Below are 57,671 nucleotides of genomic sequence, written 5' to 3' on the forward strand. Positions count from 1 at the left end.
ACTCATTGCGTAGGTTAGAGGGTTTAGGTTACACCGTGACGATTGAGGAACCAAAGGTATCTTAACTCCACCCTCCAACTCACTAGCCATTTGTATAAGACGCTCTCCTCGAAAAAAGAAGAATGAGCTGCGTCTACTTTAGTATTGCCATTTTTCCATATTATAGAACTTTATTTTCATGGTAGGAGTCTCGCCGTTTCCCCTGGCCCTTTACGTTTTTTTCAGTAACGGAACATTTAAGAAGAGAGGATCGATCACATTAGAGAGCTTATTGAGCTTATAGCGTTCCGTTTTCCCCATTAAATTTAAAGAGGATGGGAAATGGTGAGACTCCTGCAGGGAGATAGAGCAATGGTGAGATCCGCGAGTGCAACGAGCTAGCTCACCGGCTCTCCGCTTAAAAGCGAGCTATTTCCCAGCCGCTTTTCTCCTGCAATATAGTAAACGGAACAGCTTTTCTATGGGAGTTAATAACTAAACATAGGTGTCAGTTCCATTGGATTATTCGTCATTTCCAGCAGGATGAGCAGCTTTATCCGTGCTTTAGGACCTGTCAGCCCATTTGCAAAGATTACCCCTAAATCACGCAGGTGTCGTCCTCCACCCTCATAACTGTAGGTGTCCTGTACGATACCTTGATAACAGCGGGAAACGAGCACGATTGGAATCCCCTTTTCAATTGTCTTTTCAATGGCAGGCACGGTTTCAGGCGGCAGGTTTCCCTGCCCAAGAGCTTCAAGTACGATACCGTTAACACCGCTTTCCCTGATCGCGTCAATTACTGCACTATCCATACCGGCATAAGCTTTAATTAAAGCTACTTTTTTACTCAGCTGCTGAATAGGGTAGGAATCGTAGTGATTCGTTCGGTGATGAAAAAAAACATCTTTCTTTGTTGTAATGCCAATTGGTCCGTACTGGGGACTTTGAAATGTAGCAACATTGCTTGTGGAAGTCTTAGTTACGTTTTTGGCTGTATGAATCTCATCATTCATCACGACGAGCACTCCTTTGCTTTGTGCTTCGTCGCAGCTTGCAACTTTAATAGCTGTGAGCAGATTGTATAAACCGTCAGAGCCAATTTCGTTGCTGGATCTCATGGCTCCGGTAACGATTATTGGCTTTTTAGTCTGTAAATACAAATCCAAAAAGTAAGCTGTTTCTTCCAAAGTGTCAGTACCATGGGTGATTACAATACCATCATAATCTTTCAGGATCAGCCTTTCGTGTATATGCTTCCCGAGTTTCAGCATGTGATCAGGAGTAATATGGGGAGAAGGAAGATAAAAGAGGATCTCGTCTTCAATAATCGTTTCTCCCTTTAAAAGTGTAGAAATTTCTTCAAGAGGATGCCGGCCTTGAGTATTTACCTCTCCCGTTTCTTTATTTTCTTTCATAGAAATAGTACCGCCTGTATGTATAATTAGTATATTTTTCATCTGTATCATCCTTTTATTCTTTATTCCTTTTACTCAATCTTCATGATACGATTATTTTAACGGGAAAGAAAGAGAGAGCTGATGAAAATGGCTGTATTAACTGTAGCTATTGCACCTGCATTAGCTTTAATGACTTTTATCTACTTAAGTAAGAAGATTGAACTAGAACCTTTGCCTCTTATCATACGTATGTTTCTAATCGGTGCTCTGCTCGTATTTCCGATTATGTTTATTCAGCATGCAATTGAAATTGAGAATTTATTTCCTGCAAGGTTGTTAAAGTCATTTTTACAAGTTGCATTGCTTGAAGAGTTTTTCAAATGGTTTTTCTTACTATTTGTCGCTTACCGGCATGCTGCATTTGATCATCATTATGACGGAATTATATATGGAGTTTCTATCAGCTTAGGATTTGCTACAGTTGAAAATATTATTTACTTGTTTGCCAATGGGATTGAAATAGCTTTGATACGCGCACTGTTTCCTGTATCCTCCCATGCTTTATTCGGAATTTTAATGGGATATTACCTTGGCAAAGCTAAATTTTCTCCAAACAATAAAAAGATTTCGCTTGCTTTAGCTTTGGTTATACCGTTAGCCCTGCACAGTTTATACGCTTATTTTGTTGTCACTGCTATCTGGCTGTATGTACTTATTCCATTTATGATCATACTGTGGATCGTTGGTATGAGAAAAATAGATTTAGCCAACCGTCATCATGAAAAAATATTAGAACAGTCCTATAAATGAGAAAGCTCCTATGAGGGGCTTTTTTTGTTTGTACATGTATATTGTTGCTCGTTTGTCTAAAACTACCTTTATAAATTTAGGAATAGACCAGAGGTGTAGACGAATGTTATGGAAAAAAGTAATGATGGTTGCTTTATTGTTTTCTTTAGTACTTTTCCCTATTCCACAGCTTAACGAAGGCTATAAAGCTTATGCCTTTTCAAATCAGGTGATTCAACAGGGAGCAGTTGGCCAGGATGTTATTGAGCTTCAGGGGAGACTGAAGTTTCTTGGCTTTTACACTGGAGAGGTGGATGGCGTCTTCGGCTGGAGAACATACTGGGCCGTTAGGAATTTTCAATACGAGTTTGGAATGGAAATTGATGGACTTGTCGGCCCGAAAGTGAAAGATAAATTAGTAAGAGCTACAAAAGGCTATAATCCACCTTCTAACCAGGGAGGCGGGCAGGCAGCACCTTCTGCCCCAACTGCAGTTAATGTTCCGGGAGGCTACTCACAAAATGACATCCAGCTTATGGCAAATGCTGTTTACGGAGAGGCAAGGGGCGAGCCTTATATCGGTCAGGTAGCAGTCGCAGCTGTTATCTTAAATCGAGTAGAAAGTGCCACTTTCCCCAATTCTGTTTCTGGAGTAATTTTTGAACCGCGGGCCTTCACAGCTGTAGCGGATGGACAAATCTGGCTGACTCCTAATGATACAGCCAGACAGGCAGTGATCGATGCTATTAACGGCTGGGACCCTTCCGGGAATGCCCAGTATTACTTTAACCCTAATACGGCCACTTCCGGATGGATATGGTCACGTCCGCAAATTAAACAAATCGGCAAACATATTTTTTGTAAATAGGAGGTGGAGCTATGTTTCGCTGGATCACAATTACCTTATTGACTATTGCAGTAGTTGGTCTCGGTGTATTTGGATATAAAGAGCATCAGGATAAAAATGCCGTATTAATTCAAGCGGAGAATAATTACCAGAGGGCTTTTCATGAGCTAACATATGATGTAGATATGCTGCATGATAAAATTGGCAGCACACTTGCTATGAATTCGCATAAGCAGCTGTCACCCCAGCTTGCAGAGATTTGGAGGATTACATCAGAAGCAAGCTCTGATGTAGGACAGCTTCCATTAACATTGCTTCCATTTAATAAGACAGAAGAGTTTCTTCACAATATTGGTGATTTTGCCTATAAGACAGCAGTTAGAGATTTGGAGAAAAATCCTTTATCTGACGAAGAAATCGCGGGGCTCGAAGGTCTTTATAAGCAGTCTGGTGAGATCAGAGATGAATTGAGACAGGTTCAAAGCATTGTGCTTGAAGATAATCTAAGATGGATGGATGTAGAACTTGCACTGGCGACCGATGATGAGAACGGAGATAACACAATTATTAATGGATTTAAGACAGTCGAAAAATCAATGGATGGCTTCCAGAAAACAAATAATGAAAATGGAATAGCTATGGAGACTCAGAATACGAGCGCTCCTAAAGTTGAAGGAAAAGAAATTAACGACAAACAAGCTGAAAAAATAGCCAGGGACTGGTTTAAGAATATCGGAAATTCTAAGATGACGATAACTAAATCAGGTAAAGGAGCGGACGTTCCGACGATCACAGCTTCCTATCAAAAAGGTGAAACAAACGGGTATATGGATATTTCTCAAAAAGGAGGATACCCATTAACTCTTATGCTAAGTCGTCAGGTGAACGAGCCGGCAATTGGCTTAAACCAAGCTTCAGAGGAAGCGCTGAAATATCTTGAAAAGCTGAATTTAAAAGATATGGAGCTTTCTGAAAGTAGTCAGTATGATAACGTAGGAGTTTTTCGTTTTGTACATTCTAAAGATGGAATAAGATATTATCCTCAAACGATCCATTTGAAGATTGCATTAGATAATGGAGAATTACTGGGATTAAGCGCTCGAGAATTCTTCACTGCGAACTCTGAACCAATAATCGGGGAGCCGAAAATAAGTGAAGAAGAAGCTAGGGGAATGATTAATCCTAACCTTGAGATTCAGGATAATTATTTAGCTGTGATTAAAAACGATTTAAATGAACCTGTTCTCTGTTATGAGTTTTTAGCTACAAAAGACGATGAAACGTATAGAATATTCATTAATGCCATTAACGGTGAAGAAGAAAAAGTAGAAACATTACGCTCAACAGAGAAAAAATACGAACCCGCTAACCTGCAATAAAAAGGACTGCCCCTGGTGGCAGTTCTTTTCGTTTATTAGTTTTGCGATCAATGGAGCTTAACCAGTAAGGATATGAGGGTCTGTTATTATTTCAAACGGCAAAGCAGGAGAGAAAACAAAGGAAATGCCATAGTATAGATTTTATAGATTTTATGTTATTCTTTACGAGTATAAACTAAGTGTACAAAGCACTGAATTTAATAGAATTTGCGTATGAACTATTGGAGGAAAATGGGATGAAACGAGAATTAGCAATTGCAATTGATGGACCGGCGGCAGCTGGCAAGAGTACAGTAGCCAAAAAGGTGGCTCAGCAGCTGTCTTATATTTACATAGATACAGGAGCGATGTACCGTGCTTTAACTTTAAAAGCACTTCAGGCTGATGTGGACCTGAATAATGAGTCAATGCTGACTTCATTATTAAATGAAACGACTATTGAACTCGCACAGCAAGAGGATGGACAACATGTATGGCTGGATGGTGAAGATGTGACTCAGGATATCCGTTCAAATGAAGTGACAGCTTCCGTATCCTATGTAGCCCAGCATGCGAACGTCAGAAAAGAAATGGTAAGGCGTCAGCAGAAGCTTGTCGAGCAGCGGGGCGTAGTTATGGATGGAAGAGATATCGGAACTCACGTTATCCCGGATGCCGAAGTTAAAATTTTTATGATTGCCTCTGTAGAAGAAAGAGCAGCCCGTCGACATAAAGAAAATTTAGAAAAAGGATTCTCTTCAGATTTAGAGACATTAAAAGAGGATATCCGCAAACGTGATGAAATTGATTCAAAACGGGAAGCTGCACCTCTTGTAAAAGCTGAGGATGCTGTGGAAGTTGATACGACTTCTCTTTCGATTGAGGAAGTCGTTGACCGTATAATAGCAATTGTATCTGCAAAAGGTAAGGGGTGATAAAATGATTGATTTATATAAAGTAGGTAAAGCACTATGTTCGGCTATCTTTTATCCCTTATATCGTATAAAAGTGGTTGGTAAAGAAAATATTCCAAAAGAAGGTCCTGTGATCATCTGCTCTAATCATATTTCAAACTTTGATCCTCCTGTTGTAGGGATCACGAATTCCCGTAACATATACTTTCTTGCCAAAGAGGAACTGTTTAAAAATAAATTTATTGGGGGAATTTTGAAAAGAGTCCATGCTTTTCCAATCAAAAGGGGGATGCGTGACAGGGATGCACTAAGGAAGGGTATTCAAATTCTTAATGAAAATCATGCTTTAGGATTATTCCCGGAGGGTACTAGACAAAGGAGCGGTGAAATAGGAAAAGGACTTGCAGGTGTAGGTTTCTTTGCCCTTAGGTCAAAAGCCCTTATTGTTCCATGTGCCATTATTGGTCCTTATGAGAAGTGGAAGCCCCTAAAGGTTGTCTATGGAAAACCAATGAACATTACTTCTTTTCGAGAACAGAAAGCTTCTGCGCAAGATGTAACAGATCACATCATGGAAGAAATCAGACAATTGCATAAATTCCATAGTGAATGAGGGTAAAACGCTTGACAAACCGCTTCAAATATTAGAAGTTAGACAAAAGGGCATTTCTGTTTTAGGTAGTGTCGGAAATTGAAGGAGGTTGCTTTGTATGGATGAAATGAATAATGAAGTATCAGGCATGAAAGAATTTTCTACGGGCGATATCGTGACGGGCAAAGTCGTCAAGATCGAAGAGAAACAAGTACTCGTAGATGTTGGATATAAAGTAGAAGGTATTGTTCCTATTAGCGAATTATCCAGCTTACATGTAGAGAAAGCATCTGATGTTGTTAATGAAGGTGACGAACTTTCTCTACAAGTGAAAAAAGTAGAAGATGATGAAATTGTTCTTTCCAAGCGTGCAGTCGATGCTGATAAAGCATGGCAGGAACTTGAAGAAAAATTCGAAAGCGGAGAAGTCTTTGACGCGGAAGTAAAAGACGTTGTTAAAGGCGGTCTTGTTGTAGACATCGGACTTCGCGGATTTATTCCTGCATCTTTGGTAGAGACCTACTATGTAGAAGATTTTGAAGACTATAAAGGTCGATCTCTGACTCTAAAGGTGGTCGAACTTGACCGGGAACAGAACCGTGTGATTCTTTCACACCGTGCTGTCGTTGAAGATGAGGAGTCTTCTAAGAAACAGGAAGTCCTACAGTCTCTGGAAGAAGGACAAGTGATCGAAGGAACTGTGCAGAGATTAACAGACTTTGGCGCTTTCGTTAATCTGGGCGGAATAGACGGACTTGTACATATTTCGCAGCTTTCCCACCAGCATGTGGAAAAAGCCTCGGATGTTGTAGAAGAAGGTCAAACCATTGAAGTTAAAGTCCTTTCTGTTGACCGGGATAACGAGAGAATTTCTTTATCTTTAAAAGCAACTCAGCCTGGTCCATGGCATGATATCTCCAATCGTGTACGTGCTGGAGAGGTCATTGAAGGAACCGTACGCCGTCTAGTAAGCTTTGGTGCTTTTGTAGAAGTATTCCCCGGAGTAGAGGGCCTTGTTCATATCTCTCAAATTTCAAACCGTCATATCGGCACACCTGGGGAAGTCCTGGAGGAAGGACAGCAGGTTGAAGTGAAAGTGCTAGATGTGGATGAGCAGGCAAAGCGTCTTTCTTTAAGCATGAAAGAGCTGGAAGCAGACCAAAGCCGTGAAGAAATGAAGTCTTACGAAAAAGAAGAAGACCATGCTGGTTTCTCGCTGAGTGATATGATTGGCGATCAGCTGGATAAGTATAAGAAATAAATAGGCGGTGAAGGTTTTGTCGAGAGCAGAGAGAAAACTCGACCACATCCGTCACGCTTTAACACATGAACGCGATTATCATAATCATTTTGATGATGTGGAAATCGTTCATCAGAGTCTTACTCAATTAAATTTTGATGAAATTCATGTATCAGGTAATGTGGGAGAACTTGAAATAAGTTCTCCCCTTTTTGTTAATGCGATGACCGGTGGGGGCGGGAATGAAACGCTTAAAATTAACGAAGCCTTGGCGGATGCGGCTTCTCACACAGGGATTGGCATGGCAGTTGGTTCCCAAATGTCCGCTATAAAAGATCGTTCTGAGCGTCCGAGTTACCAGATTGTCAGAAAAAGAAACCCTAATGGTATTATTTTCGCTAATGTAGGCAGTGAAGCAAGTCCTGACCAAGCTCAGACTGCGATAGATATGCTTGAAGCGAATGCACTGCAAATCCATTTAAATACTCTTCAGGAATTGATTATGCCGGAAGGGGACAGAGATTTTACCCACCGCCTGAAGAATATTGAACAAATTATCCATAATTCAGAGGTTCCCATAATAATTAAAGAAGTCGGATACGGCCTATCAAAGGAAACTGTTCAAACACTCACTAATCTGGGTGTCCGCTACATAGATGTGGGCGGACGAGGCGGGACTAACTTTTCAATGATAGAAAACATGAGAAGGGAAAAACCTTTTGCCTCTTTTAACAATTGGGGTATTCCGACGCCTGTATCTTTGTTGGAAACAAGAGAACTCTGTAAGAATCATGGTGTACATCTCATTGGCTCTGGCGGCATTCGCCACGGTTTGGATGGGGCGAAAGCCTTAGCGCTGGGGGCTTCAGCCTTCGGTATGGCCGGAGGGCTGCTGAAAATATTAATAAATCACGGATTAGATGAGTTAGTCGCTGAAATTGATCATATTCATCATGAATTAAAGATAGCAATGATGCTGACAAACTCTAGAAGTTTGGAAAGTTTAAAAGAAAGCCCTGTAGTATATTATGGAAAAACAAGAGAATGGGTAGAGCAGAGAATACAGTAATAATAATGGACCGCCGAGAAGACTTTATTTAAAATTCATAGGCCCATTAATGAACCTGGAGGTTGTTCCCAAAAAGCAGCTTGCTTTTTTGAGAATGATCTCTTTTTTTTTTGAAAAAAGGTATAACAGAAACTATCCATACAGAAAAACGGGCGTGAAAGTCTTTTAGGCATTACGGTTAAATGAGCTGGTTTTATCCTATACTTAGAGTTATAGGAGGGTCCTACGATGAATGTAGAATTTTACTGGTTCAGCTGGGTTGCCTTTATTTTGCTGACTTTCTTTATACCTGGTGATGTCCTAAAAAAGCAGGTGATGAGTGCTTTTGTTCTTTTGAGTATAATAGTTTATTCTCTTATCACTGTTTCCGATGAATTTTTGCTATGGTCTTTAAGTTTTCATGCGATTTTCGGATTATATTTTTGGGCTGAGCCTAAACCAATTTTAAACCAATTATGGCTCATTATCCTTATATTTCTTACAACACTCTTCCAATTATTTATTATCGTAAACCCTGTTTGGGTTATTTTTCCTGCAGGCTGGGTTTTTCTGACGATAGTTATTTTTCTCATCCAGCTTTGTATACCTTCCCTTGCCAGTCAAGCAGGTTTATGGATCTTGATGAATGCCGGTGGCGCTGCAGCGGCATATCTAGTTGCGGAGAGTTTAGCGATTGATTTTATGATGAACTACACTTTTGCTCACACTGTGGTTGTGCAGGGAATATTATTGTTATTTGTATTTTACCTTATTGATCGAGTAAAACATTTGATGAGGATATCAAAACGAAAAGCTCTTTTAAAGAAAAGGATGATGGCTCCATTGAATAAGTGATTGTATAAAAGAAAGGAATTTGCTACTATAATAAAGTTAGAGCATGTCTGCTATTCCTATGAGGTCAAGCCTCTAAAAAAGGTTTCGGTCCCATAGAACAGCAGTATTTTTTTGTATTTAAATTAAAAGAAACGCGAATATTTTATTTGTGAAGGAAAGGATGATCCTTTCATGAGAAAATCAGTAGTAGCGATTGTCGGCCGGCCGAATGTCGGAAAATCGACTATTTTTAATCGCTTAGTCGGAGACAGGATCTCTATTGTAGAGGATACACCAGGAGTAACTAGAGATCGTATTTACGCAGAGGCAGAGTGGCTGACCACTTCCTTTAACCTGATAGATACGGGCGGTATTGAATTAGGGGATGAACCCCTGCTAGTCCAAATGAGAGCACAAGCACAAGTAGCTATTGATGAAGCTGATGTTATTATCTTCATGGTCAATGGTCGGGATGGTATTACAGGGGCAGATGAAGAAGTAGCTAAAATTTTGTTTAAATCTAATAAGCCTGTTGTATTGGCCGTTAACAAAGTGGACAATCCTGAAATGAGAGAAACCATTTACGAGTTTTATTCACTTGGTTTTGGAGAACCTTATCCTATTTCAGGCACTCACGGACTCGGGCTTGGAGATATGTTGGATGCTGTAGTCTCACATTTCCCTGAACTTGAGTTTGAAGAAGAGGAAGACGACACTATACGTTTCAGTCTTATAGGCCGTCCTAACGTAGGTAAATCTTCACTCGTAAACAGTATCCTTGGACAGGAACGGGTGATCGTAAGTAGTATCGCTGGAACTACTAGAGATGCTATTGATTCCCCTTTTTCTAAAGATGAAAAAGACTTTATAATCATCGATACAGCAGGTATGAGAAAACGAGGAAAAGTTTACGAGTCTACAGAGAGATATAGTATAATGAGGGCTTTAAAAGCCATTGAACGCTCAGATGTAGTTTTAACGCTTATTGATGCGGAAGAAGGTATTCAAGAACAGGATAAAAAAATTGCAGGATACGCTCATGAAGCTGGAAAAGCAGTGATTATCGTTGTGAATAAATGGGATACGATAGAGAGCGATCCAAAAGTAATGAAAGAATTCGAAGATGATATTAGGTCAAACTTTAGGTTTTTAGACTATGCACCTATTGTCTTTTTATCCGCTAAAACAAAGAAACGTACACATACACTGCTTCCTAAAGTTATCGAAGCGAGTGAGAATCATGCGAGGAGACTTCAAACGAATATTTTAAATGAGGTCATAATGGATGCTCTGGCTATGAACCCGGCCCCATCTGTTAAAGGTCAAAAGCTTAAAATCTTTTATGCCACACAGGTAGCTGTTAAGCCTCCGACGTTTGTGGTGTTTGTTAATGAGCCGGAACTTATGCACTTTACGTATGAGCGCTTTCTTGAAAATCGAATTCGGGAAGCTTTTGGCTTTGAAGGCACCCCTATTAAAATTATTCCAAGAAGACGTAGTTGATCTTATCCGAGAGGGGAGAAGTTATTATGAGCAAAGTAGCTGTTTTAGGAGCAGGAAGTTGGGGCACCGCCCTGGCAATAGTGCTCGCAGATAACGGCCATGATGTACATTTGTGGTCTCACCGCAAGGAACATGCTGAGAAAATCAATGAAACCCACCAGAATGAGAAGTATCTTAAAGATATAACCATTCCTTCTAACGTAACCGCTAGTGCGGATATGGAAGCTGTAGTCGAAGGGACAGACCATATTATATTGGTCGTTCCGACTAAAGCAATTAGAGAAGTCTGCAAGGAGCTTGTAGAGTATCTGGATAAGAAAGTTGTCCTTACACATGCTTCTAAAGGAATAGAGCCTGAAACCTACAAACGTGTATCTGAAGTAATTGCAGAAGAGATTCCACGTAATAAATATGAAGATATCGTTGTACTTTCAGGACCTAGCCATGCAGAGGAAGTCAGCTTAAGACATCCTACAACCGTTACGGTTTCGGCAGAAGATCTGTCAGTTGCTAAGAGCGTACAGGATCTCTTTATTAATGAACAATTCCGGGTATATACTTCCCCGGATCTTGTAGGGGTAGAGCTCGGCGGATCTTTAAAGAATATTATTGCACTCGGTGCAGGGATTTCTGACGGCCTTGGTTTTGGAGATAATGCTAAGGCAGCTCTAATTACACGCGGACTGGCGGAAATCGCTCGTCTTGGTACCTCTATGGGAGCCAATCCTTTAACGTTTTCCGGACTTACCGGTGTAGGTGACTTAATTGTAACTTGCACAAGTTCCCACAGTAGAAATTGGAGAGCTGGATATAAATTAGGAAGCGGTGCTAACCTTGATGAGGTTCTCGAAGAAATGGGAATGGTTGTCGAAGGTGTCCGAACGACTAAAGCGGCTCATCAACTGTCGAAAAAGCAGGATGTCGATATGCCGATAACCCAGGGCATTTACGAGGTTCTTTTCGAAGATGCTGATCCTCGGGATGTAGTGACTAAGCTTATGACCCGTATTCGCCGCCACGAAATGGAAGACTTAACGAACATTCTAGATGATCAATTGAATAACTAACACATCAGTCTCCTCGTGCATATACTACCAAGAATCAATTGCACGAGGAGGTTATCATTAGTGAGTAATTTTCAAAAAAATATTTTTGAACATTTACAAAAGAAAGCCAACATTAACCCTGAAGAAGTCTTTAAAGTTGCGGATTCAGTAAAGAATGCTGACTTTACCGATGAGAAAGTTGTACGTCGGTTAGTAAGGCAATTGGCAAAGGTTGCTAATAAGCCTGTTTCTAAGAAGAAAGAGGATAAAATTGTGGAAGCTATCGTTAACCAGAACATGCCTCTTGATATGAATACACTGAGTAAATTCTTTAAAGGTTAATCATGGGTAGGCGTTTTTAGGAGACAGTCCCCTATGGTTATGCATACTATAACCCGTAGTAATTAATACGTAGGAGCTATAATGGAGTTATTTAGTCAAACCGGAGCAGCCATTTGCTCCGGTATTTTTTTTCTGTAAGAAAGCGGATTATATGGTATAATACCTTCGGGTTATTCGAGGGAACTAGGAGGAAAAATTTATGTCAGTCGGTTTATTAAAGATGTACATATCTTTTGCGGGTATCATTTCTTTATTTTTAGCGACAGGATTGATTTATTTAAGCCGTTTTAAGCTAACAGGAGCAGCCTCATGGATTGTAGCTGTTTTCGCTTATTTGTTTATGATTATTGGCGGCATCATTATTGCTTTCATAGTACTCAGCGGGCCGACGGCTTAGAAGGAGTGTTACCATCGTGAACTTTCTGAAAATTTTCATGCTGCCTTTACTGGCTTTTATTTTATCAGGATGTCTCTATCCTCAGTCAGAAATGCAGAAGAACGAGCTTTCCAACCAGCAGCAGCTGGAAACCGTACAGAACTCCGTAAAAGAATACCAGGAAAGAACAAACCTCCTTCCGATTAAAACAAGAGATGAAGATACGGAGCCGTTCTTAAAGTACCCTATAGATTTTAGTAAGCTTAGAGAACAAGGACTGATCGGTGAAGCACCTGGGAATTCATTTGAAAATGGTGGGCACTACCAATATATTCTTATTGATGTGGAGGAGAATCCTACTGTAAAAGTGGTCGATTTAACGGTTACTGACCAATTGAGGTCGCTTCAAATGAGAGTAGATCAATATATGAGAGATAATAAATTTCCTCCACTGAAAAATAAAATTGCTAAAGGTGTTTATGGTTTAAAATATAAAGAAATGGGACTGGATAACGAACCAAGTGTGGAGAGCCCATATTCTGAAAAGAAACTCCCTGTATATATCAATGAAAGAGGAGAGCTTCTAGTGGACTACCGCTCGGAACTGTACGAGCTTATGAAAAATGAAAAGCATCCTTATGAACCAGGGGAGGATATCCGTTATTTGCTGACAGATTACACTCCTTTTGCACCAGCCTATTCTCCACCTTATACGATTGAAGAAGAAGAACCCGTATTTTCAGTGGATCTTACTTCCTCTTAAACTAAGCAAAAATCCTTCAGAGTCCAATTGCTGTCTCTGAAGGATTTTTTTTGACTTGAAAGTTACCTTCTATGATAGTGCGTGTTTATTTAACATATCTGTTTTTCCGGGATCTCTGTTTCTTGGCTAACTGCCGGCCCGTAATTACTTTTCCAAAACTAAGCATATTTATTATGGGTCCTCTCATAGAATGAGAGTGTCCAAGCTTGTATTTTGTGAACTTTTATCAGGGAGGGGATCCTTTGGAGAAGGTAGATATTTTCAGTGATATCTCTAAGCGTACAAATGGGGATATATATCTGGGAGTGGTTGGAGCGGTAAGGACAGGAAAATCAACTTTTATAAAGAAATTCATGGAGCTTGTTGTTATCCCGAATATGGAAGATGAAGCAGAGCGGGAGAGAACACTTGATGAACTGCCTCAAAGTGCCGCCGGTAAAACAATAATGACGACTGAGCCGAAATTTGTCCCAAACCAGGCGGCTTCGATCCGCTTTGATGAACATCTTGATGTTCGTGTAAGAATGGTTGACTGTGTCGGATATGCGGTAGAGGGAGCTGTAGGTTACGAAGATGAAAATGGTCCTCGTATGATTCATACTCCATGGTATGAAGAAGCCATCCCTTTTCACGAAGCAGCCGAGATAGGTACCAAAAAAGTAATCCAGGAACACTCTACAATTGGTATAGTAGTAACTACAGATGGCACCATAGGAGAAATCGCACGAGAGGACTATGTGTCAGCAGAGGAAAAGGTTGTCGAAGAGCTCCGGGAAGTAGGAAAACCTTTTATTATGGTCATCAACTCTGCTCAACCCCACAGTGAGCGAACACTGCGCTTAAAGGAAGAGCTCCAGGAGAAGTATGATATTCCAGTGTTGGCATTGTCTGTTGAAAGTATGCGCGAACAGGATGTTCAGAGCGTCCTGCGTGAAGCTCTCTTTGAATTTCCGGTACTTGAGGTGAATGTCAACCTGCCAAGCTGGGTAATGGTTCTTGATTCCCGTCATTGGCTGAGAAAGCACCTGCAGACAGCCATTGAAGAAACAGTGCAGGATATTAAGCGACTTCGTGATGTTGATTATGTAGTTGGTAATTTTGAAGATTATGAATATATAACCGGTGCCCATATTTCCGGCATGGATTTAGGGGAAGGAATTGCAGAAATCGACTTGCAGGCTCCTGATCACTTATATGATAATATTTTAAAAGAAATCGTCGGTGAAGAGATTCGTGGCAAAGATCATCTGCTTGAAATTATGCAGGATTTCTCCCATGCAAAAAGAGAGTATGATCAAGTAGCCGATGCTCTGCAGATGGTGAAGCAGACGGGGTATGGTATTGCCGCTCCATCAATAGAGGATATGGCGTTAGAGGAGCCTGAAATCATTAGGCAAGGATCTCGCTTTGGCGTTCGTTTGAAGGCTAACGCTCCATCGATTCATATGGTGAAAGTAGATGTACAATCTGAATTCTCGCCAATTATAGGCACAGAGAAGCAGAGTGAAGAGCTTGTCCGGTATTTAATGCAGGACTTTGAAGAAGATCCTCTGTCAATCTGGAACTCTGATATTTTTGGCCGATCATTAAGTTCAATTGTTAGAGAAGGTATTCAAGCTAAGCTTTCCTTAATGCCGGATAATGCACGAAGTAAATTAAAAGAAACCCTTGAACGAATCATTAACGAAGGGTCTGGCGGAATGATCGCCATCATTCTATAACGGCTCTTTGCGGGCCGTTTTTAATTTTTTCTTTAAAAAATTTAATTTCAAATATTCTTTGGGTCAGAAAGAGGACTTGTTTTCAGATGAACCGCCAAAAACCCTTTTATATCAAGGGTTTTGGCGGTTTTTTATCTTTGGAATTTATATCTATTATTGGAAGCTTCACAGTAAGGAAATGCCCAGAAACAGCTATATGATGCGATTTCTCATGTATTTTCTATTGAATTTAAGCACAAACTCGTTTAATATAAGGCTTGTCATCAAATGTTGGTGACTAAATAGGCCCTTTAAGTGAATATCTGTTCACTTGAAAGACCAACCTTCTTGGAAGGAGGTGAATGTCATGAACAAAACTGACCTAATCAATGCAGTATCTGAGAAAGCTGAGCTTTCTAAAAAAGACGCAACTCAAGCGGTTGATTCTGTATTTGAATCTATCATGGATTCACTAAAAGATGGTGAGAAAGTACAGCTTATCGGATTTGGTAACTTTGAAGTACGTGAGCGTGCGGCTCGTAAAGGCCGTAACCCGCAAACTGGTGAAGAGATCGAAATCTCAGCAAGTAAAGTACCAGCTTTCAAACCTGGTAAAGCCCTAAAAGATGCTGTGAAGTAATAGCTACATAGGGCTTATAGGGGTGCTTAGATGCACCCCTTTTTCAATGGATAAAAGTAGATGTTTTGACATCTGCTCTGGAATAAGAGATAGTATGACTAAAAGAAGGGAGCAGAAAGCTATGGCGGCATCAGATAATGACTTTTTTGTTATAAAGGCGCTGGAAGACGGAGTGAATGTGATCGGATTAACAAGAGGAACAGATACAAGGTTCCATCATTCCGAGAAGCTTGATAAGAATGAAGTAATGATTGCCCAGTTTACCGAGCATACTTCTGCTGTTAAAGTCCGCGGAAAAGCGGTTATACAGACAAGCCACGGAGAAATGAAAAACGACGCAGAGTAATATTCTCTGCAGAATACATACTTAAGCTAAACCAATATGTTTATGCTATAATGTTAAGGGTCATAATGTGTCTATGAAAGGGATCAGGTGATGAATAGTGAACCCACCAAATATGCAAATAACACAGTTAAAAGATAAAATTGCTGCCCATGTGAGTCACCCTTTTTTAGCTAAGTTTATTGCGGACCCTGTTATTGATGAAGATAAGCTTGTCATTCTTACGTCTATCATGGATCACACCAATTTATCTCCTCTCAAAAAGGAAAAATATATAATTACTACAATGCTCGTGCAGATTGCGCTTGATACCCATGACCACGTGACTTTATCTGAGAAAGAAGATGAGCCGGAAACAATCCGTACTCGTCAGCTGACTGTGTTAGCCGGTGATTATTACAGCGGGCTCTATTATTATGTGCTGGCCCAGCTGGATGACATCCCTATGATTAAAACACTGGCAGGGGCAATTAAAGAGATTAATGAACTGAAAATGGAATTATATTATAAAGACGTTGAATCTTTTCAAGAGTTTTTATCATCACTTAGAAAAATAGAATCTCTGCTTATTCATAGAGTAGCCGGATATGTACAGAAAACATCGATTAATGATATGGCAGGAGACTGGCTTTTAGCAAAGCGGCTGCTTGATGAGAAAAACAGTTATCAGGAAGGCCGTTTTTCGCCAATTATGGATTTATTGTCCAAAAGGCAAAGAATTCTGGAATCAAGCGGTCAGGCAGTATTAAATGTAGAACAGATGCTTCATAACCAGATTTCACATGTAGAAGCGGCAGTTTCGCAAATGCCTATTCATTTTAATTGGTTAAAGCAGTATATATATTCGGCAATAAATCAGAAATTCTATAAAACACATATCGCTGAGGAAGGATAACAATGCCGCAACCGACGAAAGAAGAAAGAGTGCATAATGTATTTGAGAACATATACAGCCGTTACGACAAGATGAATTCTATTATATCTTTTCAACAGCACCGCATATGGAGAAAAGATGTAATGAAACGAATGAATGTTTCAGAAGGTGACTATACGCTGGATGTGTGCTGCGGTACAGGGGACTGGACGATGAGCCTTGCCGAGAAGGTAGGTCATGCTGGTAAAGTCACAGGACTAGACTTCAGCAATAATATGCTGTCTGTCGCAATTAAGAAAAAATTAAAAGCAGGCATTCGGCAGGTTGAGTTTCAGCATGGTAATGCGATGGAACTTCCATTTGAAGATAACGAGTTTGATTATGTGACGATCGGATTTGGACTAAGGAATGTGCCCGATTATTTTCAGGTATTAAAGGAAATGCACCGGGTTGTTAAACCTGGAGGAAAAGTCGTTTGCTTAGAAACTTCCCAGCCTGAAAATCCGATCTTTAAGCGTTTTTATTATTTTTACTTCCAGAACATCATGCCATGGTTTGGTAAAGTTTTTGCCAAAAGTTATAAAGAGTACAGCTGGCTCCATGAATCGGCTAAAGACTTTCCGGGAATTGAGCAACTGGCTGAACTGTTTAAAGAAGCCGGTTTTATTAATATCGAAGTCAAGGCCTATACTGGAGGAGTCGCTGCCATGCATATGGGAGAGAAGCAGTCGTATTAATTGAGGATGAAGAATATGAAACTAGCCATGATTTATTCTTTTTTAAAACAAGATTTAGCCACTATTGAAGATGCTGTTAATGAAACCATTCAGTCAAATAATGTGGTGCTTCGTGAAGCTTCCAGCCAACTGCTTAATGCTGGAGGGAAGCGGATCCGCCCTGTATTTGTCCTGTTAGCAGGTAAGTTCGGAGACTATCAGATTGATCGTATGAAGGCTGTGGCCGTTTCCTTAGAATTGATTCACACCGCCTCACTTGTCCATGATGATGTCATTGATGAAGCAGAAGTAAGACGTGGAGAGCCTACCATTAAATCCAAATGGGATAACCGGATCGCAATGTATACGGGTGATTACATTTTTGCCCGCTCACTGGAAAACCTATCTACTTTAAATGACCCAAGAGCCCATCAAATCCTTGCTAAAACGATGGTTGAGCTGTGTCTGGGGGAAATTGAACAAATTAAGGACAAGTATGATGTGCAGCAGAATTTACGCCAGTATTTAAGAAGAATTAAGCGTAAAACTGCTATTCTCATCGCTTCAAGCTGCCGGCTGGGAGCTATAGCAGCAGGGGTAAAAGAAGAAGAGGAAAAGGCGCTATACCGTTATGGATACTATGTGGGCATGTCCTACCAGATTATTGACGATGTTCTTGATTTTACAGAATCGGAAGAACAGTTAGGTAAACCGGCGGGAAGCGACCTTCTCCAAGGAAATATTACGCTGCCTGTTTTTATTTCTATGTGCGAAGACAAAGAATTTAAAGCCGATTTAACCGAGCTTTTTATGAAAGAGAACCTGAAAGCTCATCATATGAGTGAGTTGATAGAAACAATTAAAACCAATGGTTCAATTGAGAAGGCATTAAAGATCAGTGATCGTTATTTGGATAAGGCGTATGAAGCGCTTGATACACTTCCGCCAAACCGAGCGAAACAAACATTAAAAGGAATAGCTAAGTATATTGGAAAAAGAAGGGTATAAAAGGTTTGCCACTGAGGGTCTCTTTTGGTAAAATCTTTTATGGTGCTATTTAAAAGCGCTTTCAAACATTACATAAGTTGAGGTGTTTATCGATGGAAAAAACATTTTTAATGATTAAGCCTGATGGAGTACAGCGTAGTTTAATTGGTGATATTACCGCAAAGTTTGAAAGGAAAGGTTTTAAGCTGGCCGGCGCTAAGCTCATGCAAATTGATCGGACTCTTGCAGAAGAGCATTACGGTGAACATAAAGGAAAACCATTTTTCAATGAATTGGTTGACTTTATTACTTCCGGCCCAGTATTTGCAATGGTCTGGGAAGGCGAGAACGTAATTTCAACCGCACGGTTAATGATGGGAGCTACTAACCCGAAAGAATCTGCTCCAGGGACAGTACGCGGGGACTATGGAGTAAACGTTGGTAAAAATGTTATTCATGGTTCGGATTCATCAGAAAGTGCCGAGCGCGAAATTGGACTTTTCTTCAATAAGCAGGAGCTTATAGATTACAACAAAGACAGCCTAGCCTGGGTTTACTAAATTCCTGGGTGAGAGAGCCATTTAAAAGCCTTTTTCTTGAAGGTTTTTCACAAATGGCTCTCTTTTTTATTTAGTTAAACCATTTACAGTTTTGATTTAATGCTTTAACCTGTAAAAGAGATACAGTGCTTTCATTCATGAGAAGAAATTAAGTTTTTTAATTTTTTTATAAAAGATTGAATTTTTAAAGAACACAACCCTTAATCGTTGTGATATAGTAGTACATAAAATTTAGAATTGAGGAGGAAAACATAATATGCGCTATCTTACTGCAGGAGAATCACATGGCAAACAACTAACTACAATTATTGAAGGGGTACCTTCACATCTGCCCCTGACTCCTCAGCAAATTAATGAGTCTTTAATCCGCCGCCAGGGAGGTTACGGCCGTGGACGCCGGATGCAGATAGAGAAAGATTTAGTTGATATTACAAGCGGAGTCCGTCATGGATATACTCTCGGATCACCAATTTCTTTAGTCGTTCATAATGACGATTTTAAGCACTGGATAAATATTATGGGAGAAGATCCCCTGCCTGAAGGAACTGAAGTAAAACGCACCATCTCACGTCCGCGTCCTGGTCATGCGGATTTAAACGGAGGTTTGAAATATGGCCACCGTGATATGAGAAACGTACTGGAACGTTCATCAGCACGAGAAACAGCCGCTCGAGTAGGAGCTGGAGCTGTAGCGAAAGTTTTGCTTCGGGAGCTTGGAATTGAGGTAGCGGGTTACGTTCGGGAAATTGCAGGCATTGTCAGTGAGGTTGATGAGACGATGAGCCTTCAAGAACGTGCACGTATTTCAGAAGATTCTCCGGTTCGAACATTTGACGAAGCGGCTGCAAAGAAAATGATGGAAGCGATCGATACTGCTAAAAAAGAAGGAGATTCTATTGGTGGAGTATGTGAAGTTTATGTAGAAGGCATGCCGCCGGGAATTGGATCTTACGTTCAGTACGATCGCAAGCTTGATGCAAAAATCGCTGGTGCGGTAATGAGTATTAACGCTTTTAAAGGGGTCGAATTCGGAATAGGTTTTGAAGCCGCCCGCAGAAATGGCAGCAAGGTCCATGATGAAATCCTATGGAGCGAGGAGCGGGGCTACTACCGCCGAACGAATAATTTAGGCGGATTTGAAGGCGGTATGACTTCAGGAATGCCGATTGTTGTAAAAGGGGTCATGAAGCCTATTCCTACTTTATATAAACCATTGCAAAGTATAGATATTGAAACAAAAGAACCCTTCCAGGCCAGTATCGAGCGCTCTGATTCATGTGCTGTTCCAGCGGCTTCCGTCGTTATGGAGCATATTGTCGCATTTGAACTGGCAAAAGCAATTACAGAGGAATTTCCTTCTGATTACTTTCCGCGCTTGAAAAAAGCCGTCGATGATTACAGAGAAGAAGTGCGTGAGTTTTAATGAAAGAACTGACAATCCATTCTTCTACCCATAATTATCAAGTTATGATTGGCCGTTCGCTGCGTCATCAACTGGATACATTAATAAAGAATGATTATGCAAGCGTACTTGTGATTTCCGACTCAGTAGTTGCTGATTTATATTTGGAAGATGTAAAAGCTGCATTTTCTAAAAGTACAAAAGTTTTTTCAGCCGTCGTGCCTGCCGGAGAAGGATCAAAAAGCATCGAGCATTACGGAAACCTGCTTGATAAATGCATTGACAATCAGCTGGACAGGCAGTCGCTGATTGTCGCACTTGGCGGTGGAATGGTTGGGGACTTGGCCGGTTTTGCAGCCTCTACCTACTTAAGGGGTATCGATTTCATTCAGATGCCTACTTCTATACTGGCTCACGACAGCAGTGTAGGTGGTAAAGTTGCCATCAATCATCCACAAGGCAAGAACTTAATCGGTTCCTTCTATAATCCAGTTCAAGTGGTTTATGATACGGCAACTCTCCAAAGTCTTCCTTTAGCAGAAATTCGTTCAGGGTACGGGGAAGTTATTAAACATGCCTTGTTAAGCGATGAATCCTGGTATAACGAATTAAAAAGTAAGAAGGTTACAGAAGTTACAGAAGAAGAGCTGGAAGATTACCTTTTGAGCGGAATTAAAGTAAAAGCTAGAATCGTCGAGAATGACGAAAGAGAACAGGGTGTCAGGAAACACTTAAACCTTGGGCATACACTTGCCCATGCGCTTGAAGCAGAGCTCGGTTATGGAGATATTACACATGGTGAATCCGTTGCTATTGGCATTGCCTTTGCGATGAGGGTATCTCAACAGAAATTAAAGAGCAGTCTGCCGGTTGATTCTTACTTTAAGTGGCTTACCCTTAACGATTATCCCATGGAGACACTTGTAAATGCTGACACTAAAAAGCTCGTACACCGGATGAAATGGGATAAAAAAACCGTTAAAGAAGATATTCATTTTGTCATGTTAGAAGAAATCGGGAAGCCGGTTGTCAAAAAAGTAAGTAATGAAGAACTTACTCACTATTTGGAACAATTTATTGGAGAGGTGAGCCGTATTGAATAGAGGAATTAGAGGAGCGACTACGGTAGAAAAGAACGACGCAGAGGAAATCGTAACTCGATCTTATGAGCTCGTGCGTGATATGGTTCACCAAAATGACGTTAATCCTAAAGACGTTGTGTCCGTATTCTTTACCGTAACGAATGATTTAAATGCAGCGTTTCCAGCTAAATCTCTTAGAAAATTGGAAGGATGGACATACGTGCCCGTCATGTGTATGACAGAAATTCCAGTGCCTGAAAGCTTAGGGATGTGCATTCGTGTTATGATGACCGTTAACACAGAACGCGATCAGGATAAAGTGGAGCATATTTATCACCATGAAGCTATAGCTTTAAGACCAGACTTAAAAAATTGAGAGGAGTTCATCAGTCATGCAGGCTAAAGAAATATTAAAGAATATGAAACCCTATAAACCCGGGAAACAAATTGAAGAAGTAAAAGAAGAATACGGATTGGATCGTATCGTTAAGCTTGCGTCTAATGAAAATCCATTCGGTTTCTCAAGTCAAGTAAAGGAACAGCTGCCCGCTTTAATAAACCAGCTGGAAAAATATCCTGATGGTTATTCTGCCGCTCTAAGAAAAAAAATGGCCAGTTTTCTTAATGTTAAGGGAGAACAGCTTATATTTGGTAATGGATCAGACGAGATCGTCCAGATCATCTGTCGCACATTTCTTGAAGCGGGAGCGAACACAGTCATGGCTACTCCTACATTCCCACAGTACCGTCATAACGCCCTGATCGAAGGGGCAGAGGTTCGGGAAGTACCTTTACAGAACGGTCATCATGATATCGAAGCCATGCTTGACCAAATAGATGAGCGGACACGAGTATTATGGTTATGTACTCCTAATAATCCTACTGGTGTTCATATGACAGAAAGTGAAGTGAAACTCGTCCTCTCAAGCGTGCCATCTCATGTGCTTGTTGTAATAGATGAAGCCTACTATGAATACATGGATGCAGATAACCGTTTTGAGTCACTTGCTGACTTAAATAATTACGAAAACTTAATCGTTTTACGTACTTTTTCGAAAGCCTATGGTTTAGCTGGTTTAAGAATTGGCTATGGCGTTGCCTCTCCATCTATAATTCAGACGCTGGAACCGGCGCGGGAACCTTTTAATACATCTACAATAGCCCAGGCAGCCGCCATACTTGCGCTTGATGACCAATCATTTATTAATGAATCAATTGCCAGTAATAAGAAATCCAAGGAAGAACTCTTTAAGTTTCTCGAAGAAAATGACATCGAATACTATCCGTCACAGGCAAACTTTGTACTTATTCACCTGCCGATCAGCGGCGATGAGATGTTTGAACACCTACTGAGTAAAGGATTTATCGTGCGATCCGGGGAAGCTCTTGGACTGCCTCAATCGATCCGTTTAACTATCGGTAAAGAAGAGGATATGTACGTCATTCAGAAAGAAATTAAAGAAAAAATTCAGAGTGTGACTACATGAAAACCGTATTTTTTGTAGGACTTGGATTAATTGGCGGATCACTAGCGATGAACACGGTTAAGAAAAAAGGGTACCGGGTTATCGGAATGGATCCAAATAAAAAAACAATTGAAATGGCTCTAATGCAAGGAGTTATTGAAGAACCAGTAGAAGATTTCGAACAAGGCTGCCGGAAGGCCGATGTTCTTGTCTTAGCAACCCCTATCTCAATGACTGTCGATTACTTATCACAGCTTGATCGATTGGAATTAGATCATAAGCTTCTTGTCACAGATGTATCATCTGTAAAAAATCAGGTACTTAAGGCTGCTGAACGGCTGAAAAATCCTAAAGTAATGTTTGTAGGAGGGCATCCGATGGCAGGGTCTCATAAACAGGGTTTTTCGGCGGCGAAACCTCATTTATTTGAAAATGCGATTTATGTCCTTACACCTGCAGCAGGAAGTTCAAGCGAAGATGCAGCAGCATTGAAAGATCTTTTTTCAGAAACAGGAGCACGCTTTTTAACTTTTAATACAGAAGAACATGATGAAATGACAGCCGTCATTTCTCACTTTCCCCACCTGATTGCTTCTTCACTCGTTCATCAGGCACGGGAGTGGCAGAAAAAGCATCCATATCTTGAACATTTAGCCGCCGGCGGATTCCGTGATATTACACGGATCGCTTCAAGCAATCCTAAACTATGGCAGGACATTTTTTTCCAGAACCGGAACCTGCTTATTCAAATGCTGGATGACTGGATGGAAGAAATGGCTGACATCAAGCAGTTATTAAAAGCACGAGACAAGGAATCCACCTATCAATATTTAGTGGAAGCAAAAAAATACAGGGACGGTCTTCCTGCCAAAGAAAAAGGAGCTATCCCATCCTTTTATGATTTGTATGTAGATATTCATGATCAGCCTGGTGCCATTCATAAGGTCATTAAAAAGCTCGCAGAGAAAGAAATCAGTATTAAAAATATTGAAATCCTCGAAGTACGCGAAGGTATTACCGGTGTGCTGAGGATTAGTTTTCCATCAGATAAAGAGCAGCAGAAAAGCTATGACTTATTAAGGGCAAGCGGCTATGAATTGATGATAGAGGAGTAAGGAGGAAAGTTATGTCCAGTATTCAGTTAAACCCCTTAAAAGAGGGGCTTTCCGGAAATCTCTCAGTACCCGGGGATAAATCAATTTCTCATCGCGCCGTAATTTTCTCAGCACTGGCAGAGGGAACGTCGCATATTACAAATTTTTTAACAGGAGAAGACTGTCTTCGAACAGTCCAGGCTTTTCGGGAATTTGGAGTGGAAATTGAACGTAAAGGAAAAGAGGTAACGATTTACGGAAAAGGTATAAATGCTTTACAAACCCCCACACAGCCGATTAACTTTGGAAACTCCGGGACGACAGCACGCTTGTTAAGCGGTGTACTAGCAGCCCTTCCTCATTTCAGTACAGCGTTTGGAGATGCCTCCTTATCGAAACGCCCCATGGACCGTGTCGTTCTTCCTCTGAGAGAAATGGGGGCTAAGATATCGGGAAGGGAAGAAGCCCGCTTGCTTCCATTAGCATTTGAGGGTCGTGAGCTTACCGGGGCTACTATTGAAATGAGTGTAAAAAGTGCTCAGGTAAAATCCGCTCTTCTTTTAGCTGGAATGCTTGCTGAAGGAGAAACAAATGTTATTGAAAAAGGGACTACACGAAATCATACAGAGATGCTGATGTCCGAATATGGTATTCATATACAAAAAGAGGGACAGAAGCTTACTATTCAAGGAAATCAGCAGCCGAAATCCTCAGATTTAAGAGTTCCAGGAGATATATCATCTGCTGCCTTCTTTTTAGTGGCAGCTGCGATCACCTCAGGCAGTAGTATTTTAATCGAGGGGGTTGGGTTAAATCCAACAAGAAATGGTATTATTACAGCTCTTGAACAGATGGGTGCCGATATTAAGACTGAGGAAACAGGGCGTGTTGGTCATGAACCTGTTGGTAATGTTTCTATTAAGAGCAGTAAGTTAAATGGTATAACTCTTGAAGGTGATTTGATACCGAACTTGATCGATGAGATACCTATCATTGCACTAGCTGCTACTCAAGCTGAAGGGCAGACGGTTATTAAGGATGCAGGAGAGCTTAAGGTGAAAGAGACAAACCGTATCGATTCTGTAGTTTTTAATCTTCGAGCGCTGGGAGCGGATATTGAAGCGACAGAAGACGGAATGATCATTAACGGACCAGTTAACTTAAACGGCGGAACTGTGAACTCTTACGGCGACCATCGTATAGGGATGATGGGAGCGATTGCCTCTTATATAGCTGAAGGTCCTGTGGAAATAATTAATCCAAAAAGTATAGATATTTCATATCCAGAATTTTTTGAACATTTTAATGAAATTCAAAAGAAAACTTCATAGTTTAGCTAATGCTCTCATACGATATATAAAACCTGATAAAGGTTTTTCGTCTGAGAGCTTATTAGTTTCTAGTGAAATGTTGATAGAAAAGCCGTTGTCTTATCAAAACTGATGGTGAAAAAGGACAAGTTTAGTTACACTACCGATTGCATTTTATTATTGCGACATGCGTTGTCAGAAAAGTTTGTTTGTAAACCGCTCATCTGCATTTGTAAGGTAAGGTTTATTCAGGGACATGATGAGAAAAGCTCTTCCAGGTAAGTGTATGTCAGTCTCCAGTATCTATGTTAATAGATATGACTGGTTTTAGCGGCAGGACGTGTATATTTTTCACTATTGAAGCTTCTGGTTGAAACTGTCGACGGGGTAAGAGTCCCCCACTCAAAGTGCTGCAAAAGCCCTCTTTATATCATTGTCAAAAATCGTAGAAATACCGAGACGAATTGCGAAAGTTTATAGGTAATCTTATGGAGTAACTATGGTATTATTAGGTTAACCAATGCGATTGAGAAAGGCGCAATCACACGTGGGGCAGCAGGAGATATCCTTATAGCCGCGCTACCTTATCAAGCTGACATTACAATACTTTTTATTTGTCCTCAAGGGGAGTTAGTTGATGAGTGTGGGTATTTCTTATATCATGAGGCTGTCCCCGGTGTGAATGTAATGAAGGGGGAGCTTTTACAGAGCGATAAATGATCGAAACAAATACAGCAGGAAGAAACATATAACATTTTGTACCACTTGAAAGGGAGTAAGTATGGAAGAGATTCATAAAGCGATCCAGGCAATGGAAGCACAAAAGACCGAAGAAGCTATCGATATTTTACAAAAATACCTGCCGCAGGCTGACGAAGAGGAACGCTTTACGATCACTGAGCTATATATCCAGTGGGGAATGCTGGAAGAAGCAAAAATGATTCTCCAGGAGCTGATGCAGCGTTATCCAAAAGAAATAGAATTGAAAGTCATGATGGCAGAAATTCATATTGATTTAAACGAAGATGAAGAAGCTATCGAGCTGTTAAATGACTTTACACCTGAAGATGAAGGCTACCTGGAATCTTTGATTCAGCTGGCAGATCTCTATCAGTCCCAAGGGCTCTTTGAAGTTGCTGAACAAAAACTTCTTATTGCTAAACAGCTTGAACCGAATGAAGCGATTATTGATTTCGCGCTCGGAGAATTGGCTTTCTCAAATGGGGAATATAATAAATGTATTCCTTTTTATGAAAATGCGATGCATCATCAGCCCGTTATTGCTGATATTGAAGTAGCGACAAGGCTGGCAGAAGCTTATGCTGCAAATGGTGATTTTGAACAGGCTCTCGATTATTTCCAACAAGTTCAGGAAGATAATGCTGAAGTAATGTTCCGTTACGGATTTGTTGCTTATCAGGCTCAGAGAAACGATATAGCTATAAAGGTGTGGGAGAAGTTATTAGATGAAGATCCGTATTACCAATCCGCCTATCCCCTTCTTGCAAGGGCATATGATGCAGAAGGTATGCCGGAAGAAGCTCTTGCTATGACGAAAAAAGGCCTCTCCAAAGATGAATATAATAAAGAATTGTTTCATCTGGCAGGCTCACTTTCACATAAAGCAGGGGATAAAAAAGCTGGATATGAATACATGAGAGAAGCTGTAGCTCTTGATCCTGGTTATAAGGAAGCCGTCCTTTTCCTAATTGAAAATTATAAAAGCGATGGAGATTATGAAGCCATTATAGAATTAATTAATCAATTGATTTCCATGGGAGAAGAAGATCCTAACCTTCATTACGAACTTGCGAAAGCTTATGAAGAAGAGGAAGACTACGAGCAGGCTCTAGTCCATTATCAAACGGCTTATCCTTCCTTGAAAGAAGACGATGCCTTCTTAAAATCCTATGGATATTTCCTAATTGAAGAAGGAAGGTTGTCAGAAGGACGTAAAGTGTTAGAAGAATACCTTGCTGTTGATCCATCAGATACAGAAATTATTGAATTCGTACATCGACTACGTGATTAATTTATAAAGCGCAGGAGGGGCGCAATATGCAAACACCAATATCCGTTAATGAGAAAAAAGAATTTGTGCGTTGGTTCTTAAATCATTATCAACTAAAAAAGCGTGAAAGTGTTTGGATTCTTAATTATTTAATGAATCATGAATCGTTACTCACGAATGTGTGTTTTGTAGAAGATGTCAAGCTCTGCCCACGGGGAATGGAAATAACGGCACAGGGAGTGAAGGATCCTCCATTTCGATTCTATAAAGGGCAAGTGATGACAAATGATGCCGAGAAGTCATTTCACGACTTGCGGATGAATCAGGATGAACCAATTTATATCCAGATGAATTTTGAAAACTCTCATCAATGTTCGATGTATGCGCTGGTATTGGAGGAGAACCCATACTTGCCGAAAGACCATTATCTCAATGAAAATGACAGGGAAGAAGCGGAGCAGCTGCTTTCCTCCAGCATACTCTTATATAAAAAGAGTGTTCTTGAAAAACAGATAGATGAATCACTGGAGATTGGGGATCAAAGTTCCTTCAGCCAACTTGCCAAATCTTTAACTGAAGTGAAAGATGCATTAAAAAAATATCAATTTAAATAAAAGTCCATCAGGAATTTCACCTGTTGGCTTTTTTTTTGCATTTTTTTTAGTAGAATGAAAAGAAGGAAAGAAGGGAGAAGGATGTCATGCAATGGACAAAGAATGATGTAAGTATTTATACAGCGGAAAAGGAATATGTCGATACGGCTTTTATTCCTTTGGTTCCCTTTGATCCGACTTCAGACAGAACCATGGAAAAGGAAGCTTTTCAAAATGAAGTGAATCAAGTATTCGGCCAGCTGCTTGAGAAAGAATTTAAGGGAAGAATTATGCTCTCTCCAGTCTATCATTATTTAACAGGCCGGCAGGAGGAGGAAACAGAAAGGCTGAACCAATGGGTGGAAGCGTTTAAACAACAGCCGTTTGAACATGTTTTTCTGTTTACGTTTGATCCGAAATGGAAAAAATGGGAACAACAGTTAACCGGACAGCTGATCTGGATTCCGGGACTGAGCAGCGGGAATCTTCAGTCCACAGAAACCAGATCATTTCTTAAAGAACAGGTGAGTCAAGTAAGCGATTTAATTCAGGCATACTGGTAACTGTTAAATCTTTCAAATGCCCTTGATATTTTATTGACCGGGCTGTAAGATTACGCTATCATAGTAATGTCCTAGTAAACTGTATGTAACCGATCCATGTCGCATGGATTACAGCATAGAGGGGGGAAAAAAATGAGCGAAAAACAAAGAGTATCCCGTCGTCAATTTCTAAACTACACACTAACTGGTGTTGGTGGTTTTATGGCTGCAGGTATGCTTGCCCCAATGGTAAGGTTTGCCATTGATCCTGTATTAAAGCCGTCGGCTGCTGGCGAATTTATGTCTGTCGCGTCAGTTGATGAAATTACAAATGAACCGCAGAGGTTTGAGTGGATGGTTGATCAAGTGGATGCATGGTATGAATCTGAAGTACAGAAAACAGCTTGGGTCTATCGTACGAAAGAAGATGAACTTGTAGCCCTTTCACCCATTTGCACACACTTAGGCTGTACGGTCGACTGGGGCTCTAATGAGGAGTATCCTGATCAGTTTTATTGTCCTTGTCACGGCGGGCGCTATACTAAAGATGGGGTAAACGTTCCAGGCACACCACCTACAGCTCCGCTGCCAACCTTCGAAATGAAAGTTGAAGAGGGAATGCTTTATCTTGGTCTGGAAAAAGAAAGATAGGGGGCGAAATTCATGCTGCAAAAAATTTATGACTGGGTCGATGAGCGTGTTGACATCACACCGTTATGGCGTGATATCGCTGACCACGAAGTGCCAGAGCATGTCAATCCGGCTCACCATTTCTCAGCATTTGTCTACTGTTTTGGTGGCTTGACATTCTTTATCACTGTTATTCAAATTTTATCAGGAATGTTTTTGACGATGTACTATGTTCCTGATATCGAAAACGCCTGGCAATCTGTTTATTACCTTCAAAGAGAAGTAGCATATGGTACGATTGTCCGTGGGATGCACCACTGGGGCGCAAGTCTTGTAATCGTAATGTTATTTCTACATACTTTACGGGTGTTTTTCCAGGGAGCTTACAAGAAACCACGTGAGCTCAACTGGATGGTAGGTGTCTTATTGTTTTTTGTTATGCTAGGTTTAGGTTTTACAGGTTACCTGCTTCCATGGGATAACAAAGCTTACTTTGCAACAGTAGTTGGTCTGGAAATTGCTGCCGCTACACCATTTATTGGTGATTTGCTGCTGACGCTGCTGGCGGGGGATCCAAATATTGTAGGAGCGCAAACGCTCACACGTTTCTTTGCGATTCACGTCTTCTTCCTTCCGGCTGCACTATTCGGGTTAATGGCCGCTCACTTTATTTTAATTCGTAAACAAGGTATTTCCGGTCCACTATAAAATTTAATGATGACAAGGAGGGAAAGCTGTGCATAGGGGAAAAGGTATGAAGTTCGTCGGTGACTCGCGAGTTACCGCTGAACAACGAGCAAATTTACCAAAAGACTATTCAGAATACCCTGGGCGTACGGAAGCATTTTGGCCAAACTTCCTTCTTAAAGAATGGCTGGCCGGTTCCGTCTTCCTTATTGGCTTTTTAATATTAACAGCTGCTCACCCATCACCGCTTGAGCAGCAGGCAGATCCAACAAATGCAGGTTATATTCCGCTCCCGGACTGGTATTTCTTATTCCTTTACCAGTTCCTTAAGTATCAATATGCAGGTGGAGAATTCATCGTATTAGGTGCTATCGTAATGCCGGGACTTGCGTTTGGAGCACTGCTACTTGCTCCATTCCTGGACAAAGGACCTGAACGCCGTCCGCTTAAACGTCCTATTGCAGTAGGGCTAATGATGATTGGGTTCATTGCAACATTCTGGTTAACGTATGAATCAGTATCTCATGTGGATTACGCTCAACGTGAGGAACAATATGCAGTAGATGTTGAAGCTGAGGAAACGGAAATTGATACTGAAGCTGCAGGTTATGAGATTTATCAAAATAATTGTGCAAGCTGTCACGGTGGTAGTTTAGAAGGACAGGGTAATTACCCTTCACTTCTTGAAACTCAGCTTCCAGAAGAGAACATCAAAGATATCGCTCAAAATGGTATCGGAGAAATGCCTGAGGGAATTTTTAATGGTTCTGAGGAAGAACTTGATGCTCTAGCTGCTTTTGTTGCCAATCCGACCGGTGAAGAAGGCGGAGAAGGTGAAGGAGAGGGCGAAGGTGAAGAAGACTCTGAAGAGGCCCCAGGTGAACCAGGGACTCAATAAGAAATAACATAATTTATAATGACCGTGCTCTCCCTTCAGAGCACGGTTTATTTATGAGCGGGGGTTTCCATATGAAGGATATAAAAGAATATGCGAACTTGATCTTAAATCAACGGTCATTCTTAATTTTACTCTTCTTAATAAATGCTGCCGGTACAATCTATGGTTATATATGGTATGGATATCAGCTGGCAGTAACAGAGCCTATCTTCTATATTTTTGTTCCCGATAGTCCAACGGCAAGTCTTTTCTTTACCATTTTCCTCGGTTTTTATATTTTTAGAAAGCATGTTCCATATATCGAAGCTCTGGCGATGATCACGCTTTTAAAATATGGAACATGGGCGGTTGCTATGAACATTCTCACTCTTATCGAGAATGGGACTCTTCCTTGGACAGGATATATGCTAATCTTTTCACATGCCGCTATGGCCGTTCAGGGACTATTATATGTACCGTATTATAAAATGAGACTCAAGCATATTATGGTTGCAGCTGTATGGACACTTCATAATGATATAATTGATTATGTATTTGGGCAAATGCCTGTCTACTCATCCATTATGGATCATATGCAGCAAATCGGCTATTTTACTTTCTGGCTCAGTATTGGCTGTATTGCTGTCTGCTATTATATGACGCAAAGCCGGGGACATTCGGTCTAATTGCTATTCTCCCCACATAGACTGGATATAAGATCGCATCTAAAGGGGAGACGTAGAAATGGGACGAGCTATTGCCGCAGTTTTACTGGTCATGTTGGTATCCATTCTTTTATGTGTACAAGCTGCCGCCTCGACAAGCCCCGGACAAGGGAAATGGGACTCATTTGTAACTCAATATCAGTTTCTTATAGCCGATAATAAAATAGAGCTGGCTGATAAGATGCTGAATAATCGACGAGCAGAAATGGAAAGCTATTATGAAGAAAAGCCTAAGGAACAAAGGATCTTATTTGAACAGTTAATGGCTCAAACTGTTGAAGCACCAGAGGATCCAGGGAAGTTTTTAACTTTTCTTGAGGTGACAGCAAATCCGGAACCAGAGCTACTGCTGGCGCGTAAAGCAGACTCCATACAAGAAAACGTACTGAAGTCAAAATTCATTCCTGAAAAAAACTTAGCAATATGGGAGCAGCTCGTTCCTACTCTAAGTCTTTATTTTAATGAGGGGGAAGTCCAGGATGCTGCGATTGCAATGAATAGTTATGTGAATACAGAAACTGAAGATTCCCAAAAGATCGTAGTTGACAGCCTGGAACCTATAACGGCAGCCAGTGAAGAAGATCTTCGTTATAATACTGTCGTTTGGACAGTTATTCTCATCGGAACATCAATTTTACTTACTTTGGGATATGTCAGTTACAGAAAATATCAGGCAGAAAAAAAAAGAAAAAAAACCCACTCAAAACAGAGGCTTAATAGTTGATTTTTTGAGACGATTTGACTAAAATTGACCTAATAGCACTACACATCTATGTTGGGGGAATGAAAAGAATGGAATTTCTCATTTACTTTGCTATTATCTTGATTGTGCCGATTTGGGCATCGTCAAGGGTGAAAAGCACGTATAAGAAATATTCTAAAGTGCCAACCTCCTCGTCTATGACGGGAGCAGAAGTAGCTCGCAAGATTTTAAATGACAATGGTATTTATGATGTAACGATTGAAGAAACACGGGGTATGCTTTCAGATCACTATGACCCTAGAAATAAAGTAATCCGCCTTTCACGGGAAATCTATCACGGTCGTTCCATGGCAGCTTCAGCCGTTGCAGCTCACGAAGTCGGTCATGCGATTCAGGATGATCAGGAATATGCGTTTCTAAAATTCAGAAGTGCACTAGCTCCACTGGCAAGTTTCGGTTCAAACAGCTCAATCTTCCTGATTATTGGAGGGATTCTCCTCAGCTGGTCAGGATTATTGCTGGCAGGTATTGTTTTCTTTGCACTCGCTGTGTTGTTCCAATTTATAACTTTACCAGTTGAGTTTGATGCATCTAACCGTGCTATGGGGCAGCTTGTTTCTACAGGAGTTATTAGAAACGATGAAGAACGTCCTACGAAAAAAGTATTAAATGCAGCCGCCATGACTTATGTGGCCGGTGCATTAGTTGCTTTAGCTGAATTACTAAGATTTGTATTCATGTTTGTTGGCATGAACCAAGATTAATGAATTAAAGCCCTTCTACTATGTAGAAGGGCTTTTTACTTGTTTAAAACCATCTTTATTTGTCTGACCATTTTCCTTTGAACGCTGAATGTTTAGCTGCCTATAAAAGGGCCCATGTTTCGCAGCTGTAGGGAGAGTCCTGTTCCGTTTGCTTTAATGTGGAGCGTCATTCCAGGGAAAGACTCGCTTTCCATGGGCGGACGGTGAGCTTCCTCGGGCTTTTAGCCCTCCGGGATCTCACCCTGTTCTATCCTCCCATAGGAGTCTCGCCGTTTCCCCTGTCCCTTTACGTATTTTTGAGTAATGGAACATATAAGAAGAGAGGATTGATCTCATTAGAGAGCTTAATGAGATTACAGCGTTCCGTTTCCCCATTAAATGTAAAGAGGCTGGGAAATGGCGAGACTCCTGCAGGGAGATAGAGCCAGGGTGAGATCCGCGAGTGCAACGAGCTAGCTCGCCGGCTCCCCGCGGAAAGCGAGCTATTACCCAGCCTCGTTCCTCTTAAACAGTAAACGGAACAACTCATCTTCTTCATAAGTAAGAAAGAGACACGGAAATGGCGATACTCCAGCAGGGAGAATAGAGCCAAGGTGAGATCCGCGAGTGCAGCTCACCAGCTCCCCGAAGAAAGCAGTGCCAAGACTCTTTTCTCGATTTTAATCATCGGATCCGCCTTTTTCCCTTCTCAGAATTGAGGAGAAAAAGAGGAATGTCAACGGACAAGCCTCTTCAACTAAAATTAATCATGAATAGGTTTCTTATTTTCGTCTAATGTGAAGCCCTCGCCGGCTACATCACTGACATGACTGACAGTTACGAACGCATGAGGATCTACTTGATCAATAAGGTTTTTCAAACGAACGATTTCATTTTTTGAGATCACACAGTAAAGGACATCTCTGCGTGCTCCTGTAAAAGAACCCCTTCCCTGCAGGACGGTGACGCCCCGATCCATTTCTTCAAGAATCCGTTCAGAGATTTGCTGACTTCTTTCAGAGATAATGGTTGTGCCTCGTGCTGAATAGGCTCCTTCCTGAATGAAGTCAATCACACGCGCTCCAACGAATACAGCAACCAGGGTGTACATGCCTTTAATATGATCTAAATAAGTAATTATAGAAGTGAAAATAACAATTGCATCAAAGATAAACATAGCGCGTCCCATGCTCCACCCCAGATATTTATTAAGAAGCCGAGCAATGATGTCTACACCGCCTGTGGTTCCTCCATAGCGGAATATAATTCCCAGGCCGACACCGATACAGACACCAGCAAAAAGGGCGGCAAGAGTTAGATCAGCCGCAAGGTCTATTTCGATCATAAATATCTGGGACATCCAAATAAATAATGACACGGAAAAAATACCGATTAGCGAGTAGTAAAAGGTAGTTCTTCCCAGAATTCGCCATCCGATAATAAGGACTGGTATGTTGAGTAAAATGTTCATTAAGGCCGGGTCCCAGTTAAATAAGTAGAGTAAAAGCAGTGTTATTCCTGTAAAACCGCCTTCCCCTAACTCGTTCTGAATGTTAAAGTGTACAAGTCCAAAAGAAAAAATTGCGGATCCTAGCAGGATAAATAGAACATTCTTAATTTTTAATCCGAAAAATTTCAAGATTAATCACCTCCAATAATACATTTACCTTAATCATTATAGAGAATTGCCCTTTTGGCCACAATCTTTAGTTCTAAAAATTTGTCAAAACTTCTCCTTTTGGCTAACATTACAGTAGATATGGCTTAAGAAAAGGAGTTTTTTGATGAATTATTCGACACAGGAAATTCAAGAAAGAGTGGACCGCTACATATCTCAATTTAAAGAAGGATATTTCTCCCCATTAAGCCTGCAGGCACGTTTAACAGAAGAAGTAGGAGAAATGGCAAGGGAAATCAATCATCTATATGGAGAGAAACCTAAGAAATCAACGGAAAAGGAAAAAGCACTGGAGGAAGAGCTTGGGGACGTAATATTTGTTCTCACCTGTTTTGCGAATTCATTAAATATTGATTTATCAGATGCATTTGAAAGGTCTATGAGTAAAATTGAAGTCCGAGATAAAAACCGCTGGACTAGAAAAGAAGGAGAGAAGAATAATGAATAAAATTAAATGTATCGTGGCTGGACCTAGAGGGAAAATGGGGGCAGAAGCCCTTCGTTTAATCGAGAGAGAAGAATCATTGGAGCTTGCTGCATGTATTGACAGAAAGCATGAGGGAGAGCTTGTCAAAAATATTCCTGGACTCCCGGAATTTGAAGCAGTAGTTTACACGGATGCAGAAGCTTGTCTTACTGAGACAGAAGCAGATGTGCTTATTGATTTAACCACCCCCGAATACGGTTACAAACATACAAAGCTTGCCTTAGAAAATGGTGTGCGGCCAGTAGTAGGAACAACTGGATTCACGCAAGAGCAGCTTGAAGAATTAAGACGGTTAGCGGAAGATAAACAACTGGGAGCTGTGATCGCTCCTAACTTTGCAGTAGGAGCGGTTTTGATGATGCAGTTCTCCAAGTGGGCCGCGAAGCATTTTTCAGATGTAGAAATTATTGAGAAGCACCATGACCGAAAATTGGATGCCCCTTCAGGCACAGCTGTAAAAACGGCACAGCTGATACAAGAAGTAAGAGAGTCTCATAAGCAGGGACATCCCGATGAGAAAGAAACATTAGAAGGAGCACGTGGAGCGGATAAGGATGGAATGCGCATCCACAGCATGCGTCTTCCAGGGCTTGTTGCTCACCAGGAAGTTGTATTTGGAGGCACCGGGCAGACGCTTACCATTAAACATGATTCTTATAATAGAGAGTCCTTTATGTCCGGTGTAAAGCTTTCAGCAGAGCAAGTAATGAATTTTACAGGTCTCGTATATGGACTGGAACATCTGCTTGATTAAAGGAGGGAGATTATGAACATTGCTTTAGTTGCCCATGATAAGAAGAAAGAGGAAATGATTCATTTCTCAACCGCTTATAAGGATATTCTAAAAAAACATACTCTATTTGCCACGGGAACAACTGGTACAAAAATTGAAAAGGCCACAGATCTTCAGGTGGAAAAGTTTCAGTCCGGTCCCCTCGGTGGAGACCAGCAGATCGGGGCTAAAATTGCTGAAGAAAAAATGGATCTCATAATTTTCTTGAGAGATCCTCTCACCGCTCAGCCTCATGAACCGGATATTACAGCTCTGCTTCGTTTATGTGATGTTCATCAGATCCCTGTAGTGACAAATCTGGCCGGTGCAGAAATCGTGATTCGCGCACTCGAACGAGGAGAACTGGACTGGAGAAAAATCATGAAAGAAAAGAAAGACTAGGTGTAAGTTTATGACAAAAATCGGTATCACCTGTTATCCAACTGTGGGAGGATCAGGTGTAATTGCAACTGAATTAGGAAAATTACTGGCTGAAAAGGGGCATGAAATCCATTTTATTGCTTCTCAAGTTCCTTTTCGGCTCAACCGGGTATATCCAAATATTTTTTATCACGAAGTAGAAGTGAGTAATTACCCTGTCTTTCAGCATCCTCCTTATGATTTGTCACTTGCTAATAAAATGGCTGAAGTGATTGAAAGGGAAGAGCTCGACATTTTGCATGTCCATTATGCGATGCCTCACGCAGTTGTGGCAATCTTAGCTAAACAAATGTGCCAGAGGAATATAAAGATAATTACTACTCTTCATGGCACAGACATTACGGTGCTCGGCATCGATGCGAGTTTAAAAAGAATGATCCGTTTTGGCATTGAAAAGTCAGACAGAGTAACTGCTGTTTCTAATAGTCTTGTCCAGCAGACCATTGAACAGTTGGAAACAAACAAACAGATGGACGTCATCTATAACTTTGTGGATGAAAGAGAATACTTCCGTAAAAGCTCTAATTTACGTTCCCAATTTAATATTAAAGAAAATGAGAAAGTTGTCATTCATATATCAAACTTTCGAAAAGTGAAAAGAGTCCCCGATATTATAAAAGTATTTCATGCGATTTCAGAAGAGATGCCTGCAAAACTCCTGCTTGTCGGAGATGGCCCTGAATATTCAGATTGTTATCAGCTTGTAAGAAATCTTAATCTTGAAGATAAAGTATTATTTTTAGGAAAACAGGATAATGTGAGTGATCTTTTATCTATCTCTGATTTAAAACTGCTCCTTTCTGAAAAAGAAAGCTTCGGTCTTGTCTTGTTAGAAGCAATGGCATGTGGAGTTCCTTCTATCGGAACTAACGTTGGAGGCATTCCGGAAGTTATTGACCATGGGGAAACAGGCTTTATTGGAGAACTAGGGAACATTCAGCAGTTAAGCCGGTATGCCCTTGAGCTTTTAACAGATGAAGAACGCCTGGCTGCTTTTTCTCGTCGGGCAGAGAGTGTTGTTAAAGATAAATTCTCCTCTTCATTAATTGTTCGACAATATGAAGAGCTGTATGATCAGGTGTTACAAGATGAATGAACAGTTAATTAAAGCCTTTAGAGTCGTCCATAAGATAACAGAAGCCGGCGGGAAGGCTCATATTGTCGGCGGGGCGTTAAGAGATGCACTGCTTCAAAGAGAAACCGGAGATGTTGATATTGCTACATCCTTTACACCTGAAGAAGTGATGAAAGTTTTTGAAAAAGTTATTCCTGTAGGCATTGAACATGGAACGGTTATTGTCCGCTATCAGTCTGAATCTTTTGAAGTGACAACTTATCGTACAGAGGAAGGCTATGAAGATTATCGTCATCCTGATAAAGTAGCCTTTGTCCGGTCAATTGAAGAAGACCTGGCAAGAAGAGACTTTACCATTAATGCGATGGCGATGGATGATACAGAAAAGGTTATTGACCCTTTTTGTGGACAGCAGGACTTAAACGATAAGGTCATTCGGGCCGTTGGCAATGCTGAGGAAAGATTTAAGGAAGACCCGCTTCGTATGATGAGAGCTCTTCGTTTTTGCAGTCAGCTGGAATTTAAACTTGAAAAGGCAACACATGAAGCGATGATTACACAGGCCCATTTACTTAATTATATATCGACAGAAAGAATTGCTGCAGAATTCGAAAAACTGATGGCTGGCCCTGGGTTTAAAGAAGCATTGAAGATCTGTAAGAACGTGGAGCTTTACCGCTGGTTTCCTATTTTCAAAGAAGAACCAGGATTAATCGATCAGATACCAAGGGTTAGATTATACTCATTTGCAGAAGTCATTGCTTTTTACAGAGAATTTTCTTCTACCTTTACAAGTGAATGGATAAAAGAGTGGAAACTATCTAATAGAGTAAAACGGGAAACTGTTCAGTTATCCGAGGCACTCAGCCGGTTCAAAATAGGTGAAAAGTTGTCCTGGATCGTTTACAAGATTCCTGATTCCCTTATCATCCCTTTCAGCCGTTTGGCAACAGCTTTAGAACTGACATTAAGTGAAGAAGTCCTGTTAGAAGAGCATAGAAAGCTTTCGATTCAAGACAGGAAAGAGCTGGCTTTTCAGGCAGAAGATCTTCTGAATGTTTTAAATGAAAGGGATAAAGGACCGTGGATTGGACAACTTTTAGAAGAGATAGAATACGCTGTCGTGACGAACCAGCTAGTGAATAGTTATCAATCTATAAAGGAATGGGCAATCAAATGGAATCTACCCGAAACCGATTAATACACATACTTAATAAAAACGAAGGATACCAATCCGGACAAGAACTCTCTGATCAGCTGGGAATTTCCAGAACAGCTGTTTGGAAACATATGAAGGAACTTGAGAAGGATGGATATGAGATCGAAGCCGTCCAGCGAAAAGGTTATCGAATTGTCTCTTCGCCTGACAAAATCAGTGAAAATACGATTCAGTGGGGATTAAAAACGAAGTGGATGGCAGGTCAGCTTCATCACTTTGAAGAAGTAAGTTCCACCCAGGAAATTGCCCATCAGCTGGCCAAGCAGGGAAAACCACATGGAACGGTGGTAATTGCTGATCAGCAGCTTAGTGGGAAAGGACGAATGGAACGACCGTGGGACTCTCCAAAAGGAAAAGGAATTTGGATGAGCATGCTTCTTCGTCCGAAACTGCCTCCTATTCAGGCCCCTCAGTTGACACTTCTCACCGCCACTGTTCTTGCAGAAGTTATAGAACAGAAGACTGGGCTAAAGCCGCAAATAAAATGGCCGAACGACATTCTAATCCAGCATAAAAAAATGGCAGGCATCTTGACAGAAATGCAGGCCGAGCAGGATCAAATCCAATATGTAGTGATAGGTACCGGATTAAACATCAATCAGAAGGCTGAAGATATCGCACAGGAAATTCATTACAAAGCTACTTCTCTTTTGATGGAGACACAAGAGGAATGGGGAATTCAAGATTTCATTCAGTCGCTGCTCGTTCAATTTGAGGAAACGTACGACCGTTATATAGAAGAAGGTTTTCAGCATGTGAAGCAGAAGTGGGAAACCTATGGATATAAGATTGGGGAAGAAGTGGAAATAACAACTTTAAGAAAGAGTTGGAAAGCTACGCTGCTCGGAATAGAACCAGATGGTGCTTTACGAGCCAGAGACCGTGAGGGAAACGAAGAGAAGCTGTATTCTGCTGAAATTCACTGGGGAGAAGGAGGCTACCATGCTTAATAACACGAAATTTCTAAAGATGAAAGAAGAAAAAAATAAAATTACAATGGTTACCGCTTATGATTATCCTTCTGCTAAAACAGCCGAACAAGCTGGAATGGATATGATATTAGTCGGTGACAGTCTCGGAATGGTTGTCTTAGGTTATGAATCCACCATTCCCGTAACGTTAAATGATATGTGCCATCACGGCAAAGCAGTCCGAAGAGGAGCACCTCAGACGTTTGTCGTCGTTGATATGCCGTTTATGTCTTATCACATATCACTGGAAGAAACTTTAAAAAACGCTGCAAGGCTCTACCAGGAGACAGGAGCACAGGCATTGAAAGTCGAAGGAGCAGGTAATGTACTTCCAAAGATTAAACAACTAACTGAGGGAGGTATACCTGTCGTTGGGCATTTAGGTTTAACTCCCCAGTCTGTTAACGTACTGGGAGGCTATAAAGTACAGGGGAAAGATGCTGAAGCTGCTGGCCAGCTTCTCCGCGATTCTCTTGCTGTTGAAGAGGCTGGGGCTATTATGCTCGTACTTGAATGTGTTCCAAAAGAGCTTGCCGCTCTCATCACGGAAGAATTATCAATTCCTGTCATCGGGATAGGAGCAGGAGCATCTGTTGATGGTCAGGTGCTCGTTTACCATGACATTTTAAAATATGGCGTAGATCGTCTTCCTAAGTTTGTTCAGTCCTATATGGACAGCAACGAAACGATCACCAGCGCGATTCACGCCTATGTAAATGATGTGAAGACAGGTGAGTTTCCAGCAGAGGAACACACCTTTACAATGGACCGATCCCTATTGCCGCAAAGACCGGAGTTTGAATGATGCAAATTTTCGAAGATATTCTTACCATCCAGACGAGAACAAAAGAATTAAAAGCGAGTGGAAAAAAAATCGGGTTTGTACCAACGATGGGTTATTTACACGAGGGACACATAGAGCTGATAAAAAGAGCCAGAGACGAAAACGATGTTGTCATTCTCAGCATCTTTATAAATCCGCTCCAATTTGGTGACAATGAAGACCTTGATAACTATCCCAAAGACCGGGAGAATGATTTAATAAAGGCAAAAGAACATGGGGTGGATTTTGTCTTTTACCCTACAGAAAAGGTGATGTATCCAGAGCCGATGTCTCTTTCTATTTCCGTTACTAAGCGTACAAACGTTTTATGCGGAAGGAGCCGGCCAGGTCACTTTGAAGGTGTTGTAACCGTTTTAACCAAACTATTTAACATCTGCCAGCCTGATAAAGCTTATTTTGGGCAAAAAGATGCTCAGCAGGTTGCAGTAGTCGATTCCCTCATTCGTGATTTCAATTTTCCTATTGAACTTGTTTCTGTCCCGACGGTCAGGGAAGCAGACGGCCTTGCAAAGAGCAGCAGAAATGTGAATTTAAGTGCTGAAGAGCGTACGGAAGCTCCATCAATCTATGAGGCGCTTAAATTCGGGCATTCTTTGACAGAAAAAGGAGAACAAAATCCTTTAGATATCATTAAGCAGACTAGACAGTTTCTTGAAAATAAAACTCGTGGTAAAATAGACTATATTGAATTATTATCTTATCCTGAGCTGGAGACTGTTGACAGTGTAAATGGACAGGTTATTTTGGCGGCAGCTGTAAAATACAGCAAAGCAAGGCTTATTGATAATCTTGTTTTTGAAACATCCCAGCATGCTTAATGATCGAGGAGGAAACATTGTGTTTCGAACAATGATGAAATCAAAAATACATCGTGCCCGCGTAACGCAGGCAAATTTAAATTACGTTGGAAGCATTACGATAGACCAGGATATTTTAGATACCGTAGGAATTCTCCCTCATGAGAAGGTCCAGGTTGTTAATAATAATAACGGGGCACGGTTAGAGACATATGTTATTCCGGGGGAAAGAGGCAGCAGAGTAGTCTGCTTAAATGGAGCTGCTGCTCGACTTGTCCAGCCTGAAGACATTGTTATAATTGTTTCTTATGCTATGCTCAGCGAGGAAGAACTTACTGAATTTAAACCAAAGATCGCACTTATGGATGAAAATAATGATGTGGTTGAGGTCATAGAAGAAGAACCGCCGCTTACCGCAGTTACTTTATAAATACTAAGTCACGTAGTAAGGATCTTGGCCCAGTCAACACGGCAAGGTCCTTATTTTATGCCGGCAGGAATAAGGAGGTCGCTTTGGTTGTCTGCTTTTGCAATTATAGATTTAGAAACAACTGGAAATTCATCCTCGCAAAATGATCGTGTTATTGAAATTGGAATTGTCGTTATAAAAGATGGAACCGTAACTGAAGAGTTCTCGAGTCTCGTTTATCCAGAGCGGAAAATTCCTCCTTTTATTACGTCATTAACAGGTATTGCTGATGAGGATGTGATGGAAGCTCCCTTGTTTTCGGAAATAGTAGAGGAAGTGTACAGGATTTGTCAGGGAACCTATATTGTGGCACACAATATAGAGTTTGATATGCGTTTCTTAAATGCAGAGCTTAAGGCGTGCGGCTATCCTCCTCTACATAACCCTATGCTTGATACTGTTGAGCTTGCACGGATTCTTCTTCCGACGTCCCCCAGTTTTAAGCTGGGACGGCTTGCCCAAAAATTAGAGCTGGGACACGACCGTCCGCACCGTGCCCTGTCAGATGCCCAGGTGACAGGGGATCTTCTTTTATACCTGCTCAATGTATTAAAAAAGCTTCCTGAAAGAACACTTACTTATCTGCTTAAAATTTCAGGAAATTTAAAAAGTGAATGGAGACCCTTTCTCAAATCTGCCATTGAGACATCGAGGTATCAGACGCACTCTGACAGTGCTCATGATCTTTGGTACGGTATCGCTGTGAAGAAGATAGAAGACATGGCCCGTTATAAGCCTCAAATTGATGAGGAGTTTTCCTCGTGGAGCAAACAGATTTTACAAGGGAACGATGGATTACAAACACATAGGAAAGGGTTCGAATACAGAAAAGGCCAGGAGGAAATGGTGCACAAGGTATTTCAATCTCTTACTGAAAGTCGGCATGCCATTATCGAAGCTGGAGCAGGTACAGGGAAATCAATCGGTTACTTACTTCCCTCCCTTTACTATGCTTTAAAGTACAATCAAAAAGTGGTCGTCTCTACTTATACGACGTCATTACAGAATCAGCTGTTATATGAAGAAATTCCTAAATTAGCACAGCTGACAAACCGACCTGTAAACACTGTATTATACAAAGGGAGAAGCCACTATATCAGCTTGCTCCATTTTAAATATGAGCTGGATCATACAGAAGAGGATAATTATGATACGGCCCTTACTAAAGCAATGATCCTTGTCTGGCTGACGGAGACAACAACAGGAGATATTGATGAAATCCAGCTGCCTTCAAATGGTGAACAGTTCTGGCATAAGATTTCTGCAGAACAGACGGGTAAAGTAGATACAGCAGCCGGTACCTATTTTAGGCTGGCAGAAAAGCGAGCAGAGGAAGCAGATATAGTGATAACCAACCATTCTATTCTCTGTCTTGATTTACTAAGTACTAAGCCCCATCTGCCTGTATTTGATAAAGTCATCATTGACGAAGCTCATCAGTTTGAAGCGGCTGCCAGCAGATATTTTGGAATAAAGCTGAATGTTAAGGAACTGCAGAAGCAGCTCTCACAAGTTAATGATGGCCTTTCCGATAAGTCATTGGCAGCTGGACGTCGCAGGATTGATCAGTGCAGATCTGCTGTTGATGAAGCGAAAGAAGAGCTGACTCAGCTGTCAAAATTTTTATACAGCCGTCTGAGAAGAAAGAGAAAGAGAGCAGCCCTCTCTAAAAATGATGTCGGGAGAATTCAGCTGCCGTTTAATGATATTAAAGACCCTTCTTTGTTAACTACCGCTCATGAAATGGTTCAGAGATTTTTAGGCAGTCTGTCTGCTGCTGCTCGCAGCATGCAGTCAATCATTGATCAGATTACCGTTCAAGAGCAGCTGTCAAGTGATGCTGTAGAAAACATTTTGACAAGCCGTCTGAAACATTCTTTAGATATTTGTCATCAAATGAAAGAGGATCTCGGCAGTTATTTTACGTCACAAGACGAGGAAGAGACGAAATGGATTGAAATCGACGGGGATGGACCGAACCATTCAACTTTCTTATTCAGTGAGCCTGTTCATTTAGAGAAGCTGCTGGATGATAAGCTCTTTCAGAAGAAGAGCAGTGTCATTTTAACGAGCGCGACACTTTCAGCGAGCAGATCGTTTTCTTATTTTAAAAATAGTATGGGACTTAACGGGCAAATGAATCTTATCGAGACGGCCATACCTTCCCCTTATAATTTTGAAGAAAAGGTCAGGCTGATGGTTCCTCGTGATTTTCCAAACATTAAAGACGATCCCGATGAATATGTGTTAGCGGTTGGGGAAGCTATTTATTCGATGGCCCATGTCACTAAAGGAAGAATGCTCGTCTTATTTACTTCGTATGATATGCTTCGTAAAACGTATGACTTATTAAAAGAATTAATCTTGCCGGAAGAATATATGATATTTGGACAGGGTGTCTCGAGCGGGAGCAGGGATCGGTTAAAGAAAAATTTCCAATCTTTTGACCAGTCTATTCTGCTTGGTACGAGTTCTTTCTGGGAAGGAGTAGATATTCCGGGTGATGATTTATCATGTCTTGTAATTGTCAGACTCCCTTTCCATCCGCCAGACCAGCCGGTACAGAAGCGAAAAGAAATGGAACTGAAAGAAATGGGGAGAAATCCTTTTATGGAATACTCTCTTCCACAGGCGATCCTTCGTTTCAGACAGGGTTTTGGAAGGCTGATAAGAACGAGTACTGACAGGGGCATTGTTTTCGTTTGTGATCAGCGACTTATGGAAGCTAGATATGGAAAGTACTTTATAAATTCCATTCCAGAAGTTCCCATTTCATATAACTCAACAACAAAGTTAATACAGGAGATGGAAGATTGGCTCTAATTATAAGGAGATGATTTCATTTCAGCTATTTCCTGTTATAATTAACGAAGTCGATAAATAATGAGAAGAAAAAGGCAGGGGAAGCACAGATGAGTAACAAGTTAGAAACACTTTCTACTGTTAGGGTTCAGAAAACAGATGATTTATATAAGCTTGTAGATACACTGAATCGTACATTAAAAGAAGAAAACTTAATGTTTGGAATGGCGCTAGATGAAGATGATCGGGACACAGCCGTCTTCACGATATACCGTACCTAGATGGATGAAATGGACGCTTGTTATCGGGTCTATATTATGCTTTATTATCTTTTTACTAGGCATGTGGATGTATTCACATATTAATGCCAGCAAAACACAGGATTTTGACCGAGCTGAATCTTTTGCGACACAAGAGGCGGGGTTCAGGCAGGTTGATAAAGTAACAAGGTATAATGGAAAATCCGTTATTCATATCGTTCAAGGTGCGAATGAAGAGGGAGAAAGCATTTATGGATTTATTAATTTAGCAGATAATAAACTATTAATAACTCTTGATGCTGAGCAAATGATAAGCAAAGAAGCTGTCAGAAATGACAGTGAAGCTTCCTGCAGCAGCTGTGAATGGATAGACACTCAGCTGGCGTATGAAGAAAACCGCCCGGTGTGGGAACTTACTTATAAGGATGAAAGCAACCGCTATGTATTTGAATACATCGATGTTGAAAACGGCGAACGGATCCAGAGGTTTGCCTTTAGGCAGTCTTAAATTTAAGAAGGAGTGAACAAATTTGGAATTAGCACAAAGAGTACAAGCATTAACACCATCAAGCACACTTGCCATCACAGCAAAAGCAAAAGCACTAAAAGCAGAAGGTCATGATGTCATTGGACTGGGCGCTGGGGAGCCGGATTTTAATACTCCATCACATATTCTTGAAGCAGCGAAACGTTCAATGGATGAAGGGCATACTAAATATACTCCGGCGGGAGGGATTCCTTCTTTAAAAGATGCGATTATCCAAAAAATGAAAGGTGATCAGGGTCTTACTTATGCCCAGTCACAAGTTATTGTGACAACAGGTGCGAAGCATGCCTTATTTACTTTGTTTCAAGTTCTTCTTAACAAAGGCGATGAAGTGATTGTGCCAGCTCCTTATTGGGTAAGTTATCCAGAACAAGTGAAATTGGCAGAAGGCGAACCGGTAGTTGTAGAGACATCGGAGAAGCAGCAGTTCAAATTAACACCCGATCAGCTTGAAGGAGCGGTTACGGAAAAAACAAAAGCGGTAATTATTAATTCACCAAGTAATCCAACAGGGATGATGTACACAGAAGATGAACTTCAGGCACTGGGAGAAGTGTGCCTGAAACATAACATACTGATTGTCTCCGATGAAATCTATGAAAAACTGACATATACAGATACACCTCACGTCTCTATGGCTCAACTGTCAGAAGACCTTTACAAACAGACGGTAATTATTAATGGTGTCTCCAAATCGCACTCGATGACCGGCTGGAGAATTGGCTATGCCCTAGGTAATCCAGACCTCATTAAAGCGATGACGAACCTGGCTTCTCATTCTACATCAAACCCGACTTCAGTTGCTCAATATGCAGCTCTTGCCGCTTATACGGGGTCAAATGAGAAGGTAAATGAAATGAAATTAGCCTTCAAAGAGCGTTTAGAGAAGCTTCATGAATGGCTTGTTAATATTCCAGGAGTCCATTGTGAAAAACCGGAAGGAGCTTTTTACCTCTTTCCTAACGTTAAAGAGGCAGCGGACAGCTGTGGATTTAATAGTGTAGATGACTGGGTAAAAGCGTTGTTGGATGAAGAAAAGGTAGCTCTAGTTCCTGGCTCCGGGTTTGGGTCGCCAGAAAACGTCCGTCTGAGCTATGCCACTTCACTTGATCAGCTGGAAGAAGCAGCGGCCCGCATTAAGAGATTCGTCGAAAATCATCAATCTTAAAGTAGAGCATGGAGGTTTTTAGTGTGAAGACAACAATTTCAGAAGTATCGAAATATGCAGGACAGGAGGTTACCATCGGCGCATGGCTGAGCAATAAGCGTTCAAGCGGAAAAATTGCTTTTTTACAGCTGCGTGACGGTACTGGGTTCATGCAGGGAGTCATTGTAAAAGCTGAATTGGGAGAAGAGAAATTCCAAGAAGCTAAGGCATTAACTCAGGAAACATCTTTATATGTAACAGGTACCATCGTCGAGGATACACGTTCCTCTTTTGGCTATGAAATGCAGGTGAAGGACTTTGAAATCATTCATGAAGCCGTTGATTATCCTATCACTCCAAAAGAACATGGTACTGAGTTCTTAATGGACCACCGCCACTTATGGCTGCGCTCCAGAAAGCAGCATGCCGTAATGAAAGTGCGCAATGAAATCATCCGGGCAACTTACGAGTTTTTTAATGACAATGGTTATACAAAAATTGACCCTCCTATTTTGACAGGAGCGTCCGCAGAAGGTACAACAGAGCTGTTCCATACGAAGTATTTCGATGAAGATGCTTTCCTTTCCCAAAGCGGCCAGCTTTATATGGAAGCAGCTGCCATGGCTTTTGGAAAAGTGTTCAGCTTCGGTCCTACGTTCCGTGCAGAGAAGTCAAAAACCCGTCGTCACTTGATTGAATTCTGGATGATTGAACCGGAAATGGCTTTTATGGACCATGAAGACAGCTTACAGGTTCAAGAGCAGTATGTTTCTCATATTGTAGAATCAGTTCTTGAAAATTGTAAACTGGATCTGGAAGCACTGGGGCGGGATACTACAGCTTTGGAAAAAATTAAAGCCCCTTTCCCGCGTATCAGCTATGATAAAGCCATTGACCTGTTAAAAGAAAAAGGGTTTAATGATATCGAGTGGGGAGAAGACTTTGGTGCTCCTCATGAAACAGCGATTGCTGAAAGCTTCGATAAGCCGGTGTTTATTACGAACTACCCGGCAGAAATTAAAGCCTTCTATATGAAGCCGGATCCAGATCGGCCAGAAGTAGTGCTGTGCGCGGACTTAATCGCCCCTGAAGGATATGGAGAGATTATTGGCGGCTCTCAGCGGATCGATGATTTAGCGTTGATGAAACAGCGTTACGATGAACATGAATTGTCAGGGGACGCCTATCAATGGTATTTGCAGCTTCGTGAGTACGGAAGCGTTCCCCATTCCGGATTTGGACTTGGGCTTGAACGCACAGTTGCCTGGCTTTCAGGAGTAGAGCATGTCAGAGAAACAATTCCGTTTCCACGCCTGCTTAACCGCTTGTATCCATAAGAAATAAAGACCTTGGAAACACCGATAAAGGAAGCTCCTAAATCGGTGTTTTCCTTGTTTTAAACACCAGGAAATGAGGTGATGGGAATGGCAAAATACCGTAAATTTCAAGAAATTCTGGACAGCCAGATTTCCATTCCGAAAGCTTTGATCACAGAATACAGAAGGCTGGGTATTGGTGAAAAAGAACTTGTTATTATTCTGCAGCTGCATCAGTTTCACATTTCAGGCAACTCTTTTCCTACTCCAGATGAGCTCGCAGGCATTACATCTTTCACTACACAGGAGTGTACACAGATTCTTCGTGTCTTAATACAGAAACACATCATTACTATTGAGCAGCAGGGAGGCACCTCAAGGAGTGTAGGGGATGAGTGCTATTCATTAGAGCCGCTGTGGGAAAAGTTATTTACCTGCTCCTCAAACGGCCAGACACCCAGACAGTCATCAGAGAATGTTTTTTCTTTATTTGAACAGGAATTCGGACGCCCGCTGTCTCCTTTTGAAATAGAAAATATTAATATTTGGCTCGATCAAGAAGAACAGGAGCCGGCTTTAATTAAAGCAGCATTAAGGGAAGCAGTATTAATGGGTAAATTGAATTTTAAATATATTGATCGTATTTTAAGAGAATGGAAGAAAAAAGGAATTCATTCTGTAGAGCAGGCGAGACAGCACGGGAAACAATTCAGACAGGGACAGGCTAAAGAGTTTGGAACAAAACAGAAAGCCGCACCAAAAAGAGATGTCTCTTTATATTATAACTGGCTGGAAGAGGAATAAGGGGGGAAAGAGGATGTTAACAAAAAAGCAGATTCGCTACTGTCTCGATACTTTTGAAGAAATGTTTCCAGAGGCAGAATGTGAGCTGACGCATGATAATCCTTTTGAACTTTTAATAGCTGTAGTACTATCAGCACAGGCTACGGATGCACTCGTCAACAAAGTGACGCCGGGTCTTTTTGAAAAATATAAAAATCCTGAAGATTTCTTAAGCGTTCAGCTTGAGGAATTGGAACAGGATATAAAATCAATTGGTTTATACCGCAGTAAAGCGAAAAATATTCAAAAGCTCTGTCGAACGTTACTTGATAAATTTGACGGTGAGGTGCCGCCGACACAAAATGAGCTGGAAAGCCTAGCAGGTGTGGGGAGAAAAACGGCAAATGTAGTAGCTTCTGTTGCTTTTAATGAGCCCGCAATTGCTGTAGATACACATGTAGAGAGAGTATCTAAAAGACTCGGCTTCTGCCGGTATAAGGATTCTGTGTTAGAGGTTGAAAAGACCTTAATGAAAAAAGTTCCGAGAGAAGAATGGAGCGATACACACCATCGGATGATTTTTTTTGGACGCTACCACTGTAAAGCAAAACGGCCAAACTGTCATGAATGTCCGCTTTTATTTCTATGCAGGGAAGGGCAGAAAAGAAAGCGAAAAGAAGAAAAATAAAAAAAGCTCCAAGCCTTATGGCTTGGAGCTTTTTAAATGGCAAGTTACTGTTGTTCTTCTTCTTGATCTTGATTTTGATCATCAGAAGCGGGCTGTTCTTCTTCTCCAGATTCTTCTTGAGGCTGCTGTTCTTCTTCAGTTCCTCCGCCTTCTTCCTCAGGTTGTGAATCCTCATTATTGCCATTATCATTTCCGTTTTCTCCGTTATTGTCGTTTTCCTGGTTACTCTCTTCATTCCCACTTTCGTTATTTCCGCTTTCGTTATTTCCACTCTCACCCTCAGATGGGTTGTCTTCAGGGTTTTCAGTTTCCGTTCCTTCGTTTTCCGGTTCCTGTTGCTGTTCTTCTTCAGTTCCTTGCTCTTCGTTTTCATTCTCTTCAGGCTGTTCAGCTTCTTCATCGCCACTGCCGCCTGGGACTGTAACTGATGCTGTTTCAGGATCGCTTCGTTCTGCATCTCCACCATTACTAGTGGCTACAACGGAGAATTTGTAAGTAGATCCCGGCTGGATTTGTGAAACTTCCATACTTCGGCTGTCTGTTGTAGTAAGTTCTCTGTTATCTCCTCCATCAATGGATACATACACTTCAAAAGAAACATCGTCTTCACTATGATCCCACTCAAGATCAATTGCCTGTGACCCTTCGTTATACTCAGCAGATAAGCCGTTTACAGGATCGAGTTTATCAAACTGTTCAGATGTTTCTGTCGGCTGATTGTCCACATGGAAAAGCTCTGAAACAATCTGACTCTCAGGAGTATAAGAGCTTGGAAGCTCAGCAGGGCGAGAGCCGTCCTCGATATCAATCCATTTTACAGAATCAGGTTTACTAAAGTCACTCGTTTCTTTTCCAGCAGAAATATCCTGCATTACATATTTAAACAACTGTCTAGGAATCTGCTGGGAGCTATCTGAAAGGTTTTCATTGTTTTCACTGTACCCGGTCCAAATCGACACACTATAGTTCGTAGTGTAGCCGCTGAACCAAACATCAGGAACGATTGGAGTTCCATCGTCCAGGTTACGGTTTGTCGTACCTGTCTTACCAGCGACAGGAAGGTCTGAAATATTAGCTGCTTGGCCTGTTCCTTCATCCATAACTGTCTCCAGCATGGAAGTAACCATATAGGCTGTATAATCGCTCATAGCATTCTTGGATTCAGGTGTTAAGTCAGCTGAATCTCCTTCAGCCGTTTCTACCTTTCTGACGGTAAATGGTTCATTATACGTACCACCGTTACCAAAAGCGGCGTAAGCCCCGCTCATTTGTACCGGGTTTGTAAGGACACCGCCCCCAATCGCATCACTAAGGTACATTTGAGAGTTTTCAAAAGAGAATCCTAAGCCTTCTACGAACGGTTCGGCATTTTCCGGGCCTACTTCCTGTAGTGTTTTAATCGCAGGGATGTTCAGAGAGTCTTTTAAGGCTTCTCTCATACTTACCCAGCCTCTGAAGCGATTATCGTAGTTACCAGGTGACCAGGCATCTTCACCGCTTCCAATCGTAATCTCTTCATCATTGATCTGATGGTAAGTGGAAAGCTTTTTTTCCTCTATGGCTGGACCGTAAGCAGCGATAGGTTTAAATGTAGACCCGGGCTGGCGGTTAATGTCAGAAGCATAATTGTATCCTCCTGTCGTGTAATTGCGTCCGCCTCCAATTGCACGAATCGCTCCAGACTCTGTATCTGTAACGGCAATTCCGGATTGAAGTTTGTCGTCCGGCCAGGCGACAGGTCCTTCACCACTTAAAGCCTGCTCAACCGTTTCCTGGGCATTTGGATCAATGGTTGTATAAATTTCTAAGCCGTCGTTATAGATATCGGCTCCATCCATTTTTTTTGCAACCTCTTTAGCTACTTGATCGATGAATGCTTTATAAGGTCTTTCTTTGTCCTTTTGTTCAGCGAGAAGGTCTTCCACCTTCGTTTGTTTTGCTTCTTCTGCTTCTTCTTCCGTAATCTTCTTATGCTGTACCATTAAATTTAAAACGGTGTTCATTCGTTTCTGAGCCAGCTCAGGGTTTTTATATGGATCATAACCTGATGGACGCTGCGGCAGGCCGGCGAGCAGAGCCATTTCAGGAAGCGTCAGTTCACTTAAATCCTCTTTTCCGAAATACGTTTGTGCAGCTTCTATAATTCCATAAGCTCCCTGTCCGTAATAGATCTTATTCAAATACATCTCTAAGATTGTTTCTTTTGAATATTCCTGGTCAAGTTTAATCGCAATATACTGTTCCTGTACTTTTCTTTCAAGTGTTTTATCACTCGTTAAGTAAGAACGTTTAACTACCTGCTGAGTAATTGTACTTGCACCCTCAGAACCAAATCCATTCGTGACGTTTGAAATAACGGCCGCTCCGATTCGACGAGGATCAATTCCTATGTGTTTAAAAAACCGCACATCTTCAGTGGCTAACACGGCATCTACCATCTCAGGCGGAAGGTCATCGTAGTTCACCCTGGTCCTTCGTTCATCGCCTGCAACGTCTGTAATTAGCTCATCATTCATATCATAAATTCTTGATGAAAAAGGATCAGATAATTGCGCTTCATCCAGTTCTGGAGCGTTTGAGATATAGTAGGCAAACAGCCCGCCAACTCCTAACATAAGAACGATTCCAATCGTTAAGAGGGTCATAAAAATAGTTTTAAAAGGAATATTTCGTTTTCCCTTCTTTTTATTGCCTGATTTTAAACTTTTTCTTCTTCCTGATCTCGACTGACTATCATTTGCCATGTCGTCATTCCTCCATTCAAAAATAGAGCTTATCTATAGCTTTGACGTAATCAATTCTTGCCTGATAGTGAAAGGGGAGAAGGACTCCTTTTTCCTTAATCACTTGATAGGGAATCGACTTTCGGCCGTCATTCAATTGATCTTCCCAATATGGAAATAAGTGTTCGGAAGGGAATAGGTAGGCTTCATCCTGTGCCGAGAATTTTATAATTAAAAAAACTATTCCCCCATGTTCGTAACAACTTTTCATATGATCAATTTGATGCTGATGGATGTTGCTCAATGGAAACGAAGTCTTATTCCTCGTTTCTTTTGCTTCAAAATCGATGTAACGCCCCCGATAAACGCCATTAAAATCTGTAGTGGAAGCTTGTTTAAAATATGCTTCCTTTATAACAGCTGCACTTCTTTTTGGATAATCTACCTGAACAATCTGGATGGGAGTTGGCTTTTTGTGAACAACAGCAATTCCTGCAGCACGGTAAAATTCGTTGGCTGCTGCAATGTCTTCCTCAAGGGTCATTCCTCTGTTACTGAAATTAGGTTGTTTTATTTTATTAGAGGAGTGTTTCATCGCTCTTTTTCCGTTTGGATAATTCACCTGTTTTCCCTCCTCAGTATCATGAGGGTATCATAACAAAAAATCCTGTTCTGTGTAATAAAAATGTACAACCTCCTATCATAGTAATATAACGGTCTGATATCCCAAGAGGTTTCACTCTATTATACGATGTGCGCCATTTAACGACAAATAAAATATCCAGGCGAAACACCTACCAAAAATAAATTCGTGAAGAAAATATTCTTTTTAGGGCGTAATATATGAAAACTTTTTAAAAAAGGCGTTTTTTGTCAATTTTGTGACGGACGGTTATGGAGCTGTCTTTCTTTGTTGCTTTACTTCTAGTTTTGTCAAGGGGAAAGGAGTTATTCTTTCTACCTCGAATTATTCAATTAGGAACTATTTTTAAGGGAGGAATTCTTTAATGAAAGATAATCGTCTTGTTCCTGCTGCGACTTATGAGAGGCAACTTATTCAGTTAAAAGACAAATTTTCTCTGCTTGAAAAACGCTTATCCCTAAAAGCTGATGAAATCGTTTTTACCATGGCTGTTTCCCATAGAAAAGAGATTGATCACTTAAAAGACGAAATTATTCATCTGCGTGAACAAGTGAAGGAATTAAAGAAAAGCGGGACATCCGAAAGGCTCCCTCTGCCTCCTAAAAAAAGATCAGTTGTATAAAGCTCTTTTGCTATCCTGTTTCCCCACATGGTAATGTATAGGGGAAAGGTGTGAATGTATGAATGTTATAGAATTAACACATGAATTAAAACAATTAATTGATGAGCGCCATGAAAAATATATGACTACAGAAGGGCCTGTAGACAAAAAAGATCATGATTTTTTTAACCGTGTCAAATTAGAGACACAGTCTATGTTTGAACTAACTGAGAAGTGGAGGAAAGCTGCCGAAGTTTACGTGAAAGACCGAAACGTTCGTGTCCACCCAAATCAGGTAAGTTCTACACATGAAAATGTGGAAATGCTTATTTTACACAGTTATTACTTAGATGTTGAGAAGAAAAGGTTTAAAGAGCTTCACCAATCCTCTCATTACGTGCTTGATATGATTCTTGATGATACTAATGTGAAGTAACATCAGAAATTTATATGCTCTTTTCGGGAGGATTGTTCTGTTTTAAAGAAATTGAAAAAAGCAGCTGGGAAGTCACTTAAGAATCTCATCCTGGATCTATATCTCTACAGTAGTCTAATGATATTTCCGAATACCTTATAAGTTTGAGCTGCAGAAAGGGCTGATCCGTGTCTCGAGTGAGCCTCTTTTAACTTAATGGGGAAACGGAACGCTGTAATCTCAATAAGCTCTCTAATGGGATCAATCCTCTCTTATTAAATGTTCCGTTACTCAAAAAAACGTAAAGGGCCGGGGGAAACGGCGAGACTCCTATGGGAGGATAGAACAGGCTGAGATCCCGGAGGGCTAAAGCCTCGAGGAAGCTCAGCGTTCGCCGATGGAAAGCGAGTTGTTTCCCCAGGACCGATTTTCTTTATTCAGACAAACGGAACAGGATGCTTATATTTTTATAACTAACGCAACCCAGATTTCATATTTCAACCTCTATAAGAAATAGAACATCATGAGTTCCAGAAGGACAAAAGCACACCCATTTAAGGTGTGCTTTTCTCTTTAGAAAGTATTTTCTTCTTTATACACTTTTCTGTTTCTTAACTTATCGAGAATTAAATAAAGCACAGGGACAAGGACGAGTGTGATCAGGGTAGAGAACATTAGACCGAATACAATTGATATAGCAAGCGGCCTGAATAATACATCACCTGAAAAGATTACGGGTGTCAGTGCTGCAATCGATGTAAGTGTAGTAAGAATAATAGGACGAATTCTTGCACGACCGGCTTCAATTACAGATCGTTCCACACTATCGTACGTATCTTTATTCTGTTCAATAAACTCAATAAGAATTATTGAATTTCGAACGACAATCCCTGAAAGTGAAACAATACCTAAGACAGCCAGGAAGCTCAGTGGTTCTCCTGAAACAAAGAGCCCAATAATTGCGCCAGTAATCGCGATAAATACAGAGCTTGTTACAAGGATAGGCATCGTCAGGGAATTAAACTGCAATGCAATGGTCACATAGATCAAAAATAAAACAATGACAAACAGCTTTAATACTTCGACAAAAAATTCTGTTGTATCATCAGATTCTCCAGTTTCCAACACAGAATATCCAGCTGGTAAACCGACTGTTACTGAATCGATGACTTCATTGGCAGCTTCCGTATATTGAGATTCTTCTCCTTCTTTTGGATAAGCTTCAATGGTAACCGTACGTTTGCCATCAAGATGAGGGATGCTGCCGGTCTGTTCTGTTTCTTCCTCGGTTATAATTTCAGAAAGCGAGATCAGTTCAGGCGGGCCATCTCCTGAAGAAACAGGAATCGTTAATTCTTCTAGATTAACGCCATCTTCTTCTCCGTCATCCACACGGAGCTGTACAGGCAGACGTTCCTGATCCTGGCTGAAAGCTGCCAGTGGTACTCCCGTATTAGCAAATTGAATTTGTGAAGTTACGGTTTCCGCATCAAGCCCATTTTCTGCAAGAAAATCCCGATCGGGAACATAGTTGATAACAGGCTGAGGGGTTCCTGTATTAAGTGATACAATTTCCGTTTCCTCTAGACCTTCAAGCTCTTTTTTAATTTCGTTAGCTTCATTGACCAGTCTGTCAATATCAGGTCCTTGCAGCTTCAGTTCAATAGGAGGAGAAGGAGGCGGGCCGGAGACGATTGTATTTAAGAATATCTCGGCATCGGGAAACTCTTCTCGGAGTGTCTCTGTCCATTCAGAAATAAAAGAAGAAGCACTCGTAGCCTCCCGGTCTACTCTTACTAAGAGCTGTCCTGTATTCTCACCAGACTGAGATAACGATTCATTAAATAAGTTAGGAAGTCCACTACCAGCATAAACAGCAGTTTCTGTTACGTTTTCTGCGTTAGTATTTATATATTCAGCCATTTCTTCAATTTGAGATTGAGAATCTTCAATCATCGTTCCTTGAGGAAACTCTACTGAAATGGTTACTTCCGGACGGTCGGCTGCAGGGAAAAATTCAAAAGGAATCTTCAGTGCCAGCAAAGAGAGGGCTGCACAAAGTAAGAGTCCTATAATACCTGTTCTTACCGGTTTTCCTGTTACCTTAGGCAGAATGCCGTCTGCATATACTTTTTCCAGTTTATTAAAAGCTTTTCCTAATATACCGATGCTTTTATGCGAACGCTTTGAGTTTCTTCTCTGTCTTGCATATTGAACGGTTGGAATAAATGTCAACGCAATAAAAGTAGAAGCAACGACGGTGAAAATGAGTACGCTTGGCAATGCTCTAATAAAATCTCCATTTGAACCGGATATAAATGTTAAAGGAAAGAAGCTGAACACAATCATAAGTGTTGAAGTAATGATAGATTTTCGAACTTCCCAAACTCCGTTAACCGTACCTTCAAGCGGGGAGTCACCGAGCTGAAAACGCCGCTGTATATTATCGTTTACTACGATTGCATCATCTACTAATATCCCTATGGCTATAATCATTCCGATGATGGATATCTGGTTAAGATCTACTCCAATGTATGGAAGCGGAATTAACCCAATTAGAATTGATATCGGAATGGCAACGGCTACCAGTAGTGCAGATGAAAGGGGGAGGCCTAATATCATTATGGCAACTACAGCAAGAAAAGAAATCGCAAAAGATGTCAGCAGACTCGTGAATACCTCATCAATTACAGTACTTTGTGTATAAAATTGATCGACTGATACTCCTGAAGGCAAGTCATCTTTTAATCTGTTTACTTCTGAAGTGAGGGATTCCTGCAAGGCAGAAATATTTACGCCTTCTTCAGCGAGTATGGTTAAGGAGAGAGCCTGCTGATTCTCATAAGTAATGAGATCTTCAGGGTTCTTCGAAGTTCTTTCAACCGAACCTAATTCACCTAAAGTAACAGGTTCATTATTGGCCTCCACCGGAATAGGAAGGTTCTCTAAATCTTCAAGGCTTGAAGCTTTATCAAAGGAAAGCTGAAAAATTTGATCATCGGATTTTTCTGTGCCAATAGCAGAAGGCGATAATTCCTGCTGAAGAACGGGCAATAGTTGACCGGCGGAAAGACGGTTGTCTTCTAATGATTGATTATCGAGCTCGATTGTTATTTCTTCTTCAGGAAGCCCTTTGACTTGCAGTGATTCTACTCCTGCAATGGAAGTTAAACGTTCTTCCCATTCATCGACTGTATCTCTTAAACTGTAAAGCGTCTCTTCGTCTTCAGCGAGCAGATGATAGGAAGCAACTGCGGAAGCCTGTGTATCTGTATTAACTTCAGGATCCTGGACAGCTTCTGGAAAAGAACCGGATGTGTCGACTACACTCTGCCGGATTTTTCCGTTAACGGTGCCCGCACTTGCATCATCGCTTATTACAGCCGTAATACTTGCAAAGCCGGCGGCTGATGATGAAGTTATTTCATCAATCCCGTCTATATTTAAAAGCTCTTCTTCCAATGGATTTACGATTGTATTTTCCACTTCCTCTGGACTTGCCCCAGGATATGCCGTCGTGATAGAGGACACGTTCACATTAATTTCCGGCACCTCACGTTTGGGCAGCTGAAAATATGTAAATACTCCTGTAAATAGGAGGATCACAATTAGTACCCAAACCATTTTTTTATACTCAATTAGTTTTTTCAAACTAAGTCCACCTCCAATAAATTAATAATTAAGTACAGTATAAACTTTTTTCTGACACTTGTGTCAAAAATAATGCTCTGCAATGTGCTATTATATATTTTGAAATCGTTTTATTAGTCTTTGGGAATATTTATTGTCATTATTCCCTATAAAGAAGGGGAGCTTGCTAAATGAATACACATCAACTAATTGAAGAAGCTAAAAATATACGTGAGAAGGCATACACGCCTTATTCAAAATTTAAAGTCGGAGCAGCATTGCTTACAAAGGAAGGTAAACTGTTCACAGGATGCAATATTGAAAATGCTGCCTATCCGGTGACATGTTGTGCTGAAAGGGTTGCGATCTTTAAGGCTATCTCGGAAGGGTATCACCAGTTTCAGACAATTGCCGTAGTAGCTGATACGCAGCGTCCCGTTCCCCCTTGCGGTTCCTGCCGGCAAGTTATGAGTGAGTTCTTTGAACCAGATCTTGAAATTCATTTAACGGATTTAAGCGGCACTGTAAAAACAATCACCATGGCCGAACTGCTTCCTTTCTCCTTTTCCCCTGACGATTTAATTGATAAATAAGCGGTTTTTACAAAAAAAGGGGTAGACAGACTCCTGATCTGGCTTAAAATAGAG

The 57,671-nt window shown here is 41.0% G+C and carries 59 protein-coding genes; 54 read left to right on the forward strand and 5 right to left on the reverse strand.

Translation table 11 applies throughout. The features are described from left to right. Nucleotides 1-467 precede the first annotated feature (467 nt). Nucleotides 468-1,439, reverse strand: coding sequence for an asparaginase (locus tag B7E06_RS10710; RefSeq protein WP_082233974.1), 972 nt, complete (start codon nucleotides 1,437-1,439; stop codon nucleotides 468-470). 87 nt (nucleotides 1,440-1,526) lie between these two features. Between B7E06_RS10710 and prsW the strand changes: the two genes are divergently transcribed. The 35 genes from prsW (at nucleotide 1,527) to B7E06_RS10885 (ending at nucleotide 32,737) form a co-directional block, all read left to right on the forward strand. Continuing rightward, nucleotides 1,527-2,189 (forward strand): glutamic-type intramembrane protease PrsW, encoded by a 663-nt coding sequence (gene prsW, locus B7E06_RS10715; protein WP_082235981.1) that lies wholly within the window; start codon nucleotides 1,527-1,529, stop codon nucleotides 2,187-2,189. Nucleotides 2,190-2,292: 103 nt separating this feature from the next. Then, nucleotides 2,293-3,036 carry a spore cortex-lytic enzyme gene (gene sleB / locus B7E06_RS10720; protein ID WP_082233975.1) on the forward strand — a complete coding sequence of 248 codons (744 nt, stop codon included), beginning with the start codon at nucleotides 2,293-2,295 and terminating at the stop codon, nucleotides 3,034-3,036. An 11-nt stretch (nucleotides 3,037-3,047) separates the two neighbouring features. Next, entirely contained in the window at nucleotides 3,048-4,394 is a 1,347-nt protein-coding gene (gene ypeB / locus B7E06_RS10725) for a germination protein YpeB (protein WP_082233976.1), read from the forward strand. Between the two features lie 236 nt (nucleotides 4,395-4,630). Continuing rightward, nucleotides 4,631-5,308 carry a (d)CMP kinase gene (gene cmk / locus B7E06_RS10730; protein WP_082233977.1) on the forward strand — a complete coding sequence of 226 codons (678 nt, stop codon included), beginning with the start codon at nucleotides 4,631-4,633 and terminating at the stop codon, nucleotides 5,306-5,308. Between the two features lie 4 nt (nucleotides 5,309-5,312). After that, a complete protein-coding gene (locus tag B7E06_RS10735) occupies nucleotides 5,313-5,900 on the forward strand; it encodes a lysophospholipid acyltransferase family protein (RefSeq protein ID WP_082233978.1) in 588 nt (195 codons plus the stop codon). Nucleotides 5,901-5,997: 97 nt separating this feature from the next. Next, nucleotides 5,998-7,140 (forward strand): 30S ribosomal protein S1, encoded by a 1,143-nt coding sequence (rpsA, locus tag B7E06_RS10740; protein ID WP_082233979.1) that lies wholly within the window; start codon nucleotides 5,998-6,000, stop codon nucleotides 7,138-7,140. Nucleotides 7,141-7,156: 16 nt separating this feature from the next. Then, nucleotides 7,157-8,188 (forward strand): type 2 isopentenyl-diphosphate Delta-isomerase, encoded by a 1,032-nt coding sequence (gene fni, locus B7E06_RS10745; RefSeq protein ID WP_082233980.1) that lies wholly within the window; start codon nucleotides 7,157-7,159, stop codon nucleotides 8,186-8,188. 228 nt (nucleotides 8,189-8,416) lie between these two features. Further along, nucleotides 8,417-9,022, forward strand: a complete 606-nt coding sequence (locus B7E06_RS10750) for a YphA family membrane protein (RefSeq protein WP_082233981.1) — start codon at nucleotides 8,417-8,419, stop codon at nucleotides 9,020-9,022. A gap of 171 nt (nucleotides 9,023-9,193) precedes the next feature. Then, nucleotides 9,194-10,504: a ribosome biogenesis GTPase Der gene (gene der / locus B7E06_RS10755; RefSeq protein ID WP_082233982.1), complete on the forward strand. Its 1,311-nt coding sequence runs from the start codon at nucleotides 9,194-9,196 to the stop codon at nucleotides 10,502-10,504. 26 nt (nucleotides 10,505-10,530) lie between these two features. Next, a complete protein-coding gene (locus tag B7E06_RS10760; RefSeq protein WP_082233983.1) occupies nucleotides 10,531-11,571 on the forward strand; it encodes an NAD(P)H-dependent glycerol-3-phosphate dehydrogenase in 1,041 nt (346 codons plus the stop codon). Between the two features lie 60 nt (nucleotides 11,572-11,631). Further along, nucleotides 11,632-11,892, forward strand: coding sequence for a stage VI sporulation protein F (locus B7E06_RS10765; protein ID WP_082233984.1), 261 nt, complete (start codon nucleotides 11,632-11,634; stop codon nucleotides 11,890-11,892). 199 nt (nucleotides 11,893-12,091) lie between these two features. Next, nucleotides 12,092-12,289 (forward strand): DUF2768 family protein, encoded by a 198-nt coding sequence (locus tag B7E06_RS10770; RefSeq protein ID WP_082233985.1) that lies wholly within the window; start codon nucleotides 12,092-12,094, stop codon nucleotides 12,287-12,289. Nucleotides 12,290-12,305: 16 nt separating this feature from the next. Continuing rightward, nucleotides 12,306-13,031, forward strand: coding sequence for a hypothetical protein (locus B7E06_RS10775; RefSeq protein ID WP_245807720.1), 726 nt, complete (start codon nucleotides 12,306-12,308; stop codon nucleotides 13,029-13,031). Nucleotides 13,032-13,273: 242 nt separating this feature from the next. Beyond that, nucleotides 13,274-14,752 (forward strand): stage IV sporulation protein A, encoded by a 1,479-nt coding sequence (spoIVA, locus tag B7E06_RS10780; RefSeq protein WP_082233986.1) that lies wholly within the window; start codon nucleotides 13,274-13,276, stop codon nucleotides 14,750-14,752. Between the two features lie 346 nt (nucleotides 14,753-15,098). Further along, nucleotides 15,099-15,371: an HU family DNA-binding protein gene (locus tag B7E06_RS10785; RefSeq protein ID WP_082233987.1), complete on the forward strand. Its 273-nt coding sequence runs from the start codon at nucleotides 15,099-15,101 to the stop codon at nucleotides 15,369-15,371. 121 nt (nucleotides 15,372-15,492) lie between these two features. Beyond that, complete coding sequence (mtrB, locus tag B7E06_RS10790; RefSeq protein WP_082235983.1) at nucleotides 15,493-15,717, forward strand: trp RNA-binding attenuation protein MtrB; 225 nt, start codon at nucleotides 15,493-15,495, stop codon at nucleotides 15,715-15,717. A 97-nt stretch (nucleotides 15,718-15,814) separates the two neighbouring features. Beyond that, nucleotides 15,815-16,609: a heptaprenyl diphosphate synthase component 1 gene (locus tag B7E06_RS10795; RefSeq protein ID WP_245807721.1), complete on the forward strand. Its 795-nt coding sequence runs from the start codon at nucleotides 15,815-15,817 to the stop codon at nucleotides 16,607-16,609. 2 nt (nucleotides 16,610-16,611) lie between these two features. Further along, complete coding sequence (locus B7E06_RS10800) at nucleotides 16,612-17,325, forward strand: demethylmenaquinone methyltransferase (protein ID WP_082233989.1); 714 nt, start codon at nucleotides 16,612-16,614, stop codon at nucleotides 17,323-17,325. Between the two features lie 15 nt (nucleotides 17,326-17,340). Next, entirely contained in the window at nucleotides 17,341-18,312 is a 972-nt protein-coding gene (gene hepT / locus B7E06_RS10805; RefSeq protein ID WP_082233990.1) for a heptaprenyl diphosphate synthase component II, read from the forward strand. Between the two features lie 92 nt (nucleotides 18,313-18,404). Continuing rightward, nucleotides 18,405-18,851: a nucleoside-diphosphate kinase gene (ndk, locus tag B7E06_RS10810; RefSeq protein WP_082233991.1), complete on the forward strand. Its 447-nt coding sequence runs from the start codon at nucleotides 18,405-18,407 to the stop codon at nucleotides 18,849-18,851. A 256-nt stretch (nucleotides 18,852-19,107) separates the two neighbouring features. Continuing rightward, complete coding sequence (aroC, locus tag B7E06_RS10815) at nucleotides 19,108-20,274, forward strand: chorismate synthase (RefSeq protein WP_082233992.1); 1,167 nt, start codon at nucleotides 19,108-19,110, stop codon at nucleotides 20,272-20,274. Then, nucleotides 20,274-21,356, forward strand: a complete 1,083-nt coding sequence (aroB, locus tag B7E06_RS10820) for a 3-dehydroquinate synthase (protein WP_082233993.1) — start codon at nucleotides 20,274-20,276, stop codon at nucleotides 21,354-21,356. Before aroC ends, aroB begins: the two co-directional genes overlap by 1 nt. Further along, the gene (gene aroH / locus B7E06_RS10825) at nucleotides 21,349-21,711 is read left to right on the forward strand and encodes a chorismate mutase (protein WP_082233994.1); all 363 of its coding nucleotides are present in this window, start codon (nucleotides 21,349-21,351) and stop codon (nucleotides 21,709-21,711) included. The genes aroB and aroH overlap by 8 nt, the downstream gene beginning before the upstream one ends. A gap of 16 nt (nucleotides 21,712-21,727) precedes the next feature. Beyond that, nucleotides 21,728-22,822, forward strand: a complete 1,095-nt coding sequence (hisC, locus tag B7E06_RS10830; RefSeq protein ID WP_082233995.1) for a histidinol-phosphate transaminase — start codon at nucleotides 21,728-21,730, stop codon at nucleotides 22,820-22,822. Beyond that, nucleotides 22,819-23,916: a prephenate dehydrogenase gene (locus B7E06_RS10835; protein WP_082233996.1), complete on the forward strand. Its 1,098-nt coding sequence runs from the start codon at nucleotides 22,819-22,821 to the stop codon at nucleotides 23,914-23,916. The genes hisC and B7E06_RS10835 overlap by 4 nt, the downstream gene beginning before the upstream one ends. Nucleotides 23,917-23,927: 11 nt before the next feature. After that, complete coding sequence (gene aroA / locus B7E06_RS10840) at nucleotides 23,928-25,226, forward strand: 3-phosphoshikimate 1-carboxyvinyltransferase (RefSeq protein ID WP_082233997.1); 1,299 nt, start codon at nucleotides 23,928-23,930, stop codon at nucleotides 25,224-25,226. Between the two features lie 760 nt (nucleotides 25,227-25,986). Next, nucleotides 25,987-27,237, forward strand: coding sequence for a tetratricopeptide repeat protein (locus B7E06_RS10845; RefSeq protein ID WP_082233998.1), 1,251 nt, complete (start codon nucleotides 25,987-25,989; stop codon nucleotides 27,235-27,237). 26 nt (nucleotides 27,238-27,263) lie between these two features. Further along, entirely contained in the window at nucleotides 27,264-27,830 is a 567-nt protein-coding gene (locus B7E06_RS10850) for a ReoY family proteolytic degradation factor (RefSeq protein ID WP_082233999.1), read from the forward strand. Between the two features lie 86 nt (nucleotides 27,831-27,916). Further along, entirely contained in the window at nucleotides 27,917-28,372 is a 456-nt protein-coding gene (locus tag B7E06_RS10855) for a DUF2487 family protein (protein WP_082234000.1), read from the forward strand. A gap of 132 nt (nucleotides 28,373-28,504) precedes the next feature. Next, nucleotides 28,505-29,002 (forward strand): QcrA and Rieske domain-containing protein, encoded by a 498-nt coding sequence (locus B7E06_RS10860; RefSeq protein ID WP_082234001.1) that lies wholly within the window; start codon nucleotides 28,505-28,507, stop codon nucleotides 29,000-29,002. Between the two features lie 12 nt (nucleotides 29,003-29,014). After that, a complete protein-coding gene (gene qcrB / locus B7E06_RS10865) occupies nucleotides 29,015-29,689 on the forward strand; it encodes a menaquinol-cytochrome c reductase cytochrome b subunit (RefSeq protein ID WP_082234002.1) in 675 nt (224 codons plus the stop codon). A 28-nt stretch (nucleotides 29,690-29,717) separates the two neighbouring features. Then, entirely contained in the window at nucleotides 29,718-30,566 is an 849-nt protein-coding gene (locus B7E06_RS10870; RefSeq protein WP_082234003.1) for a menaquinol-cytochrome c reductase cytochrome b/c subunit, read from the forward strand. Nucleotides 30,567-30,637: 71 nt separating this feature from the next. After that, complete coding sequence (lhaT, locus tag B7E06_RS10875; protein ID WP_082234004.1) at nucleotides 30,638-31,231, forward strand: lipoprotein heptaprenylglyceryl N-acetyltransferase LhaT; 594 nt, start codon at nucleotides 30,638-30,640, stop codon at nucleotides 31,229-31,231. Nucleotides 31,232-31,289: 58 nt separating this feature from the next. Beyond that, complete coding sequence (locus B7E06_RS10880) at nucleotides 31,290-31,994, forward strand: sporulation protein YpjB (protein ID WP_082234005.1); 705 nt, start codon at nucleotides 31,290-31,292, stop codon at nucleotides 31,992-31,994. Between the two features lie 68 nt (nucleotides 31,995-32,062). Further along, the gene (locus B7E06_RS10885; RefSeq protein ID WP_082234006.1) at nucleotides 32,063-32,737 is read left to right on the forward strand and encodes a zinc metallopeptidase; all 675 of its coding nucleotides are present in this window, start codon (nucleotides 32,063-32,065) and stop codon (nucleotides 32,735-32,737) included. A 742-nt stretch (nucleotides 32,738-33,479) separates the two neighbouring features. On the opposite strand, the gene B7E06_RS10890 is transcribed toward B7E06_RS10885, so the two are convergent. Next, nucleotides 33,480-34,355, reverse strand: a complete 876-nt coding sequence (locus B7E06_RS10890; protein ID WP_082234007.1) for a YitT family protein — start codon at nucleotides 34,353-34,355, stop codon at nucleotides 33,480-33,482. Between the two features lie 145 nt (nucleotides 34,356-34,500). Here B7E06_RS10890 and B7E06_RS10895 point away from each other — a divergent pair, with 145 nt between their 5' ends. The 16 genes from B7E06_RS10895 to nth all read left to right on the forward strand — a co-directional run bounded on the left by B7E06_RS10895 (nucleotide 34,501) and on the right by nth (nucleotide 49,012). Then, nucleotides 34,501-34,842 (forward strand): nucleotide pyrophosphohydrolase, encoded by a 342-nt coding sequence (locus tag B7E06_RS10895; RefSeq protein ID WP_082234008.1) that lies wholly within the window; start codon nucleotides 34,501-34,503, stop codon nucleotides 34,840-34,842. After that, nucleotides 34,835-35,635 (forward strand): 4-hydroxy-tetrahydrodipicolinate reductase, encoded by an 801-nt coding sequence (dapB, locus tag B7E06_RS10900; RefSeq protein WP_082234009.1) that lies wholly within the window; start codon nucleotides 34,835-34,837, stop codon nucleotides 35,633-35,635. The genes B7E06_RS10895 and dapB overlap by 8 nt, the downstream gene beginning before the upstream one ends. Before the next feature lie 12 nt (nucleotides 35,636-35,647). Next, on the forward strand, nucleotides 35,648-36,055 hold the full coding sequence (gene mgsA, locus B7E06_RS10905) for a methylglyoxal synthase (RefSeq protein WP_082234010.1): 408 nt from the start codon (nucleotides 35,648-35,650) through the stop codon (nucleotides 36,053-36,055). Nucleotides 36,056-36,065: 10 nt separating this feature from the next. Continuing rightward, the gene (bshA, locus tag B7E06_RS10910; RefSeq protein ID WP_082234011.1) at nucleotides 36,066-37,190 is read left to right on the forward strand and encodes an N-acetyl-alpha-D-glucosaminyl L-malate synthase BshA; all 1,125 of its coding nucleotides are present in this window, start codon (nucleotides 36,066-36,068) and stop codon (nucleotides 37,188-37,190) included. After that, nucleotides 37,183-38,370, forward strand: a complete 1,188-nt coding sequence (locus tag B7E06_RS10915; RefSeq protein ID WP_082234012.1) for a CCA tRNA nucleotidyltransferase — start codon at nucleotides 37,183-37,185, stop codon at nucleotides 38,368-38,370. The genes bshA and B7E06_RS10915 overlap by 8 nt, the downstream gene beginning before the upstream one ends. Then, on the forward strand, nucleotides 38,346-39,338 hold the full coding sequence (locus tag B7E06_RS10920; protein ID WP_082234013.1) for a biotin--[acetyl-CoA-carboxylase] ligase: 993 nt from the start codon (nucleotides 38,346-38,348) through the stop codon (nucleotides 39,336-39,338). The genes B7E06_RS10915 and B7E06_RS10920 overlap by 25 nt, the downstream gene beginning before the upstream one ends. After that, a complete protein-coding gene (panB, locus tag B7E06_RS10925) occupies nucleotides 39,331-40,164 on the forward strand; it encodes a 3-methyl-2-oxobutanoate hydroxymethyltransferase (RefSeq protein WP_082234014.1) in 834 nt (277 codons plus the stop codon). Before B7E06_RS10920 ends, panB begins: the two co-directional genes overlap by 8 nt. After that, the gene (panC, locus tag B7E06_RS10930) at nucleotides 40,164-41,021 is read left to right on the forward strand and encodes a pantoate--beta-alanine ligase (RefSeq protein WP_082234015.1); all 858 of its coding nucleotides are present in this window, start codon (nucleotides 40,164-40,166) and stop codon (nucleotides 41,019-41,021) included. The genes panB and panC overlap by 1 nt, the downstream gene beginning before the upstream one ends. A 19-nt stretch (nucleotides 41,022-41,040) precedes the next feature. After that, nucleotides 41,041-41,430: an aspartate 1-decarboxylase gene (gene panD / locus B7E06_RS10935; RefSeq protein WP_082234016.1), complete on the forward strand. Its 390-nt coding sequence runs from the start codon at nucleotides 41,041-41,043 to the stop codon at nucleotides 41,428-41,430. A gap of 87 nt (nucleotides 41,431-41,517) precedes the next feature. Then, on the forward strand, nucleotides 41,518-44,292 hold the full coding sequence (gene dinG / locus B7E06_RS10940; protein ID WP_082234017.1) for an ATP-dependent DNA helicase DinG: 2,775 nt from the start codon (nucleotides 41,518-41,520) through the stop codon (nucleotides 44,290-44,292). Between the two features lie 89 nt (nucleotides 44,293-44,381). Further along, nucleotides 44,382-44,552, forward strand: coding sequence for a YpmA family protein (locus B7E06_RS10945; RefSeq protein ID WP_082234018.1), 171 nt, complete (start codon nucleotides 44,382-44,384; stop codon nucleotides 44,550-44,552). Then, entirely contained in the window at nucleotides 44,506-45,039 is a 534-nt protein-coding gene (locus tag B7E06_RS10950) for a cell wall elongation regulator TseB-like domain-containing protein (RefSeq protein WP_143414485.1), read from the forward strand. The genes B7E06_RS10945 and B7E06_RS10950 overlap by 47 nt, the downstream gene beginning before the upstream one ends. A gap of 22 nt (nucleotides 45,040-45,061) precedes the next feature. Further along, the gene (locus B7E06_RS10955) at nucleotides 45,062-46,246 is read left to right on the forward strand and encodes a pyridoxal phosphate-dependent aminotransferase (RefSeq protein WP_082234020.1); all 1,185 of its coding nucleotides are present in this window, start codon (nucleotides 45,062-45,064) and stop codon (nucleotides 46,244-46,246) included. Between the two features lie 23 nt (nucleotides 46,247-46,269). Next, nucleotides 46,270-47,562, forward strand: a complete 1,293-nt coding sequence (gene asnS / locus B7E06_RS10960; RefSeq protein ID WP_082234021.1) for an asparagine--tRNA ligase — start codon at nucleotides 46,270-46,272, stop codon at nucleotides 47,560-47,562. Between the two features lie 87 nt (nucleotides 47,563-47,649). Continuing rightward, nucleotides 47,650-48,345 (forward strand): DnaD domain-containing protein, encoded by a 696-nt coding sequence (locus tag B7E06_RS10965; protein ID WP_082235984.1) that lies wholly within the window; start codon nucleotides 47,650-47,652, stop codon nucleotides 48,343-48,345. Between the two features lie 13 nt (nucleotides 48,346-48,358). Beyond that, nucleotides 48,359-49,012, forward strand: coding sequence for an endonuclease III (gene nth / locus B7E06_RS10970; protein WP_082234022.1), 654 nt, complete (start codon nucleotides 48,359-48,361; stop codon nucleotides 49,010-49,012). A gap of 44 nt (nucleotides 49,013-49,056) precedes the next feature. Here the strand turns inward: nth and B7E06_RS10975 are convergent, their stop codons facing one another. Together B7E06_RS10975 and recU are read right to left on the reverse strand one after the other, a co-directional pair. Then, nucleotides 49,057-51,756, reverse strand: a complete 2,700-nt coding sequence (locus tag B7E06_RS10975; protein WP_082234023.1) for a penicillin-binding protein 1A — start codon at nucleotides 51,754-51,756, stop codon at nucleotides 49,057-49,059. 16 nt (nucleotides 51,757-51,772) lie between these two features. Continuing rightward, nucleotides 51,773-52,357: a Holliday junction resolvase RecU gene (recU, locus tag B7E06_RS10980; protein WP_082234024.1), complete on the reverse strand. Its 585-nt coding sequence runs from the start codon at nucleotides 52,355-52,357 to the stop codon at nucleotides 51,773-51,775. A gap of 385 nt (nucleotides 52,358-52,742) precedes the next feature. On the opposite strand from recU, the gene B7E06_RS10985 reads away from it, so the two are divergent. Both B7E06_RS10985 and B7E06_RS10990 read left to right on the forward strand, forming a co-directional pair. Beyond that, a complete protein-coding gene (locus B7E06_RS10985; protein ID WP_082234025.1) occupies nucleotides 52,743-53,000 on the forward strand; it encodes a hypothetical protein in 258 nt (85 codons plus the stop codon). Nucleotides 53,001-53,058: 58 nt separating this feature from the next. Next, complete coding sequence (locus tag B7E06_RS10990) at nucleotides 53,059-53,415, forward strand: DUF1798 family protein (protein ID WP_082234026.1); 357 nt, start codon at nucleotides 53,059-53,061, stop codon at nucleotides 53,413-53,415. 552 nt (nucleotides 53,416-53,967) lie between these two features. Here the strand turns inward: B7E06_RS10990 and B7E06_RS10995 are convergent. Then, nucleotides 53,968-57,045, reverse strand: a complete 3,078-nt coding sequence (locus B7E06_RS10995; RefSeq protein WP_082234027.1) for an efflux RND transporter permease subunit — start codon at nucleotides 57,043-57,045, stop codon at nucleotides 53,968-53,970. Nucleotides 57,046-57,215: 170 nt separating this feature from the next. Here B7E06_RS10995 and cdd point away from each other — a divergent pair, with 170 nt between their 5' ends. Continuing rightward, nucleotides 57,216-57,617, forward strand: a complete 402-nt coding sequence (cdd, locus tag B7E06_RS11000) for a cytidine deaminase (protein WP_082234028.1) — start codon at nucleotides 57,216-57,218, stop codon at nucleotides 57,615-57,617. Nucleotides 57,618-57,671 lie beyond the last annotated feature (54 nt).

It is taken from the genome of Halobacillus massiliensis (assembly GCF_900166625.1).
In the GTDB taxonomy this organism is placed as follows: domain Bacteria; phylum Bacillota; class Bacilli; order Bacillales; family Halobacillaceae; genus Halobacillus_A; species Halobacillus_A massiliensis.

What these genes read in the sequence shown, in the direction of transcription:
- B7E06_RS10710 (WP_082233974.1), bottom strand. Translation starts at nt 1,439, where the DNA reads ATGAAAAATATACTAATTATACATACAGGCGGTACTATTTCTATGAAA.
- prsW (WP_082235981.1), top strand. Translation starts at nt 1,527, where the DNA reads ATGGCTGTATTAACTGTAGCTATTGCACCTGCATTAGCTTTAATGACT.
- sleB (WP_082233975.1), top strand. Translation starts at nt 2,293, where the DNA reads ATGTTATGGAAAAAAGTAATGATGGTTGCTTTATTGTTTTCTTTAGTA.
- ypeB (WP_082233976.1), top strand. Translation starts at nt 3,048, where the DNA reads ATGTTTCGCTGGATCACAATTACCTTATTGACTATTGCAGTAGTTGGT.
- cmk (WP_082233977.1), top strand. Translation starts at nt 4,631, where the DNA reads ATGAAACGAGAATTAGCAATTGCAATTGATGGACCGGCGGCAGCTGGC.
- B7E06_RS10735 (WP_082233978.1), top strand. Translation starts at nt 5,313, where the DNA reads ATGATTGATTTATATAAAGTAGGTAAAGCACTATGTTCGGCTATCTTT.
- rpsA (WP_082233979.1), top strand. Translation starts at nt 5,998, where the DNA reads ATGGATGAAATGAATAATGAAGTATCAGGCATGAAAGAATTTTCTACG.
- B7E06_RS10750 (WP_082233981.1), top strand. Translation starts at nt 8,417, where the DNA reads ATGAATGTAGAATTTTACTGGTTCAGCTGGGTTGCCTTTATTTTGCTG.
- der (WP_082233982.1), top strand. Translation starts at nt 9,194, where the DNA reads ATGAGAAAATCAGTAGTAGCGATTGTCGGCCGGCCGAATGTCGGAAAA.
- B7E06_RS10760 (WP_082233983.1), top strand. Translation starts at nt 10,531, where the DNA reads ATGAGCAAAGTAGCTGTTTTAGGAGCAGGAAGTTGGGGCACCGCCCTG.
- B7E06_RS10770 (WP_082233985.1), top strand. Translation starts at nt 12,092, where the DNA reads ATGTCAGTCGGTTTATTAAAGATGTACATATCTTTTGCGGGTATCATT.
- B7E06_RS10785 (WP_082233987.1), top strand. Translation starts at nt 15,099, where the DNA reads ATGAACAAAACTGACCTAATCAATGCAGTATCTGAGAAAGCTGAGCTT.
- mtrB (WP_082235983.1), top strand. Translation starts at nt 15,493, where the DNA reads ATGGCGGCATCAGATAATGACTTTTTTGTTATAAAGGCGCTGGAAGAC.
- B7E06_RS10800 (WP_082233989.1), top strand. Translation starts at nt 16,612, where the DNA reads ATGCCGCAACCGACGAAAGAAGAAAGAGTGCATAATGTATTTGAGAAC.
- hepT (WP_082233990.1), top strand. Translation starts at nt 17,341, where the DNA reads ATGAAACTAGCCATGATTTATTCTTTTTTAAAACAAGATTTAGCCACT.
- ndk (WP_082233991.1), top strand. Translation starts at nt 18,405, where the DNA reads ATGGAAAAAACATTTTTAATGATTAAGCCTGATGGAGTACAGCGTAGT.
- aroC (WP_082233992.1), top strand. Translation starts at nt 19,108, where the DNA reads ATGCGCTATCTTACTGCAGGAGAATCACATGGCAAACAACTAACTACA.
- aroB (WP_082233993.1), top strand. Translation starts at nt 20,274, where the DNA reads ATGAAAGAACTGACAATCCATTCTTCTACCCATAATTATCAAGTTATG.
- hisC (WP_082233995.1), top strand. Translation starts at nt 21,728, where the DNA reads ATGCAGGCTAAAGAAATATTAAAGAATATGAAACCCTATAAACCCGGG.
- B7E06_RS10835 (WP_082233996.1), top strand. Translation starts at nt 22,819, where the DNA reads ATGAAAACCGTATTTTTTGTAGGACTTGGATTAATTGGCGGATCACTA.
- aroA (WP_082233997.1), top strand. Translation starts at nt 23,928, where the DNA reads ATGTCCAGTATTCAGTTAAACCCCTTAAAAGAGGGGCTTTCCGGAAAT.
- B7E06_RS10845 (WP_082233998.1), top strand. Translation starts at nt 25,987, where the DNA reads ATGGAAGAGATTCATAAAGCGATCCAGGCAATGGAAGCACAAAAGACC.
- B7E06_RS10850 (WP_082233999.1), top strand. Translation starts at nt 27,264, where the DNA reads ATGCAAACACCAATATCCGTTAATGAGAAAAAAGAATTTGTGCGTTGG.
- B7E06_RS10855 (WP_082234000.1), top strand. Translation starts at nt 27,917, where the DNA reads ATGCAATGGACAAAGAATGATGTAAGTATTTATACAGCGGAAAAGGAA.
- B7E06_RS10860 (WP_082234001.1), top strand. Translation starts at nt 28,505, where the DNA reads ATGAGCGAAAAACAAAGAGTATCCCGTCGTCAATTTCTAAACTACACA.
- qcrB (WP_082234002.1), top strand. Translation starts at nt 29,015, where the DNA reads ATGCTGCAAAAAATTTATGACTGGGTCGATGAGCGTGTTGACATCACA.
- lhaT (WP_082234004.1), top strand. Translation starts at nt 30,638, where the DNA reads ATGAAGGATATAAAAGAATATGCGAACTTGATCTTAAATCAACGGTCA.
- B7E06_RS10880 (WP_082234005.1), top strand. Translation starts at nt 31,290, where the DNA reads ATGGGACGAGCTATTGCCGCAGTTTTACTGGTCATGTTGGTATCCATT.
- B7E06_RS10885 (WP_082234006.1), top strand. Translation starts at nt 32,063, where the DNA reads ATGGAATTTCTCATTTACTTTGCTATTATCTTGATTGTGCCGATTTGG.
- B7E06_RS10895 (WP_082234008.1), top strand. Translation starts at nt 34,501, where the DNA reads ATGAATTATTCGACACAGGAAATTCAAGAAAGAGTGGACCGCTACATA.
- dapB (WP_082234009.1), top strand. Translation starts at nt 34,835, where the DNA reads ATGAATAAAATTAAATGTATCGTGGCTGGACCTAGAGGGAAAATGGGG.
- mgsA (WP_082234010.1), top strand. Translation starts at nt 35,648, where the DNA reads ATGAACATTGCTTTAGTTGCCCATGATAAGAAGAAAGAGGAAATGATT.
- bshA (WP_082234011.1), top strand. Translation starts at nt 36,066, where the DNA reads ATGACAAAAATCGGTATCACCTGTTATCCAACTGTGGGAGGATCAGGT.
- B7E06_RS10915 (WP_082234012.1), top strand. Translation starts at nt 37,183, where the DNA reads ATGAATGAACAGTTAATTAAAGCCTTTAGAGTCGTCCATAAGATAACA.
- B7E06_RS10920 (WP_082234013.1), top strand. Translation starts at nt 38,346, where the DNA reads ATGGAATCTACCCGAAACCGATTAATACACATACTTAATAAAAACGAA.
- panB (WP_082234014.1), top strand. Translation starts at nt 39,331, where the DNA reads ATGCTTAATAACACGAAATTTCTAAAGATGAAAGAAGAAAAAAATAAA.
- panC (WP_082234015.1), top strand. Translation starts at nt 40,164, where the DNA reads ATGCAAATTTTCGAAGATATTCTTACCATCCAGACGAGAACAAAAGAA.
- B7E06_RS10945 (WP_082234018.1), top strand. Translation starts at nt 44,382, where the DNA reads ATGAGTAACAAGTTAGAAACACTTTCTACTGTTAGGGTTCAGAAAACA.
- B7E06_RS10950 (WP_143414485.1), top strand. Translation starts at nt 44,506, where the DNA reads ATGAAGATGATCGGGACACAGCCGTCTTCACGATATACCGTACCTAGA.
- B7E06_RS10965 (WP_082235984.1), top strand. Translation starts at nt 47,650, where the DNA reads ATGGCAAAATACCGTAAATTTCAAGAAATTCTGGACAGCCAGATTTCC.
- nth (WP_082234022.1), top strand. Translation starts at nt 48,359, where the DNA reads ATGTTAACAAAAAAGCAGATTCGCTACTGTCTCGATACTTTTGAAGAA.
- B7E06_RS10975 (WP_082234023.1), bottom strand. Translation starts at nt 51,756, where the DNA reads ATGGCAAATGATAGTCAGTCGAGATCAGGAAGAAGAAAAAGTTTAAAA.
- B7E06_RS10985 (WP_082234025.1), top strand. Translation starts at nt 52,743, where the DNA reads ATGAAAGATAATCGTCTTGTTCCTGCTGCGACTTATGAGAGGCAACTT.
- B7E06_RS10990 (WP_082234026.1), top strand. Translation starts at nt 53,059, where the DNA reads ATGAATGTTATAGAATTAACACATGAATTAAAACAATTAATTGATGAG.
- cdd (WP_082234028.1), top strand. Translation starts at nt 57,216, where the DNA reads ATGAATACACATCAACTAATTGAAGAAGCTAAAAATATACGTGAGAAG.